We start from the raw sequence: 57,671 nt of genomic DNA, 5'->3' as shown, positions 1-57,671 counted from the left end.
CCACGCGCTTTTCAATTTTGCAAGTTACAATCCATAATTATTTCTGAAAGCGCAGGTTGGGTCCTGATAAAACCACCTCTCGTGCTAAAAAGCGAATGCGCTCCATAATCCGTGCTGCTTTCACCGGTTCTTGATCACCACGTTGGTTGACTGCCAAGTGCTTTTGTAAATCATTCATGGCAAAATTAGAGGAGAAAAAGGTCGGTAATTTCTCTTGCATCCGGTATTGTAAGATGACTCCTAAAACTTCATCTCGCACCCACGAACTCAATGAGTCAGCGCCAATATCATCCAACATCAAAATCGGTACCGCTTTGATTTCGTCAATCCGCGTTAAGACAGAATTATCAGAAATGGCATTCTTCATTTGCACCGCGAAAGTTGGAAAATGCATTAATAAAACTGCCACCTGTTGATTAACCAACTCTTTGGCAATCGCTCCCAATAAATAAGTTTTACCAACACCAAAATCTCCTGATAAATACAAGCCTGGTGTAAATTCATTTTTGGAATAATTCAAGACAAACTTCAAAGCAGCCATCAACGCCGTTTGGCGCCCACTAGCGCCCGTGCCAAAGTCAGTTAAATCCGCTTGCCGGATATCGCTTGCCATATCAATGGTCATAAAGTTTCGTTCAAAGCGTTGCTGCTTTTTTTGTGCTACCAATTGCGCATCAGGAGCATAGGTAACTTGAATCATTTGATTCTTAAAAATCAGCCGCGGCTGATAACCCGCAGCAAATTCTTGCATATGGCTTTTAGCTTGCACAAATTCATAAATAGCATCCAAGCCTTGTTGTAAAATTGGCTGGGTGATTTGGCCTTTGTGTGCCGTTAAAAAGTGTTGCACATCCTCATCGCTTAACGCTTTTCTTAATAAATCCTGATAATGATTTTGCCATTGGTGGCCTTTAATGATTTTGGCTAATGATTGCGATAACTTTTCCATTATCTAACCTCACTCAGAATGATCTTGTAACTGTCGCAATTGCCGTTGCATCTGCGCTAATTGTTCGGAATTAACCTGTTGACTTGGGGTTTTGGACCAATCAGTTCCGGACTCTTTTTTATTTGTGGTTGAACGTTTTTTCTTGGTTTGCTTTTGCGGAAAGTCCTGTAAATATTTAATTGCCTGTGGTGCGGTCTTAATTCCGTGCTGCACCCAATCATTAGCAATTTTTTCTACAAAACCTTGCGTTAAAGTAGGCGAATTATCCAAAACATAATTTACCAAAATGTTCACTACTTCTGCTGGTAAAACCATGCGTGCCTGTAATTTCCGCAAAATACTAGTTTCAGAACTACCCACAAAACCATTTTTTTGGTGCTTTTTATTAGCTAAAAACTCTGCCGGCGCTTGGTTCTGCGCGGCCTTGATTAATTTTTTTTGACTAGTGGATAAATTAGTCACCGGTGGCCTTTTAGCTGCGCTAGGCAAAGCTGCAGTCTTCAAATTAACCCGTTGTTCATATTGCTTTTGAATCAAGGACTTTAAACGACGCAAGTCAATTTGATCAGTTTGCACATTTAGCGTTTGCCCAATTGCCTGCGCTAATTCAACTTCGGATAAGCCATAGAAAGTATGCAAATTAAATAACTCTGACTGATTTTGATCAATTTGCTGGGGCGCAACGTGGTATGAACGCACAGTAATCTTTAAGAAATCCCAATCAAAAGTCGCTAATTCCGTCGGTCGATAATTGGGCTGATTAACAGTAGAAAGTTGAGCATCAGACTCAACTTTGGCATCTACTACTTTGTGAGACAGGTGAAATACTTCCAAAAAACTTTTCGTAATTTCTTTGGCTTGGTCTAAATTGCGGAGTTGAGGATGATACTTTTTAAATAACTGTTGAAAATCGGGTTGACCAATTTTTTCTTGTAAATAAGTGGTTAAAATACTATCTTGAAAAAAATTAGCACCTGCTAGTGGCCTTTGCAATTGATAGATTAAATAATCACCCCAACTATCTTTACTTTGAAAAGTCTGCAGTAAAGCGACGGCTTCTAATTTAATCCGCGCTTGATAAAAATGCTGGCTATCAAGATCCAATAAATTTAAAAGTTGAGAATGCGCTTTGCGCTGGGAAACTAAGGGGACTTGATGCTGCCACAATAACTGATACAAGCTCAAAGCATCACTCCCAATAATGGGTTGATATAAGTCAATTAAAACCTGATAATCCAATTGTGTGAGCGTACTACTACCAATTACCCAATAGCCCCACAGTGGATCAATCATCGCTTGCGTCATCGTCAGTTGTCTCGCTTTCTGCCTGATTTTTTTGAGCTAACATCATTTCTTGTACTTCCTGCATCAAACCGTTAATATCCTTAAACTGACGATAAACGCTGGCAAAGCGGATATAGGCAATATCATCGACACCGGCTAATTCTTGCATCACAAATTCACCAATTTGGCGCGAATTGATTTCACTTTCACCCGTTGCTTGGATCTTAGCTTCGACTTTACTAACTAATTGATTCATCGCCTCTAAAGTCACTGGTCTTTTTTCAGCGGCACGCACAATGCCCCGTAAAATTTTTTCACGACTAAATTCTTCACGATTACCATTCTTTTTGATGACCAAAACGGGAGTATGCTCAATCCGCTCAAAAGTTGTAAACCGATATCCACAATTTTCACATTCACGGCGCCGACGAATCACCCGGCCTTCGTCACTCGGGCGACTATCAATAACCCGAGAAGAATTTTTTTGACACTGAGGACAAATCATAATTTACTCCTTAATTACTTGTTGTAAAAACTGGTCAACTTGTTGCTGTAAGTGCTGCCAATCACCAGTATTATCAAGAACAAAATCGGCTAATTGACATTTTTGTTGAAGTGGTAATTGGCTTTTTATTCTACTACATGCTTGTTGAACTGTTAAATGATTTCTTTCTTGTAAACGTTGTAATTGAACTTGCTGGGTTACATAAACCACTAAAACTTGATCCACAATTTGTTCATAATGTTGCTCAAATAAAAGTGGAATTTCAAAGAAAACAGTTTGTGAAGTTGCTTGTGCTTGTTGAATTTGTCGTACCAATTCTTGACGAATTGCTGGTTGCACAATTTGATTTAAGCAATCCAATTGTTTCGCATCGGCAAAGACGATTTGCCCCAAAGCAGAGCGATTCAACTGCCCATCAGCAGTTAAAACCTGAGTTCCAAACTGTTGGACCACTTTTTTAAAAGCTGGCGTTTTGGTATCCAAGATTTGGTGAGCAATGTGGTCAGCATCAATTACTAAAAAGCCCGCTTGATTAAGTAATTGACGGACACTTGTTTTGCCACTCGCGATACCACCGGTAATTCCAATCGCACGCCCCATTAATTCAACCGTTGACAATGCGGGCAATAATGTGTTCCTCGGCCCGCCACGCGAATTTTTTCAATGGCCGTGCCACAACGTTGGCAGGGGTGGCCCTCTTGATCATAGACTTTTAATTGTAATTGAAATTGACCCTTTTGACCGGTAGCATCAACATAACTGCGAATCGTGGTTCCGCCAGCGGCAATGGCGGTTTTTATTTCATCCGCAATGGCCGGATATAATGCCTGTAATTGTTCGTCAGTTAATTGATTGGCTGGTTGCTCAGGATGAATTTTAGCCATCCATAAAACTTCATCGACATAAATATTACCTAAGCCTGAAACTACTTGCTGATCCAGTAACACAGCTTTAATATTTTTCTTTTTACGCTGTAAACCGCTAACCAATGAATCATAGGTATACTGCGGCGTTAAGGGTTCCGGACCTAGTTTAGCAATTCCTTTAGTGGTTAACTCATCAGTCCGGGGCACAACTTCCATGCGCCCAAATTTGCGAACATCACGATAACCTAAATACTGGCCATTGGCTAGTTCAAAAATAATATGCACATGCTTATCAAAATCACTTTTTTGATCCCGAACTTGATATTTACCTTCCATTCGTAAATGACTAATCATTGTCAAATCATTATCAAAATGAAATAGTAAATACTTAGCACGGCGCCCCACATCGGTAATCGTCGCTCCAATCAAATCTTTCTTAAATTCTGGTAAGGGATTGACGATAATTTTCGGATACAGCACCTCAATATTAACAATCTTTTGTCCTTTAACTAATTGATTTAAGCCTCGACGGACTGTTTCTACTTCTGGTAATTCTGGCATTATTTTATCCTTTCGCGTCAAACCATGTTTGACCAGCTGCTGATTCTACTTTCAAAGGTACATCCAACTTCACAGCGGTATCCATCACGTGTGGCACCAATTCTTGCAAAATGGGAATTTCCGTACTAGGAGCTTCAAAAATCAATTCATCATGCACTTGTAGTAACATTCGTGCCTGTAAATGTTGTTGTTGCAACTGCCGTTGCATATTAATCATGGCAATCTTAATAATATCAGCAGCGCTACCTTGAATCGGGGTATTCATGGCTGTCCGTTCCGCAAAAGATCGTAAGTGAAAATTCTTTGCATGAATATCTGGCAGATAGCGCCGGCGGTGCATAATTGTTTCGACATAACCATCTTCGCGGGCTTTTTGCACCATTTGATCCATGTATTGTTTCACTTTGGGATACTGTTCAAAATAGGCTTGAATGAACTCCGCCGCTTCACGGCGGGAAATGCCAATATTTTTGGCTAAGCCATAATCACTAATCCCGTAAACAATCCCAAAATTAGTTGCTTTGGCCTTCCGGCGCATATTCGCAGTCACATCATCAATACTATCCAAATTAAAAATTTTCATGGCCGTGTGCGCATGAATGTCATAATCAGCTTGAAAGGCTTGTTGCATATGCTCATCACCTGATAAATGAGCCAAAACCCGTAATTCAATTTGGGAATAGTCACTGGAAAATAATTGCCAAGATGACTCTTTAGGTACAAACGCTTTACGAATAGCACGTCCTTCATCACGCGCAGGAATATTTTGTAAATTGGGATCAATTGACGAAAGCCGTCCCGTTTGCGTCAGTGTTTGTAAATAACGAGTATGAACCCGGCCATCAGGGGCAATCGCACTTAATAAACCAAGCACATACGTTGATTGAATTTTGGCGACCTGGCGATATTCCAAAATATCCGCAATAATTGGTGCTTGATCTTTTAATTTTTCCAAAACATCTACAGAAGTGGAATAGCCCGTTTTAGTCTTTTTGATAGGCTTTAAGCCCATCTCTTCAAATAAAATTTTGCTTAATTGTTGCGAAGAATTAATGTTAAATTTTTGACCAGCTTTATCATAAATAGCTGCTTCTAAATTTGTTAACCGCTCATCTAATTGCACTTTCATCTGCTGTAAAGTGGTCGCGTCAACTTTAATTCCCGCAATTTCCATCTTCCCTAGAACTCGGGCTAGAGGTAATTCGATTTCATCAAACAATTGGTCTTGATCATGCTGTTGTAATTGCTGCGGCAATTGTGTTTGGAGATAATTCAAAGCCGCTACTTTATTGGCTAAATGATCGCATAATTTTTTATCTTCTGGAACAGCGCGCTTGGCACCTTTGCCGTATACCTCAACATCGGGTAATAAATCATTATAACCATAAGATTGGGCAATTTCACCTAAATCATTAGCGTTGTCATTTACATCAATCAAATAAGATGCTAGTAACCCATCAAAACTAACACCAGCCAACTGAATTTGATAACGGTTTAATGCTACTAAGTCTCTTTTATAATCGAAAACATATTTTTCCTGTTGCGGATCTTGGAGCCAGTCTTTCAATAGAGAATTTTGTAAAACTGCTATTTGATCAGTTACTAAAATCGTATCTTGATTGCCCAATGCAATGCCGATGACTGGTGCTTCATGATAATTATCATCTAACATTTCAATAATAATGCTAGCTGGTTGGTGATCCTGCATAAAACTAGCTAATGTTGCAGACGTCAATTCTTGATAAGCAGCTTGTTTTTTAGCTTCTTGGGCAATGGGATTTAGTGGAACATCCATTTTGTTCAAAAATGATTGAAAATTCAATTTACGATAAAATTCAATTAACATTTCCGTTTGATCGCCATCATAACTTAATTGATCAACAGAGATCGTCACTGGTGCTTGACAATCAATCGTTGCTAACTTTTTAGATAAAAAGGCCATTTCACGATCTTCTTGTAAATGTTCCTTGAGCTTACTGGTCTTCATAGTATCTAAGTTAGCGTATAAGTTTTCCATCGAACCATATTGCTTTAATAATTTCAGTCCAGTTTTTTCACCAACTTTATTAACCCCAGGATAATGGTCTGAAGTATCGCCCATCAAACCTTTTAAATCAATTAATTGTGTAGGAGTAATTCCTAATTTTTCTTGAAAATGCTCAGGTGTATAAAATTCTAAATCGGAAACACCCTTAATAGTTACCGCAACTGTAATTTGCTCCGTCACTAGTTGTGTCAAATCATGATCGCCGGTCACGACTAGCACCTCATAGCCCAAAGCTTGCGCTTGTTTGGCTACAGTACCAATAATATCATCAGCTTCATAATTAGCTAACTCATAAGTTTTAATGCCCCGGGCCACTAACAACTGCTTAATAAAAGGCAATTGTTCGCGAAACTCCGGTGGCATACTGGGACGATTTCCCTTATATTCCGAATACATTTTGGTGCGAAAAGTCGTTTTTCCTGCATCAAACGCAACCAACATTTCATCCGGCTGACTTTTAGTAAGAATCAAATCTAACATATTATTAAACGCATAAATGGCATTAGTATGCAATCCATCTGGCGTGACAAATTTATCTAGGACATTATGCATCGCAAAAAAAGCTCGAAAAGCAATGCTATTACCGTCTACTAAAACTAATTTTGTTGGTTTCATCATCGTACCTCATCTTCTAATACTTTAATTTTAACAAACTATTCGTTAAATAGATTTGAAAATACAAAAGAACTTGAAGATTTCTTTTTCAAAATAATAAAAAAAGATTGAAGCGAAAGCTAATCAACAGTTTTAATCCATTAACTTGAACTGTCTCAATGCTCGTTTCAATCTTCATTTTCAAATTTTAGCGTTGCGCTAATTGTTGCTCATAACTAACTTCATACTTTTGAATGTCACCTGCACCCATAAAGATGACCACAGCATCATGGTAGTCTAATAAAGGTTGCATCTGATCTTGGGTAATTACTTGCCCACCATGCTGTAATTGTGCTCCTAAATCTGCACTAGAAATTTGGCCTTGATTTTCCCGAATCGAACCAAAAATTTCCGTTAAAAAGACTTGATCTGCTAAATCCAAACTTTGCACAAATCCAGGTAATAATGCCAGCAAGCGACTATAGGTATGTGGTTGAAATACAACCAAAATTTGTTTATCTGGATACTGCTGGCGCGCTGCATCAATCGTGGCTTTGATTTCGGAAGGGTGATGAGCATAATCATCAATTACCACCATATCTGCCACTTTCTTTTCACTATAGCGCCGCTTGACACCGTGAAAACTTTGTAACTCTCGTTGAATCTCTGCCGGCGCAATCTTTTCTAAATAGCTGACACCAATTACCGCCAACGCATTTAAAATATTATGTTGACCAAATAATGGAATTTGAAATTGCCCCAAATTTTGCCCATGATACAGCACTTCAAAGCTGGAACCATGCGTCGTTTTTTGGATCTTAATTGCCTGAAAATCATCGCGATCATTCAAACCATAATAAAATAACTGTGTACCTTTAGGTGCTTGAATTTTCTGTAATAAAGGATCGTCACCCCAAGCAAAAATCGCCTTTTTGACTTGATTGGCTTCTTGTTGAAATGCTGAAAAGACATCATCAATGTCGGCAAAATAATCTGGGTGATCAAAATCAATATTCGTCATAATCAAATAATCCGGTGCATAATCCAAAAAGTGGCGCCGATATTCGTCAGCTTCAAAGACGAAAAATTGGCTTTGCCGGTCACCTTTCCCCGTACCATCACCAATTAAATAACTAGTAGGAGCTATTCCTTGTAAAACATGAGCTAATAGGCCCGTTGTACTAGTTTTACCATGAGCACCAGCTACCCCAATCGACGTATATTCATTCACCAACTTGCCCACCATTTGTGGATAAGTAAAGATTGGTAAATCTAATTTTTGGGCTTGCGCGACTTCCGGATTGTCATCACCAAAGGCATTTCCTAAAATAATCGTCAAACCGGGATGAATATTAGTTGCTGCAAAATCGGTAATCTGAATGCCCGCTTGTTGCAAACCAGTTTGCGTAAAAGTTTGTTTACTAATATCAGAACCTTCAACTTCATATCCTAAATCATGCAAGATTAACGCCAAGGCACTCATACCGGTTCCTTTAATACCGATAAAATGATAAATTGGTTGTTCCATTTGTTTACCTCTGCTGTAAAATTTACTTATTTCACAAAAATTTGGTTCAATTGGTCAAAGTCTAACGCTGAACCCGTAGGTACTTGGTCGTCTAAAACTAAAATGCCACGTTTTTGTGGGGCATTAGCTAAGGCTAGTTCACGAGGTGAACAAACCATTCCATTACTTTTGACACCTCGAAGAACACCTGGATAAATAATCTGGCCCGCGGGCATCATGGCTCCCACTTTGGCTACTGCAACTTTTTGATTAACGGCAATATTGGGCGCACCACAAACAATCTGCTCAACTTGACCTTGATCTAATTCAATTTGGCAAACATGCAAATGATCAGAATCAGGATGAGGGGTCATTTCTTTGACCAAACCTGCCACAAAATACTCAGTCGTATCTACTTCCAATTGCTCAGCAAAACCTGCGGCTTGTAACTGTTGATTTAACACTTGAATTTGTGGTGCAGTCAAATGAAACTGGCCCGCTGCTTGTGTACTTAAATTCAACTTGGCCAACACATCAAAGAAGTTATAGCCAATTACTTCATTTTGATCATTTAAAATTTGTACAATGTTACCCTTTTGTACTGTACTTTGCTCCGCAGTGTTGGCTCCTAAAATTATCAAAACTACGTCACCAAAAACTGCTGGATTGTAAACACTAATCTGCAATCGTTTCACCATATCTTTCCCAATTAAATTTTATTTATTTAAAGAATCCATAAAACTCTCTACTTGCGCCTTAGTTTTGCGCTCCTTGTTAACTAAACGTCCAATTTCTTGGCCATTAGAAAAAGCAACAAAGCTAGGAATACCCATAATTCCTAAGTCTTTGGCTAAGTCTAAGAATTGATCTCGATCAACTTGGATAAATTCATATTCTGGATAATCTTGTTCAATTGCTGGCATCTCGGGTTCAATAAATTTGCAATCAGGGCACCAATCGGCTTCAAAAAATAAAATAAATTTACCATCTTTCGTTAATTGTTCAATATTTGTTGTTGCTTGATCTTCTAGCTTTTTCATTGTCTTCAATTCCTTTCTGACCTATAAACTATATTACAAACTAAAAAAAAGTTGTCAATTACCAACGTTATTTATAATATAATGATAAAATAGATATATAAACTGAGGAGGTTAGATCTATGAGTTTAAAGGGATTAGTTAAATCAACCCTCGTTGCTTCAACAACAGCAGCTGTTGTCGGAGCTGGTGCTTTATACTTAATACATCAAATTGATAGTAAACAAGTAATTGAGCGAATTAAAAATAATTTAGGTTCTGATACCAACATTATTACTACTTGGGTTGAACCAATGTTCCAAAAAGTTAATGTTGAAGGCTCTGATACCTGGGCTTTAGTTGGTGGCGTTACTGCTGTGCAAGATGATGAAGAAGCACAATATCATTTTATTGCATCAGCTTTAACAGGACAACTATTAGACATTCAACGCGTTTAACTATTAAAAAAACACCACTGGAAAATTTCCGGATTGGTGTTTTTTATTACATAATCTGAATTTCATAACCACCAGTGCACAAAAACTACCAACTCTTCCTGTCAACTTGCAGTTAATTGACTTTGACTAAAAACTGACCGTTAATTAGGAAAATGTGCAACTAAATAATAAATGGGCTGGCCTTTTTGCGAAAATTTAGCTTCATATTCTGTCATAATATTATGTTCAGCCCACGGACTCTGATGGAGATTTAAGCTAATTTTATCAAATTGCATTCCATAATGATTGAAACTGCCTAAGGAGTATTCAAATAAACCTTGATTATCCGTTTTAAATTCTACAACACCGTGTGCCGGCAAAACCGATTGGTACAATTTCAAAAAATTGGGTGCCGTTAACCGACGTTTTTCATGGCGTGTCTTGGGCCACGGATCCGAAAAGTTTAAATATAATTTACTAATTTCTCCAGTAGCGAATAATTCTGGCAACTGCCGCCCATTAGCTACTAAAATTTGTAAATTAGGCAATTGTGCCTGCAACTGTTTCTTCAGAATCATCGCTGCAGCAACTGGTTGTAATTCCATTGCAATAAAATTTCGCTCTGGATTTTGTTGTGCCTTTGCAATAATAAATTGGCCTTTGCCTGAACCTAATTCTAATTCAATCGGCTGGTTCTTTGTAAACCGCTGTTGCCACTGTCCTTGAATACTTTGGGGCTCAGGTTCATTTAAAATCCATTCAGGATGTTCGGCAATCAAGCCTTGCACCCAAGGTTTGTTTCGTAAACGCATAACTACATAATTCCTATCTTTCCAAATTTTTTAATTGGTGTGGTAAATAAACTTTAAGCAAAAATATTACCATAATTAATCCGACTAAACCAGCAATGAGCGTTACTTGTTGCAGATGATAGACAATAACTAAAACTACTAATCCTAACAACCATTGGCTCATTAAAATTACACTGAGTAATGTTTGAAAATTATGCTGCTTTTGGTGTGTGCTCAACGGATAAATTTGAAATAAAACATTCGTATCATAACTTTTATATAGTGGCACCAATTGAAATTCGACTAAATATAAAAACAATGAACTCATGATGCTAATCAGCCAGACATTCTTCAAACAGGCAATTAATACCAAATCAACAATGGTTAAACGTAAAAATAAGCCACTATAGTCAGTATTACGTACAAAGCCGCGACTAAAAAGATAGAGACCACTCTGCGCCTGTTGCAATTTAATAGGACGATAAAGGCCATCTAACCAACGATAACGTCGTGATTTGCCCTTCATTCCTGGCACGTCGGTAAACAAATTATAAAATCTTTTCAGCTGGTAACTACGTTGCTGTTCTTGCTGCACTAAATAAGTCCACTGCAATGGCCGTTGATTTAAGAGTTGATGTAATTGATAAAAACTGAGCGCCGTTACGATTAAAGCTAAAAGAACACCGACTAACGGCAGCCAATACAAGGCCACAATCAAAACCACCACAAAACTAATGCAACTTTCCCACCACAGTTTAGCAGGTTGTTCCACATAATTACTAGCTAAGCGATTGTTAATCACGCCAATTTCCAAAATTAAAGTGGCCAATGCAATCAATACCACAGTGGTTGGCTTAAAACCCGCGCCCTTAGCCCAAAAAGGCGTCAAGAAAAAATTGACCAAAATTAAAGTCAAGCACGGTAACCACCAACTATAATTACGGGCCTTGACCAAATATTCGCGCAAAGCCACTTCTTTAGGTAATAAAAAAGTTGTATCCGCGGATTGCATTAACGTCGCCACTTTAAAAAATAATCCGCAAACCGTTAAGATAATAATACCTAAGGGTTTGACCCACCACGAATTTAACGTCAAATGAGTCAAAGCTTGTGAATACCAATAGCCAAAAGCGCCAATCATAAAGATAATGGCAATAATAAAATATTCATTAAAGACCAATTTTAAAAACTTGGCTTGTTCTTTTAAATGCTGTGTCAGGCGTTGTTGCCATAGAGATTTCATGCTAACTTAGCCCTCCTCAGCCAAACGTAAATACAAGTCACTTAAATTATCATCCTGCGCCCCAAATTGGGCTTTAATTTCAGCCAAGGTGCCTTGAGCTTTGACTTGACCATGATTTAACAAAAGGAAACGATCGGCACTTTGTTCAGCATTCGCCAAAATATGTGTGGACATTAAAATTCCCGCACCCGCTTGTTTTTTGGCTTGTACCAACTTCAATAAATCGTTCACAGCTAACGGATCTAAGCCTGTAAAGGGCTCATCAATAATAAATAGCTTCGCTTGAGTCATGAAAGCACAAACAATCATCACTTTTTGCTTCATTCCCTTAGAAAAATTGATCGGAAACCAATCTAACTTATCAGCTAAACGAAAAGTTTTGAGTAATTGGTTTGCATCTTGCCAAGCAGCTTCATGATTTAGATCATAAGCCATCATCGTTAACTCCAAATGTTCTTTCAGAGTTAACTCAGGATATAAGACTGGTAATTCTGGGACATACGCAATTTGGCTGCGGTAAGCGGTAATGTCTTGGTCTAATTGAGTGTCATTTAAACTAATCGTCCCTTTTTGTGGCTTTAACAAACCAATGACATGTTTAATTGTTGTTGATTTGCCGGCACCGTTTAAACCGATTAACCCTACCGTCTCTCCAGATCGCACTGTAAAACTTTCATCTTTGATCACCGGGATACGTCCATAGCCCCCAGTTAAATGCTCTACTACTAAAGCCATAAAATTTTACCTACCCTCTGTTATTGCTTTGTATTTATGATAGCATGAAATTAACCCGATATAATTTTTTATTCTTAAGGAGGAATAAATCATGACCAACCTAGATCCAAATTGTGTTTTTTGCAAAATTATTGCTGGGGAAATTCCCAGTCACACCGTTTATGAAGATGATGTCGTTAAAGCTTTCTTAGACTTATCACAAGTCACCCCAGGCCATGTTTTAGTTGTTCCCAAGCAACATATTAAAGATATTTTTGATTATGATAGCCAACAGGCCAGTTTGGTCTTTAGCCGAATTCCCAAAATTGCCCGCGCGATTAAACAACTTGATCCGAAAATTCAGGGCATGAATATTTGTATTAACAACGGCAAGATTGCTTATCAATCAGTCTTTCACTCCCACATTCATCTAATTCCGCGTTATAATGAAGAAGACGGCTTTTCTATGAAATGGGCAGACAATACTGATCAGTATGATGCTGCTAAGTTAGATCAGATCGCCACAACTATTCAAACGAATTTTGGAGATGAAGCATGAAAAGTTTTAACCTCGGTTTATTAACAGGCATTGGTTTATTCGCTGGAGCCAACAGAATTATGCAACAACAACGTCCGCGCATCGCTGCTTGGAAGAATTTAAATTTGGAACTCAAAAAATTGAAGCAACAATTAACTGACGAATCATTACCGATCCTCAAAGATTTACAAACCACTTTAATGCAGGGCAAAGAACCCATTGTTGCCGATTTGCAACAATTACAACAACAATTGAAACAGTTACAGCAAGATTTTCCGACTAAATTGTGATTTTTTAATGAATTTATAATTTAACTTGTAGGAAAAAGATAATAAATGTGTTATCTTTGTATTTGTTATCTTAATTCAAGATAAAATAAGATTGGATGTGTAAGTAGATTATGTCAAAAAAGTTTAGTAAATGGATCTTGACTTTAGTTGCCTTATTCTCCGTTACCTTAGTTGCTGGTTGTTCCGGCAATAAGGCTGTGGTAACTATGAAGGGTGGTAAAATCACTCAAGAACAGCTTTACCAAAAAATGAAAAAATCTCAAGCTGGACAACAGCAATTGCAACAAATGGTGATTGCTCAGGCTTTGAAGTCACAATATGGTAAACAAGTTAGCGATAAAGAAGTTAACAAAGAATTTAACCAATATAAGAATAAATATGGTTCTCAATTCAATACATTGTTACAACAAAATGGTATGGATGCGAGTGATTTCAAAGATACCATTCGGACCCAACTGTTAACCAAAGTGGCCATTCGCAAGGAAACCAACATTTCTAATGCGCAATTAAAGAAACAATGGGCAAAATATACACCAAAAGTTACAGTACAACATATCTTGGTTAAAGATGATGCAACAGCCAAAGAAGTAATCTCTAAATTAGATGCTGGTCAAAGCTTTGATAAATTAGCTAAGAAGTACTCCACAGATACTGGTACTAAGAATAAAGGTGGTAAATTACCAGCCTTCAATAACAATGACACTTCTTTAGATGCTAACTTTAAGAAAGCTGCTTTAAAATTAAAGCAAGGTCAATATACTAAAGAACCTGTCAAATCATCTTACGGTTACCATGTCATTAAGATGGTTAAGCGTCCAGCTAAAGGTACTATGAAGCAACATGAACAAACTTTGAAGAATCAAATTTATGCTTCTCGGATGAATGATTCAGCAACTATGCAAAAAGTGATCACGAAAGTCTTGAAGCGTTCTGATATTTCTATCAAAGATAACGACTTAAAGAACGTCTTGTCTGGATTCTTATCTAACAATAACAAGAAAGATAATGCTAAATCCACTAGTGGTTCTAAATAAGAGTTCTAAATATTAATTACAAAAAAACGCATTTCAGTGAACAAACTGCGATGCGTTTTTTTGTACGATAAAATCATTTAATTATAGCTTACCAGCTTCTTCAAAAAACATTGGGGGCAAAGTCTCAATTCAATGCCCTTTTTAATCCTTAGTGGTATGCTCAAGCGGACGATAGAAGCGCCGATTATCCAAGCCAAAAATCCGTTCACTAAATTCTCCGGGTTGAATTTTACGTTCAGCCTTGGTAACCATCGTAATCGTCGCATCCAATTCGTCCAGCGCATGTAAAATTTCCGCCTCTAATATTTGGGGACGCTTAGCTGAACCATATTCTAGCAAGCCATGATGCGCAATGACCATATGTCTTAATAAGACAATATCCTCTGCTTCGGTATCCAATTTTAATTGCTGACAAGCCGCCACAATTTCCGCATCCATAATCACTAGATGTCCTAACAAATTACCTTCAAGCGTGTATTGGGTATTAACAGCACCGCTTAATTCTCGAGTTTTACCCAAATCATGTAAAATGGTTCCCGCAATTAACAATGAACGATTAACTTGCGGATATTGCTGACAAACATTGTTAGCCAATCGCGCGATACTAACAGTATGAAAAGCCAAACCACCTGCATAATCATGATGATTGCTTTTAGCTGCAGGATATTCAAAAAAACTATCTTGGTGCTGATTAATTAAGTGCCGGACAATGCGATTCCAATGGGGTTGGGTAATTTCTAAAATTAATTCGTTAATTTGATCTTGTAACTCTTGTTTGCTTAATGGTGCATGCTGCATAAATTGCGAAACGGAATAGCTATCAGGTGGTGTCAACTTTAAACTTTCGATTTTGATTTGTAACATATTACGATAAGTTTCACACTGCCCCTTTAACTGGACAATTTGTCCCGCTACAAAATTCTGGGCATCTTCTGCACTAGCTTGCCAATATTTACCTGAAATTTTACCAGAAGTATCCGCAAATACTAAATCTAAAAATTGTTTACCATTCTTGGCAGTACGCACGTGCATTTGTTCAATTAAAACCGGAGCATCTATTGTATCGCCAGTGCGTAAAGCAGCTAATTTATCAGTCACTATGTTTCATCCTCTTTCTAATCTAAAATACAACAAAGAACACCCTAGCTTTTTGATTAAGCTTAGTTTAATAAACGTCACCATTAAATGCAATCGTCTAATCAGGTGACTAAACTATAAACTCAAGATAACAAAAAAACGATACCCACCAAGGTATCGTTTTTTGGGATTAACTATTATAAATATCAGCAATCGGTTTAGAGATGATTTTATTTAATTCTTCCATCATCGCATTAATTTTACGTTCTTGGTCCATCAATTTTTGTACAGAATCAAATTTAGCTAATTGACCAGACAGAGTTTGCAGTTGTTTAATTTCATCATCCGTAATTTCTTGGTTATTAACTTGCTTTTGCTGTAATTTATCCTGCATTGTTTGCATTTGTTGAAACATTTGGTAAGCCATCGGATCAGCTTTCATTTGATTAAAAGCAGCCTGTAATCCTAAAACTTCTTCTGATTGACGCAAATCTTTTTCTAATTGATTAGCAGTATCATACACATTAACCATACTAAATTCTCCTTATTATTCTTGGCCCCAGCGACCTTTTATCTGATTATACCATTGACTGACACTTTGTTTGGCATTATTAAAATTATTTATCGTATCTTGGACTTTGTGCTTCAAATTATCACCAAATCCTTGGGTCCAATTACCAGTTGCGTGATGTTTTTGCTGCTGCACCATTTGAGCAGCATCTTTGACTTCAAAACTAGTATTTTTAGTAGTCGGCAAAATATTCGTCATTTCATTCTTAAACAAGGGCCCAATTCCTTGCTCACTACCCTCTTGTAAAAAGTGTTGACGATCAGTTCGGTCAAATCCGACCCAAGTAGCCACAACAATATCCGGTGTATAACCCACCATCCATTGATCCTTCGTACCATTACCATAATCTTGTGGTACTTCTGTGGAACCAGTTTTGCCCGCTAATTGATAACCTGCTGGTTTAGCGACGGCGCCGGTTCCTTGATCATAGACATTCAGCAGCAAACTAGTCATTGTTTGCGCAGTCTTTTTACTCATAATCGGTTTAGACGCGGTTTGCTCATCTTGGCCAACCACGGCTCCCGTAGCATCCACAATTTTCGTAATAAAATGCGTACTAGCTAACTTACCATTATTCGCAAAGGCTGTATAAGCCCGCGCTATCTGATAAGGTGTCACTCCGGTCTGTAGTCCGCCTAAGGCTAAGGCTAAATTTTGATCACTTTTAGCCACTTTAATCCCAAAATTTTCCACTGAAGCGACGCCTTTTTTCACACCAATTTTATCCAGCAAAGCTACTGCTGGCACGTTTTCACTGTTACTGAGTGCTTGATATAATGGTAATTCAGTAGTATAAGAACCATCAGCGTTCGTCGGCGTATAGTGATTTTTACCGAAACTCGTCACTTGATTAGGCAATGGTGAATCAATCTTATAACCACTTTCAATGGCGGGGGTATAAACCGCTAATGGTTTAATTGTTGAACCCGGCTGCCGTTTCATTTGTGTAGCTCGATTAAGTTCACGAAAGACATGCGGACCACGTCCCCCAACAACTGCACTAACACCACCTGTTTGCGGGTTTAATGCAATAGAGGCACCTTGTGATAAAGTATTATCACTAGCGCTTTGCGGGAAGAGATAATCATTATCAAAACTAGCTTGCATCTTTTGTTGCACGGTTTGATCTAAGCTAGTATAAATCGTATAACCCTTATTTAAAATCTGATTTTCACTTAAGTGATAACGACTTTCTGCTTCAGAAATGACCGCATCAAAATAAGAAGGATAGCGATAACCACTTTGTTTATGATAACCATCATCTAAACTTAAGGCCGTTTGTTGATTAATCTGGGCTTGTTGCTTCGACAAAGTCTTGTTAGTCACCATTAAATTCAGAATTAAATTGCGGCGAGCTTTAGAATTATCTGGATGGCGATACGGATCATAAAAACTGGGATTACGTAACATAGCCGCTAAAGTGGCTGCTTGTGCTGGCGATAATTCACTGGCCGATTCAGCAAAATATTTTTTGGAAGCATCTTCGACTCCCCACACCCCATTACCAAAATAAGCATTGTTTAAATACATGGAAAGGATGTCTTGTTTACTATAAACACGATTTATTTCAACGGCTAAGAAAAATTCTTCTGCTTTCCGAGTTAAAGTTTGTTTTTGCGTTAATAAAGCATTTTTCGCTAATTGTTGTGTCAAAGTACTACCACCACCCACAATTTGATGGTGAAGTAATAAGCCAATCGCCGAACGAGCATAACCTTTCAGACTAAAACCATGATTGGTCCAAAAAGTGCGGTCTTCAGTAGCAATTACCGCATTTTGCATATTTTTTGAAATATGCCGCAAACCAACATACGTTCCTTTTTGTGAATACAACGAACCAGCTTTATGATTGTCGACGTCCATAATAGTGGTTGTCGTTTGTAAAGAAGCTTTTAAATGACTCACGTTAGCAGTTTTCGCCTTAAAAGTTAAAATTGCACTAAAAACCAAAAAAATGGTCATCGTAATTAACAATAACCACCGTAACAAGTGGAATCGTTTCGTTATATAATGGAGTCCGTGACCAATTTGTGCCAATAAATACTTGATTCCGGCAGACCAGTCAAATTTTTCACTGTGTTTCATCGTATCCCTCAAACCTAATTTTTTCAAAAAATGGAGTAACTCATTGATATTAGAACGTCATTTAATTCTACAACATGCACCGCAAGTTTTCACTATTCGTCAATTGTTAAACAATTGGTATTTACCACGTAAGTGGCAGCACGAACTACGAACACAGCGTTCAATTTTTGTGAATCATCATTATCGTTATTTCAATCAATTAGTTCATAATGGCGAACAAATTGATTTGGCCTTTAATACCAACCTCACGCCGCAACATTATTCAGCCCAATTGACAACCAATTGTCCAATTATTTTTCAAAATTCAGATTTAGTTATTGTTGATAAACCTGCCGGTATTAAAACACATCCCAATCAACCCTTAGAAACTCATACTTTATTTAACCATTTAGCCGCTATTTTGCCAAGCCCACCACTTATGTTACACCGGCTAGATATGTTGACTAGTGGGTTAATCATGGTTGGGCAGGATCCTTTAATCGTCCCTATTATTGAGCGTCAATTAGCCTTGAAACAACTCCAACGCACTTATGTGGCCGTGATTCCTTATCGTTCCACTTTACCCTCAACTCAAACTATTACTGCTCCCATTGGCCGTGATCCTTTAGATCCTCGCAAACGACGCATTGATCCCAAAGGCCAATTTGCTAGCACACATTATCAAATCTTACAACATAATAAAAACTGGGCTTTAGTGCAACTACAATTAACAACGGGGCGAACCCATCAAATTCGCGTTCACTTACAAGCTGTAGGAGTGGGAATTCTAGGTGATCCCTTGTACAGTCCACTGAAAGCTTCCAGAATGTATTTACATGCTTACCAATTACAATACCAAAAACCCTTTGATTGGCAAACACAGACAGTTACCACCAAAATTCCGCCAGATTTTTTAGACTTAACTAGTTAATTAGATAAAATGCGGTTAGGACCAAAGTCATAGAGCAATCAACTACCAACTGCAATAAATTTTAAAAAAGAATTTTATTTTGTAGTTTAGCATTTTTAACAACAAAAATTTGAATTTTGAAGTATTTAAAAAAACTAGTCTTAATTGTAGACTAGTTTTTTATCCCAATCACCCTTAATTTTACATTATATTTTGCTGCTTAGATAAAGTTTTTAATTACATTTCATCAGGTGCTTTAACCCCTAATAAGTCTAAGGCAGCTGCCAAAACCCAAGCTAGTGCTTGCACCAAGTTTAAGCGTGCTTGCAATTGGTCATCATCCACTAAAACTTTGTTATGAGCATAATAATGGTTAAACGACTTAGCCAACTTTAATGCATACTTGGCAATGACTGAAGGTTCTTTTTGTTGAGCAGCTTGTTGAATCGTTTTAGGAAAATTGGCTAAGGTTAAGACGATGTCCCAAGCTTCATCATTTAAAGTGGCGGCTGTTATTTCTGTAGTTTGGGCTTGATAATCTGCCTTACGTAAAATACTCATTGCTCGTGCATGAGTATATTGAACGTAAGGGCCAGTCTCACCTTCAAAACGCACGACTTCATCTAATTGAAAATCAAAATTATCGGTCCGATTATTTTTTAAATCATGAAAAATTACAGCACCGACACCAACTTCTTGAGCGACCTGCTCTGGATTAGCTAAGTTAGGATTTTTTTCGGCAATTTGTTTTTGGGCCAATTGCACCGAATCATGCAACACGTCTTCTAATAAGATCACCCGGCCTGCTCGTGTAGATAATTTTTTACCACCCGAAGTGATTAAACCAAACTTAATATGTTCAATATCTTTTGCCCAATCAAAGCCCATTTTAGCTAATACTGCTTTTAATTGTTCAAAGTGCACACTCTGTTCACTACCAACAACATAAAAAGCTTTATCAAAATCGTAAGTTCGCTTACGGTATAAAGCCGCTGCTAAATCACGTGTAATATACAAAGTAGCCCCATCAGACTTTTTAATCATCGCTGGTGGTAATTGTTCACCTAAATCAACAATCTCGGCCCCTTGGCTTTCTTGCAATAGACCTTTTTGTTCCAATAAATCAACAATTTCGTCCATTTTATCATTATAAAAGGCTTCACCCTTATAAGAGTCAAAGCTAATTCCCAATTCGTCATAAACTTTGGTAAAAGCTTTGAGTGATTCTTCGCGGAACCACTGCCACAAATGCGTAGCCTCAGCATCACCATTTTCCAATTTTTTAAACCATTCTCGCGCTTCATCATCTAATTCAGGGTGTTCTTGATCTAATTGATGAAACTTAACATAATATTTTTGTAAATTGGTAATCGGATCAGCTTTAACTTCTGCTTCAGAACCCCATTTTTTGTAAGCCACCATTAGTTTACCAAATTGCGTGCCCCAATCACCCAAGTGGTTAATCTTAATCGGTTGATAACCTAACTTGGCTAAAATTTTGGCCAAAGAATTACCAATTACAGTGGAACGTAAATGGCCCATCGACATCGGTTTTGCAATATTAGGTGATGACATATCAATCACCATCTTTTGTTGGTTGCCCTGTTTCGTTGCACCATAATTCAATTGTTCATTAAGAATTTGTTGCAGAGTCGTTTGTGCTACGGCTGGACGCTGTAAAAAGAAGTTGACATAAGGTCCTTTAGCCTCCACCTTAGCAAAGACATTTGGATCAATTTGTTTGACTAAATCTTGCGCAATGACCACTGGTGATTGATGTAACTGTTTGGCTAATTGAAAAGTTGGAAAAGCAAAATCACCCATTTGCGTATTTTTCGGCACTTCAATCAAATTCAAAATTTGGTCAGCAGTCAAATCACTGTTCGTTAAATTTGGTTGCAAGGCTTCTTGGATGCTTACTTTGGCTTGTTGTAAATCCATAATTATCTGATCCTCCATAACATAAAAAAAGCTCTTTCATATTAAATATGAAAGAGACGAGTTAACCCGCGGTACCACTCTAATTGATTAGTAATCCACTTTAATTTAAACATATTTTAAAAAACACAAAGACACGACGGTACTTGACTGTAGCCTTTTCACACTCACAAGACCTCACTAAAACAACCAAATGTACCTTAACTCTCTGCAAAACTCATTTTAAAGGATTCAAGTTAAATTTTCAAGCAACGGTAAAAATTAGTAACCTTTAAAATAGTTTTTAATTAATGTTTTAAATGCATAATAGCTTCTTGAATTGTCTTGCCTTGTCCACTGACATTTCTGCTGGGATCAACGGCAATGAACGTTTGTGAAGCTGTATCAAGTTGAATGCGTAATTTTTTCATGCTCATTACCTCCTAGATATAATTCTGCTTATTCTACTCAGAACATATTAGGATGTCAAGCAAAAACATTTGAACTATTTTATTGAACTTGTACAGCAACTTTTGCTAAAGCTTCCAAACTATCAGCAACGTCTTGCCAATTATCCTCGAAAGGCCCATAAGCTGTCTGAATCAAAGTATTGGTCGGCAAAGCGGGACACTCATTTTCACCGTTAGTACCCCAATTCTGCCAACCGGAATTAGGACGTTGAACAATTTGAAAAGCACCGGCTGCTTGCGCAGTTTGCCAAATCATTGCTTGATGCGTTTGCGTATTAATTTCGGCTGATTTAGTTGCTGGTCCCGCAAAGATAGTTTGATCAGCTACCTGGCTAACATCGACTGGTTGCTGTGAATAAGTCCATGGTCGATCGTTAGTTTCGGCTTCTACAAATGCTTGAGCTCGAATATCTGCCAATTGTGCTTCATCTTCCGAGAGCTCCAAAGCATTTTCCCAAACTGAAAACAACCGCCAATATAAATCCCAATGTGCTGATGCCATATCGCCAGTCAACAAAGACCGAAACTTTTCAAAAGCTGTTCCTCGCGTTTGACCATCATTAACTAACGTTTGAACCTTATCAGCCAAATCATTGGCATACGGATCACCGGCACGATACCAAACGCCACTATCGGTAATAAAGCGATCAAACACTTGATGACCGATTCCACTTTCAAATTCATCACCGACGGTAATCTTATCAGTAATGGAACGGTGATTAACTGTTGTTTGAAAATGATCCACATGGTAAACCCGTGAAAAGAACGGAACATTATAATAAAAAGACCAATCCAAGCTAAAATGCTTACCATATAGTTCCGGTTTTAACCCGTCAGGAATTCTGCCAGATAGACGGTATTTTTTAAAAATTGGGCCGTCTTCCAAAGCCTGAATATCTACAATCAAGTGTTCCGCAGGATTGATTAAACCATTATCAGGGGTAAAGAATGGACCATAAAATCCGCCCATCGCATTATTACCTGATGGCAATAAATCTTTGTCTTCCTGAACTGATTTAAAATGACGTAACCCCCATTTGGAGGAACCCTCTCCCTGAGCATTACCACGGCACAATTCCAAATCAAAAACACCTGTATTCAAATGAACATAAGTATCCGTCTCTTGAGTTGATGTGATCTCCTGAATACCATCTACTTCACTAGGCTCCAAGACATGATCTAATTGCAGTTGAACATCACCTTGTGCAAAAGACACTATTGCTATAAATTTATCAGTTTCTTTTTGTAAGCGTTGACAAATAATTTCATGATTTTCTTGATCATGAGCTAACCACAAATCGCCTGAGAGATCTTCTGTAACTGAAAAAACAACTGGCACATTAATTTTGATTTTTTTAGAGGTATCACTAATTTTAATAGTTTTCATAACTAATCCTTTCTAAATTATTTTTATAAAGCTGTTAAGAAAGTAATCAAACCAAAAATTACTCCCGCACCATTACACAATGCTAGTGGAATATCACGATCTTTTTTGCATAGTGCATATATTACCCACAACAATGTGTTAAAAGCTGTTGCCAACGGTTGAATCGGACTTCCTTTCACACCGTGTAAATTGTTAATAATTTGTGGAATATACGCTACGTACATAATAATGGCAGTTATAGAAGCAATCCATCCTAAAACAGTAATGACTTTCTCAAATTTCAAATAAACATCTCCCGTGATAGATCTTTTGGTAGCGCTTTTATTTTAAGCGTAATTTCATCATAGTGCATATTGTTTAAATTAGCAAATAGCAATACTTTGATTTCACAATTGTACTTATAGAATAAAATTTGTTTTATTTTTACAATCAATGAGTTTTAATAAAAATAGTTGTTTTATTGCTAAATCTTTAAGGGTACAAAAACGCTACACAAAAGCATCACTGCCAAGCACTTGTTTTTCTATTGCTAAATCTTTAAGGGTACAAAAACAGAGAGTATTAGTGATGATAGAAAGATAGTGTTTTTCTATTGCTAAATCTTTAAGGGTACAAAAACAGGCAAAGCTCAGCCACAAATGGGTTACAGTTTTTCTATTGCTAAATCTTTAAGGGTACAAAAACTTGTTATCATGGCTTCTTGCCCATTTCATGGTTTTTCTATTGCTAAATCTTTAAGGGTACAAAAACAACAAACAAGTTTTAGCTTGTGATTATGGAGTTTTTCTATTGCTAAATCTTTAAGGGTACAAAAACTATGGGCATTGAATCCTACTCGGAGTTTGGGTTTTTCTATTGCTAAATCTTTAAGGGTACAAAAACGTCCTGAAGAAGAGAGTTGAACGCTCTCTTGTTTTTCTATTGCTAAATCTTTAAGGGTACAAAAACACACAAGGTCTGCAAAAAGAAGAAACTGCTGTTTTTCTATTGCTAAATCTTTAAGGGTACAAAAACGGCTTCACGATTTTTCAGACCCACTTGATAGTTTTTCTATTGCTAAATCTTTAAGGGTACAAAAACATTCTTGATAACCATGTTATAATATACTTGGTTTTTCTATTGCTAAATCTTTAAGGGTACAAAAACTGTTCGATTATAACTTGAATTGATACCATCGTTTTTCTATTGCTAAATCTTTAAGGGTACAAAAACTTCACCTCTTTAACTTACTACTATTAAGCTGTTTTTCTATTGCTAAATCTTTAAGGGTACAAAAACTTTGATATTCCAATAATGTAATGGTCTTCAGTTTTTCTATTGCTAAATCTTTAAGGGTACAAAAACTAAGTTAAAGAAGGAAAATAAGCAAAATATGTTTTTCTATTGCTAAATCTTTAAGGGTACAAAAACTGTATTCCAAAGACCGAGTAGGCTGTACCTGTTTTTCTATTGCTAAATCTTTAAGGGTACAAAAACCTCAAATTGAAAATAATCATTAATTTTTCAAAAAAGAGATTTCTGCATCAGTTAATAAATAATCTTCTAAATTAAATGACGTCTCATAATCCAGCAAATCATTTATTATTTTTAATAATACCAAATCTTTTGATGATAATGCAACCTCTCGCTTACTACCTATCAAGGGTAGTAACTGGGCTAAAGATTTTAAGATTTGCTGATTAGACAAATTCATCATATTGGGATAATGATTTTTTAGACTTTGAATAACAACATCAAATGGTGGTAATTGTTCAATATGAGGACCAACCAAAATTATTTTATGAATATCAGCACTGTCTAATCTGACGCCTTGAAAATCATTCGCTATATAAATAACTTGTAAATTAGTTTGAAGCATAATTTGTTTTAACTTAGTTACTAATTCTTCAATTTTATCAGTTGATAAATAACTCGTAGGGTTATACATAATTAACCACATTTTATCAGCAGTTCGTTGGGCAACAGCCGTAATTAAATTGAGATACTCATCCACTAATTCATCAGTACTCATCAATTCAATTGGCGTCATGATTTGATTTTCTTGATAACCGACTACCAAATTATTTTTTAACAATTCTAAATAATTTAAATCCCTTAAATCCACTTGCAGACTATCTGCAAAATCATCAACATAATCCTGTAGTAAAAAAGATAGTTGATATAATTCATTGTTAATATGCTCTAAATGTTGAGTAACAGCTACTTCGTTTTCCTTTTGATTCAGATAATCAAAGAACAAAGATGGTTTATGATAGATAACTTGCTGATAAATCGCTTGACGACTATTAATAAAATAAAAGTGATTATGTTTTAAATCAATTAAATGATCATCAATCAGTAACTCAATACCATTTTCACCATAAATATTGGCCTCAGAAACATCCAACTTTTGACGATAAAAATAAAAACTACGAAATATTTTCCACAGCATATCATGATTAGGACCCACGAAATAAAGAATTTGGTCTAAGTCAGCTTCCACAAATTGCTGGTCTTGATACTCAATTTGTAAATTCATATTTGCACCAGCTTTTTACTACCTACCAAGGCTTCCTGATTACTGCGACTACCAACTAAAATTTTCATATCATCAAATTGTTTCTCACTAACCGCTAATAAGCGAACTTCACCATGATTAGGCAAAAAAGCCTGAATATTATGTTCATATTTTTTACCAGCTGCACGATTGGGTAAAGTACGATAATAAACTGAATATTGTAGCATGGTAAAACCATTGCGAATTAACTCTTTGCGAAAAATTCGATATTGCCGTTTTTCATTAATTGTTTCCATGGGTAAATCAAACATACAAAGTAAGCGCATATTTTGATATTTCACCTGATCCTCCTATAAATTAACGATACTAATTCCACAAAAAAACTTTACTTAATACTATTTGCCTGAATAAAATCTTGCAAGCTAATCGTCAACAAAGCTTGTGGATCATCTGTACTCATGGCGGTCACAAACGATTGCACAAATTTCTGAATCACATGATCCATCGTCATTTTCTTATTGCTAATCAACATTTCTTGATTCATAAAATTAATTAAGCTCATCCGCGCCTCATAACTCAAATAGTCGGTTGTTGACAAGACTTGTTGATCAATCCAATAATCCATCAATGGCCGAAAGGGTTCCATTAAATCATCAGCCAAATTAAAACTGTTAAATTCATTTCGGTGAAAAATGCCTAACATTGAACTTAAGCCATCGGCTACCACACACCGCGCCACGCAGGAGCGGACAATTGCATAACCAAAGTTCATTGCATAATTAACTAACACCTCAGCATCTCTAGTAAATGAATTGCCAAACAACGAATCAAAATAAACTTTAGCTACCTGACCCTCACGATTAGTTAAATCACCATCGGTTAATTCCATGACCAATTGTTCCATCATTTCTAAGCGTTCTAATTCCACTCCCTTGTAACGGGCAAATGCAATTTGATTCAGCATTTTTTGTGCAATGACCTGTTTCCACATTCTAGCTTTCTGTTGACTAGTCCAATTAGCTTGAGCAATTACTCTTTGAGCCGAATGATGGTATTGACCATATGGCAGATACATGCCTACTGGTAAATATTTATCATCACAAATAATTAAGCCAATATTATTATGACTTAAACCCACCAACAGTTTGGTTGTAATCGTGGTGCGATTGCCTTCCAAAATAATGGTATTAATATCAGATAACGGAATATAGATTGTTTTAGATAATTTGACAATTTCTACATTATCTAATTTAAGTCGCAATAATTCTCCTTCTTTAATATGTACGATCCGCCAACCCAAAATAAACGCCTCTTTTTAGTGTTATCGCTTTCATGATAAGGCTTATTTTATTCTTTGACAATCTTTTTTTGTCAAAAATTAAGAAAACTTCTACATTGGAAAATTTTATGTAAAAAAAATGACTGCCAAAGGCAGTCAATAAATTCGGGATGAACCCTTATTTTTGTAGATCCTTAAAGATTTAGCAATAGAAAAACTTTAAGTCGCTTGAACATTCAAACATATAAGGCGTCCCTTACGGGAGTAAGTATAACACCTTTATTAGAATCAATCAAGAATATTTTGTGGCTGTTTTTCTTCTTGCTCTAGGTAGTATGGATTACCTAAAATGTCAGTATTGACTTTCCAAAGTTTACAGTCCTTGGGTACTAGCGGCTTAATAATTTGCTTGCCTTCTTTAGCGTTACCATATAGTGGAATCTTCGTCAAATAATTATCATACGAATCTAATAATTTTAATTCTGCATAATTCTTATTGCTGGTTGTCCGTGACCAAAATAGTAATTCCATTTGCTCTTTCGTTTTTAAATTTTGCACTTTAATCCGATTTTTCCGGTACAGCGAAAATAAAAACTTTGCATCAGACTGAACCCCTTCTCGTGCCTTGATTTCGAGATAATCAGCCCTTTTAATTCCAAAGGTGCCATGAACACAACTCAAATCAGAATGATTAATCCCCATGATTTGATATTCACCAGTAGCTTCGTCTAAATAAACGTCAGTGCGCCATGGTTTCAAAGATTGCAAAATAACTTGCTTATTGCGCACGTTTTGAGGCGTAACACTAATTTTTGAGCCCATCTTTTTATCATAATACTTCAATTGCTTAATAATCGGACCATTGTTATGCTTCGCATATTTGTGCAAAAAACCATGATCGCGTCGATATAGTTCAAACGGACTAACATTTTTAGGTTTCACCTTACCTGCTTGATCAATTTCTTCTATTTGATCAGGATATTGTTGCAACACTTGCTCTAACAAAGCAAAACTTTGTGGATCTAATTTAGCCATCAAAAACTTAGATGGATCTTTATCATACACTTTTTTGAATTTGGCATAATCCGTAGCATCATAAATATTTTTAATTTTAGCAATGATATAATCTGCTGGCTGCTTATCTTTAGCTAATTGACCATTACGGACTGAATAAATAGTGTCATTACTAATCTTACGATTCATCTTTTTATCAATTTGGTGCGAAAATTGCACTCGTGGTTTTATCTCTTGTAATTCTGTCACCAAATGACTATCAGGCAAATTCAGTAGTTGCTGATCATATTCTTTATCGTCTAAAATAGCACCTGTTTTGATATCAATCGTATGTTCTGACACTTTCACTGGAAAAATCGTACCACCTGATTTTTTCCATAACTTCAAAAACGGTGTCGCGGCAATAATCGTCGCATCAACTGCATGATGATGATAAGTTTCTCGAGACTTCGGTAAATGCCAATGCTTACGCATATTAGACGTGAATTTACCCCGAATGACGGCTACTTTCGTCTTTTGGTTTTTTTCGCGGTAAAACTCTTGCAAACTATTCAAGACCACGCGTGAAGAGTAACGTGTATCAACTAAGTTACGACTGATAAAACGTTGCCGCACTTCTAAATCACTTAAATCCTCATCACATAAATAATTATCACGTTTGGCTTTAGAAAAATTGGTATTATTTAACACTTGAGCTTCAAATTTTTTCCAACCTTGACCATGGTTCATATTAAAAAACTCATATGGTGTCTGTTTTTCTTTTTGTTGATTCATTTCTTTGTAACACAACGTTTTATTATTTAAACTATCATCGAAGGATACTGACTGGGGAATAATATGATCGATTTCAAAATTTTCTGGATAATGTAATAAATCATATGCATCAATAGTCTTACCACTATACAAACACTTATGTTGTTGTTCATACCACAGGCGAATTTTGGTATATAATTTACCACCCTGTTTACGTAACCCATCATCAACGTCTTGTTTACTGCCAACTGATGTTATAAATTCTTGCATGGCTTGATCTTTAATTTTGCGATTATTCTTTTTTAATTGATCCAGATACTTTTTCATATCCTTTTCGTTTTTGTCACGCGGCATTTCCACAACAATATAATCTGGTTGACCATATTTTTTTGTTACAGCATTCACAATTTTTAACGCTTCACGCACCGATTTAGCAGCTACCGGATTATAAATATCCTCCGTAATCTTACGGTAGGGCAAATACTCGTCATCTTGAAAACGATGTTGATCGCGCAAAGACCAGCCTTTTTCCTGAAGCAAGGTCATTTGTTCCACTGGACGCTTTTGCATTTCAGGAATTAATTCGCGCATTGTTTTAATGGAAAAGCGGTGCCATTTATTGTTACTTTTGATTTCAAACGCTGCTTTATTATCAATAATAGCCTGAATTAAACTATCGTCCAAGAAATCATATTGGGGTTGCAGCCGTTGATGCAGTTGTTTTCTAATCTCACCATCTTCAGTATTAAGCGTCATAATAAAACTTAAATCATCAAGAAAAGCCGTACTCCAAGTATTAATCTCAATATCTTGTTTTAAAAAAGCTTTGCGCATTTTCCGATAAATAGCTAAGGAATGCAGTTCTGGTTTATCATTTTCATCCACTCGGTAACCGCGAATATCTTGCTCTTCACAATGACTAATTTTTTTAATCAATTTCATCATTGACGGATTACCCTTAGCTTGCCGCAATTCGTCAATAATTTGCAATTTATCAGCCGGCGGCATCTTACCATCTTCATAAGTGGTAATCGTTAAATTATTTAAATCACTTAATAAATTGAATTCTTGCGCAGTATAAGAAGCGGCCGAAGCCCGCAGTTCTTCAGGATGTATTCTGTCACGCCCAATCAACTCCTCAAATAAATTATCCAAGGTCCGACCGTCTATTTTATAAATACCATAATCCGTCCGTGATTTCTCACTACCAGGTCCTTGATAATAGCCCCGCTTACGCTGTAAAATCTTACAAAATTGTTCTTCAAATTCGGCAGTCAAAATGGTGGGATAAAATTGCCGCTGGGTAGCAATAATTTGCCGCGCTTCTTTGACAAAAGCGGCGGTGGGAAAAACATTTAGTAAAACTTGATTATTCTCAGTATTTTCAATTTTTGCACGTACTTGATTATATTTTTGCAATCGTTGCAGCTGAATTTGCGCTGGCGTCTGTGTTTGTAAGTCAGTCTCATTAATTTCTAAGCTCTGACTATAGTCACTACTGCTCTTTAGATCATCCAAGGTAAAGCTAATTCCTCGGTGCTTAACGATGTTGTATAAAGCGCTTACTAATTCCGATTGAGTTAGCTGCTGCGTTAACCCTTTAACTCGTAAAGCATACGGATTCACATTTTGCGGCAAATTAATATAATACGGATCGGTTTTGGAACGTGTAGGAAGTAACTTGGAACGTTCAAATAAATTAACCGTATCAATTCGGCGTTGTTTTTTCCGTCTTAACAATCGCCGACTTCCACGCCGATCACGCCGCGTCTCATTTTCTTCCGAAATGCTTGCGTTAAACAACCTGGAGCCCAGTTCTAGAACATGCCCTTTTTGATAATCCAGGACACTAAAACCAACTGATGATACCCCAATATCTAAGCCTAGACTGATTGATTGTGCCATAACCTTGCTCCGTTTCCTTTTAATAATTTTATTTTAACAAATAAATTAAAGAATTAATCAAAAATATTAAAAAGAAGTTGAGTATTAACTGCGGCCAACATTAAAGTACGAACTTTTACTTTAGTGCTGCGCGCAATTAAACACCAACTTCTGACTTTTGAAACGTTATCTAAACTAAATTAACGAGAAATTCTGCTCGCCCTTAACTCTGAACTTTTACCAATCATGCATCAGCTCTAATTTAAAAGTTAACGCCTCGCAAATTTTTAATTAGGGATTAAAAACTGCCATTATGCACTTCAGCAATGCTATCCGCCAAAATAAACGCACCAGCATCAATATCAAAAATCAAATCTAAAATACTCCGATAATTTTGCGTATCGGTCACAATCATCAACATTTCTTTCGGTTCGTTAGAACGACCACCACGAACGTCAAACACCGTACTTCCTAGTTGTAGTTCTTGCTCCAAAATAGTCTGAATAGCATCCTGGTGTTGTTCACTCATAACATAAACAACTAATTTTTTATCTAAACCGGTTTGAATATAATTCATCACCATTGTGGAAATACCAACTGATAAAATAGCTAAGAAGAAATACTCAAATCCCGAAACCCAAATATTCCCCAAACAGACAATACCATCAATAACAAACAAGCTATTGGCATTGCGGATGCGAAAATATTTATTAAAAATCATGGGTGGAACCGTGGTACCACCTGCTGAATAACCTGAGCGATAAATAATCGACAACCCAAAGCCAAAAACAATACTACCAATGATGTCCGATAACAGCGGATTTTTAATAATCATTAAATCCGGCGTGATCGCTAAAAAGAGTGGCAATACCAAACTGCCAAACGTGATTTTAGCTGCAGCAACCTTATCAAGAAAGATCAAAGTTAAAATCCACATAAATACATTGAAGATTAAAAGTGTCATGGATAGCGGCACCTGCCACAATTGCTTAACTAAAATAGCAATTCCTGTGGCCCCACCAGCAGCAATTTTATGAGGATCGAAGAACATTGAAACACTAACTGCAATTAATTCCAGGCCCACTAACACGCCCAAAATTCGCGATATTTTTTTGATGTATTTGTTTTTTCTAATTGTTATCATAACTATATTATGCCTGAAATTGAAAAAAATATCAAAAAAAATATCTATTTTGTTTAAATAGGTGTATAATAATTTTATATTTTGCGGATGTAGTTTAATGGTAAAACTTCAGCTTCCCAAGCTGGCGTCGCGAGTTCGATTCTCGTCATCCGCTTCGTAATTTTACTGACCAATGAGCCTGAAGGGCTCTTTTTTTTTATTGCGCTGAAAAAAAGACACTTGACTTTGCCACGAACCAGTTTAAAACAATTATTGCCACAATTTCATAAACTGAGGTAACGCTTGAATTAAATGTGTTGGCAAAACTACGTACTGCTTTTGGGCTAATTGCTCTGCCAAATAACTATGTGCAAAAGTAGCCGCCAACACAGTTGTTGGACTCCAATCAAATTGGGCTACAAAGCCGGCCATTATCCCAGTTAAGGTATCACCCATGCCACCGGTAGCCATCGCAGGAGTTCCAGCAGTATTTTCAAAAATTTGTTGACTACCACTAAAATAAATATGGCTAGGGGCGCCTTTCAAGATCAAAGCCGTTTGGGGTAATGTTAATTGATCAAGCGTCGCCTGATTGCGCTCAAACTGTTGTTGTGATGGTAATAAATGGCTGAGCTTTTTCCATTCCATCACATGTGGTGTCAAAATCAAATGCGCCTGAATTTTTTTTAAATTCAGTTTAGTTTGCGCGATCAATCCAAAAGCACTAGCATCTAAAATCAGTGTTTGTTTGGACGTCAACAAGGTCGCCATTTGAATTAACAAATCGCCCATTGGTGCTGTGATTTGTAATCCCGGACCAAACGCTACGACATCAACAGTTTGGACCATTGTTAAAATGGCTCTTGTATCATTCAAGTCTAAGCCCATCGCTTCTGGATATGTGGTTCTTAAACTAGTGAGATTCTCTGGATCAGTAGCTAAAGTCACTAATCCGGTTCCGGTATAAAGTGCCGCACCAGTCGCCATTAAAGCCGCGCCACCAAATTGTTGACTGCCTGCAATGATCAAACATTTGCCAAAAGTACCTTTATACGAGTCAACTGGCCGCGGTTGAATGACCATTTGTAAAATTTTTGTTGATAATTTTTCCATTTTTATCAAATCCTTAGTTACTTTCTAACACAAATTTGTTATAATAGTTGTTTGTAAAGCCGTTGTGGCGGAATTGGCAGACGCGCAGCGTTCAGGTCGCTGTATGGGTTACCATGTGCAGGTTCGACTCCTGTCAACGGCATAAAATTGCTTGATCTATCAACGTTTCGCAAGCATTAGTTCACCATATGTCCGCTAAAACTATGAATTAATTTTTTTCAACACCAGTTTAACATATATTATATGAGTAAGGCCTATGTATTAGCTCCCAATGCGGGAGCTTTTTTGTTGAATTAATAATTTAATAAACGATAATATCTACGAGTTTTGGCGGAACGCCCCGTCTTAACTGAATACATATTAAACAAAGTATCAAAGTAGTGATTTAACGCGTATGGTTCAATAAAATCGCGCAAAGATTGGTCTAATTGATCCAATTCAAAGGCTTGCATATCAACTACCAACAAATCATTCGTAAATTGCTTGGCAAAATTCACCACTCTCAGATCATTCTGCCGATTGCCACCACTGTTAACTACAATATTGACATTTTGCTTGCGATCGACGATTTCCATTGGCCCATGGAAAAATTCTCCAGAATGAACTGCTTGCGCTTTGATTCGTTGAATCTCCTCTAATAAATAATTAGCAAAGCAGCAAACTTCACCCCACATTAAACCTGAACCGACCCACAACTGATGTGCTTTTAAATCAGTATTATTAACTTTATCTAAAGCTTGGGGCATTAAAGTTTCCATTCCCTGCACTAAATTAGTATCTAAAGTAGATAATTGCTTTTGGATGGTGGTCACCTGAACATTAGCCAGATTGTCTGATAAGTTTAAAATTAACCAACCTAACTCAATTAAATTAGCATCAGTGTCGATAGACTTTAAGCGTTCATCTAACAAATCAGCTTGTTCCAAAGGACTATTGTCATCACCAATAAATCCAATCATCAGACATTTTTTCTGCGCTCTAATAGTTGTTAACGCTTGGATTAGTTCATGAGTGGCACCGGTTTTGCTGCCAGCAATAATCAAAGTTTGTTCATCAATCACTGAAAAATATTCTGAAATTAATTCTTCGGGACTAACGATTAAAAACGGCATTTTTAACTGTTTGAACATCATGGGCCGTAGATCTACAAATTTCGTATAGGTACCACCACATCCTGTAAAAATAATTTTACTAATTGACTTTGCTTGTAATTGCTCAGCCACAGTACTAACATGTTCTAATTCATTGACAGCTGCTTCATAATTGGTGATAAAAACTTGCTTATCCAAATACATTGATTTATTCTCCTCATTTAACTAGGGCTTCAAGAAGCCAAAGAATGAACCGACAACACTAATGACTAGAATTGTTAATAAAATCCAAATCATTTTAATATGCTTTTTCTTTAACAGCCAGGCAATAAAGAAGGTAACCAGCAATGGCATTAAGTCCGGCATAATTGAATTTAAAACCGATTGAATTGTTTCGGGGTGCTTACCTGCACTAATTGCTACCGGAATTTTAATGACCACCATGGAAGCCACCATGGCCCCAATCACCGTATTACCTAAAATATTAATGGCGTAAGTAATCATATTCATAAGACCGTTAGCCATTTTATCTACAAAAGCACTGCCTAATTGATAGCCCCACATCGTTCCATAATAGCGAACTAATAAATTGGGAATATTATAAATTAGAATAAATAGTATTGGTCCCAAAACACTGCCTTTTTGCGCTAAAGAAATGCCAATTCCACTAGCGATAATTTTCAAACTACCCCAGAAAACAGAATCACCAATGCCAGATAAAGGCCCCATTAATCCAGTTTTCATAGCGTTAATAGCACTAGGATCAAACTCAGGATCATTGGCATTTTTTTCTTCCATCGATGCCAAGACACCAGCAATAAACGGCGAAGTTGCTGAAGTACAGTTAAAAAATTCTAGGTGCCGTTTTAAGGCAGCAGTTTTATCTTCAACACGATCATATAACTTATCAATAATTCCAGACATCGTATAAGCAAAGCCCATACTCATCATCCGCTCATAGTTAAACGACGCTTCCATGGGCATACTGCGCCAAAAAATGCCACGTAAATCTTTTTTAGTTAACTTTTTTTGCTCTTGAGACTTAGAAGTCATCCTCTTGTACCTCCGTCTGCGTATTCGCACTAGTCGTTGAATTTTTATGAATTTCATTCATTATTAAGTACATTATTCCGGCAAAAATGGCTCCGATAATCGATGCCGCAACCATATCTAATTTTAGATACGCGGAACAGACAAAACCTAAGAAAAAGAAGGGCGCAACACTTTTGGAAAATGACATATTGATAAGCATTGCAAAACCTACTGCCGGTAAAATTTCAGTTGTAATCGTGATTCCGTCGATTAAAGCTTTCGGAATAATTTGTACGAATGCTTTAACTAAGCCACTACCCAAAGCAAAAGAAATCGTTGTCACTAAAGTCATAACTAAAATTCTGGTCAAGGCAGCCCAGAGATGCATGTTGCCTGCAGCCTTGATTTTACCTTCATCACTTAAGTGATCAGCTTTGTGTGTCATGGCTGGAAAGACGACAACGTACAACAAATTCTTAACTAGTAAACCCAAAGTGGCAATTGGTAAAACCAATGTCAAGGCAACACTCACGCCGTAACCATTTTTTAAAGCCAGGGCTGTTGCCAAAATTCCTCCAATAATTTCATCTGGCGGGACAGTTGCTCCAACTCCCATTAAGCCCATAAAAGCTAACTCTAAAGTAGCTCCCATCAATAGTCCTTGCTTAATATCACCAAACAAAACGCCTACCAAAAAACCGGTTACAATTGGCCGTCCAATAAAAGATGATCCCAAAAAATCTTGCATATTAGCAATTAAGGAAATAATGAAAATGCCGATAACTTGTAATATCATTACCTTCTCCTTTACTTAATTAAAGCTGAAAATTCAGTGTCCGGATCATTAGGTGCCTGCTTAACTACCACTTTAACACCGTTATTTTCTAAATCCGTTAACTGTCTCACATCAGCTGCCGTTACATAGACTGATTTAGCGATACTTTGACTATTTTCTGTTTTATTAGCTAAACCTAAATCAATTAATTTGATATCTGGTGTTAACTTAGCTAAGCGATAAGCGTCATTAATTGTCTCCACGATAATAAACACTCGATATTTATCCGTCACACCACTCTTAATTGCTTTGGCAGAATCTGCAATTGATTTAAAAATCAATTTAGCACTAGCTGGTTTGGCTAATTGTAAAGTTTTTTTGCGAAAAGTATCTTGTGCTACTGCATCATTAGCAATCAAAATCGCATTCGCAGACAAATTATTGGTCCAAGCAAAAGCCACCTGGCCGTGTAACAAACGGTAATCAATTCTAGTCATTACAATCATATTCTCGTTTCTCCTTAAAAATCTTCATCCTCGACGGAATCTGCGACATCCATAACGATCTGTAAACCATCCTTGCCCATGGCAACTAATTCCTGTAATTTTTGCATTAATGTGACCGCATCAACTTGACTAGTTACATTAACGTAATTGATCAGTTCCAAGACCAAGGGCAAGTTCATTCCGGTAATCAAAAAGTAGTTATCTTCTCCTTGCACAAATTGAACTAACTCATTATTCACAGATCCTCCTAACACATCAGTTAAAAAAATAATTTGTTCATTCTTTATGGGCGTGATGGTTTTCAATAATTGCTCCTGAAAACTAAGATTGTCATCAACATAAGCTGTAATATAATGTAATTTCGGCTGTTGCCCCATAATTAATGACACCGTTTGATACATTCCTAACGCCAAAGTTGAATGACTTGCCAGTACTATTTCCACAGTTTTCACCTTCTTTATAGCCATATCTTCATTTATTAAATCTAGAGCTATTTTCAAATTCAGGCAATAAAAAAAAGACCATTTCTTAAAATGACCTCATTTTTAAAACCAATTTAGGGACCAATCATCTCTGAATTGTATTTTTATAATTAATAAAATTAGGATTATACCATGACTGTGTATATTCAACTAATTTTTTTCTTTTAGTAAAACCTTGATATTCAAAATAAAGCAAATAACGCTCTTCGGCTAACTTCAACTGCTCCGCAACAAAGGGCGCTTTTTCAACAGATTGGGCCTGAAAAGTCGTATGAAACATAATTGGCTTTTTATTTCTAAAAGCCATATAATCATACAACGACAATTTTCCAAAATCATAGCGATGAGCATCTTCAAATTCTCTAAACGGAATATAGGATTTTTGAAAGGCGATTACTTGGTGTGACACCATTCTAGTCCGAATTAACTCGTAAAAATCTTCATATTTATTATCAAAAATCAATTGCAATTTTGGAGAATGATAAATGGCTTTAAATGACCAAACACGACTAGTAGTATTTCTTTTATTAATGCGCATAATTTGTGTAAACGAATTGGGCGCATCATCACCAATTTTCACCAAATTGTTAGTGTCCACTTCCACTAAATACGTCCCATCACCGCGCCTTTTTTCTAAAATATTATCAGCCACTAATGAATTTATCGCATTTTTAATAGTTGTACGACTGTAACCTAATTGACTAACTAAAGTTCGTTCATTCCAAATCCGTTCATTAAATTTAAAAGTCCCACTAGTAATTAAATTGAGAATTTTTTCTTTAGCTTCAATATACAAATAGGTCTTCAATCTCCTTCTCCTTTTTGAAAAATAAATTGGTCCGGCAACAGCACCGTTTCTTCCGAGCGAATAATCGTTCCTTGCTTGTTACGAAAAATTGCTTTTTCTACCAAAACTTGTAAGCGGTCAACTTCTTGTTTGAACAATTTACGTTCTTTTTCATTAGCCCATGTTAACATCACATTTTGAGTGATTTGATTAACCTGACATTGATAATCTACTAGATTTTCCAAATCCATTAAATCACTTTGATCCAATTGTGGTAAAAAGCGGTTGGGAATTAAGGAAGTGATAATGGCAGTTGGTTGCTGTTGTTCTAACAAAACGAAGACGCGCTTTCTTAAGCGGCCTATTTTTTGTGCAAACATTGTATTATAAAAACCTGATTCTGCGACTTCTTGTACGTTAATCAACTTCGGATGCTGCTTAACTTTTTGAAGAGGAGTCGTATCTTTTTTTAAATCAATTACTTCCATATTATTTTCAGACCATTCTATCAATAGCGTTCCATGCTTGGTAAATTGCTTATTACTAACATATTATATACCACCGTTTAATCGCTAATTATTCAGACTTTCAGCCACTGTTTCTGATTCTAATCAACTTGTAATAGCAAAAAAATAAGGTTGGAACAATAAGATTAATGATCGTACTCTATCTAGAAGTAAACGAACATTAATTCATTATTGCGTTCCAACCTTATTGTTTTTTAAAACAGATTAATTGATATGCAATTTTTGCCGTAAATTAGCAACTTTGGAGCCTAAAATCTTCTCCGCTAAGTGCGATTTTAAAATTAAATAACCATAGATCCCAACACCTAATACAACTTCCAGGCATAATAACACAATAGCCCACGGGCGACCTTGATTATTCACCAAATGATATGCAACAAAATCCAAGATTAAAATGGCTACTAACATCACAACTGTTAACATAAAAATGCCACAAGTACGGTTAATGGTCGGCTGTAATTTAAACTCAAATTTCACACACAATAATCGCAACATCAGCCAACACGTGACCGCCATGCCAATAGCAGTCGCCATTAAGGGTCCAAAACTACTAAAAATTAAAATACATGGATATTGTACAAGCATTTTAACAATAAAACCAATCACAAAATATTTAATCGCCATTTTATTTTGATATAGTCCTTGTAAAATAGCTGACAAAACCGTAAATAGCCCCAACAAGATAGCTACTACACAACTAAATTGTAACAAGTAAATCCCCAACTGATCATATCGATAAAACAAAATATACAAAGGCTTAGCTACTGCATACATGCCTAAAGCTGCCGGTAACATAACTAAGAAAAACAATTGTAAGATATTACCAATTTGATCTTGAATTTCTCTTTGGTTATGACGCGAATAAGCTGCTGACAATAAGGGAATCGCAGTAACAGCCATCGCTGTTGATAAAGAAACCACAATCATAATTAATTTATTTGCATTAAAGGCAAATAGAGCATACATAGCATTCAATGTGTCTTTACTAAAATGTTGAAACGACGACATCATTGAATTAAACGTCGACTGATCAAATAATTGGAATAAGATAATGCCAGAATCCAGAATAATAAAAGGAACTGCTTGGCGAATAATTTCTCCAAAAAAATTCTGATGACGTGTATCAATTTCAAATTTACTTTGTCGTGATAGACGGCGAATTTGCGGTAATTGTTTTAAAAAGTAAATTACCAACACTCCTAAACCAAAGACCGCACCAATGAAAGCCGCAAAGGTCGATTGCGTTACGGCACTAACATAACTGCCCTTTTGCACCTTCATAATTAAATACGTTGCCGCTAACATATAAATTACGCGCGCCACTTGCTCAATTAATTGAGAAACCGCTGAAGGCGCCATTTGTGAATAGCCTTGAAAATAGCCCCGCATGAGACTCATCAACGGAATGATTAATAACGCAATCGCCAAGGCTCTTAAAACTGGAATGGCATTGGCATTGCCATCAGCAAACCAATCACTCAAAAGCGGTGCGCCAAAATACATCAGCGCTGCACTAATTATGCCCATCCAAGCCATGATTTTGATGCCTTGTTTAAATAACTGGTTTCCCGCCGCATACTCGTTTAAAGCATTGTAATGCGCAATTTGTTTGGAAATTGCCCCGGGAATACCCGCCGTCGAAATTATCAAAAATAGACTATAGATATTATAGCCCTTAGCAAATAGGGCATTGGCCAAGGTAGCCGTTAAAACGGAACCAAACCACATATTCCACGGAATGATATAAATAGCACCCAAGACTCGCGAAAAAATACTTCCCGCCGTCATCCAAGCTGAACCCTTAATTAAATCATTTTTGCCACCAGTTACCGCAGTTGTCACTGTATTCTCTTCGACATCTTGATCCATCAAATTGATCCTCTCTAAAATTGATGAATTATTATTTTACCACAAAATTCACAATTTTTTGCGGAACCACAATGGTTTTTACAATCTTTTTATCAGCAATAAATGATTGTGTCTTTTCATCAGCTAATGCTCTTTGTTCTAAATCAGCTTTGGAAATATCAACTGGCACCGTAATCTTATTTCTTAACTTACCATTAACTTGCAAAATAACTTCGACTTCAGCACTAACTAGATCTTCTTCATTGTAAGTTGGCCATTGAGCATAAGTGATGGATTCATCATGACCTAATTTTTGCCAAATTTCTTCAGCAATATGCGGTACGATTGGGGCTAACATTTTAATTAAACCTTCAGCGTAATCCTTTGGAAACTGATCTTGCTTTTGCACAGCGTTGACAAAAGTCATCATTTGCGAAATTGCCGTATTAAATTGTAACTTTTCATAATGATCACTAACTTGTTTCACAGTTTCACTATAAATCTTTTTCAAATCAGCATTCGGCTGCTCGGTAATAAAATCAGTCCGCAAAGTGTTGTCATCATCTGCATTAATATATAAGCGCCAAACCCGCTCTAAGAAACGATAAGAACCAGCTAAGCCATCTTCACTCCAAGAAATGGAAGCATCTAACGGTCCCATAAACATTTCGTAAAGACGTAACGTATCAGCACCATATTCATCGACAACATCATCAGGATTAATAACGTTGCCTTTGGACTTCGACATTTTTTCGTGATTATTACCCAAAATCATTCCTTGATTAAATAATTTTTGGAACGGTTCTGGTGTCGGTACAACACCTAAATCGTATAAGAACTTATGCCAAAATCTTGCATACAGTAAATGCAGCACAGCATGTTCGGCTCCACCGACGTATAAATCAACGGGCATCCACTGTTTTAATTTTTCATAATCAGCGATTGCTTCATCATTATGTGGATCTACATAACGCAAGAAATACCAAGAACTACCAGCCCATTGTGGCATTGTATTGGTTTCCCGCCGACCTTTGCGGCCATTTTTATCAACCACATTGACCCAGTCAGTCAAGTTAGCCAACGGACTTTCAATCGTACCTGAAGGTTTAATATCATGTTCTGCTGGCAAACGTAATGGTAATTCATCTTCAGGAACTAAACTCGTGGTTCCATCTTCCCAATGAATAATTGGAATGGGTTCACCCCAGTAACGTTGCCGTGAAAAGACCCAATCTCGCAAGCGGTAATTAACTTTCTTTTGGCCAACCTGATGATCTTCTAACCACGCCAAAACCTTATCAATTGCCTGCTGTTTATTTAAACCATTTAAAAACTCCGAATTAATATGTTCACCATCACCTGTATAAGCATGATCACTGACATCACCACCCGCAATGACTGCTTTAATTGGTAAGTCAAACATTTTAGCAAATTCGAAATCTCGGTCATCATGTGCTGGAACAGCCATGATAGCACCCGTCCCGTAGCTAGCCAAGACATAATCAGAGATCCAAATTGGTAACCGATCGCCATTAATCGGATTAATAGCGTAAGCGCCTGTGAAAGCACCTGTTTTTTCAGTATTTAAATCGGTCCGATCCAGATCACTCTTTTTAGCAGTTGTTTCCTGATATTGTTGAACTTGTGCTTTTTGTTGTGGGGTAGTAATTTGATCCACTAGTTCATGCTCTGGAGCCATGACTACATAAGTAGCGCCAAATAACGTATCTGGCCGTGTCGTAAAGACATTAAATGTTAAATCATGATCGGCAATCTCAAACTTAACTTCAGCACCGACTGACCGGCCAATCCAATTGCGCTGCATTTCCTTAATATTTTCGGGCCAATCGATCAAATCTAAATCATCCAATAAACGATCCGCATAAGCCGTAATTTTGAGCATCCATTGTCGCATTGGCTTACGGTAAACTGGAAAACCACCACGTTCAGTTTTGCCGTTGACAATCTCCTCATTAGCGACTACTGTACCTAAATCCGGACTCCAATTAACAGGAACTTTGGCTTCATAAGCTAACCCTCGTTTATACAATTGTTCAAAGATCCACTGTGTCCATTTATAATAATTGGGATCAGTAGTATTAATTTCGCGCTCCCAATCGTAAGAAAAACCTAGCGAATTAATCTGCCGCTTAAATGTATCAATATTTTGTTGCGTAAAATCAATGGGATTATGTCCAGTTTTCAGCGCATATTGTTCAGCGGGTAAGCCAAATGCATCCCACCCCATGGGATGTAAGACATTATAGCCTTGCATCCGCTTCATCCGGGCAATAATATCGGTCGCGGTATATCCTTCTGGATGCCCAACATGTAATCCTTTACCGGATGGATAAGGAAACATGTCTAACGCGTAAAAGTTTTTCTTATTTGGATCTTCTGTTGTTTTAAACGTCTTATGTTCGGCCCAATAGGCTTGCCATTTTTTTTCAATAACGTTGTGATTATAACCCATAATTACCCTCCTACAAAAAAAGTCCCATTGCTCTTGCAATAGGACGAAATTTACCCGCGGTACCACCTAAGTTTTATATATTAACTATATAACTCTCAAGTATTTAACGATACCCCGTGACTACTTACTATTAGTTCAGTAATCAAACTCCAAAGATGAGTTCATTAAAAAATATCTGTGAAATCACACTAACCTTCCACTCTCTGATAATCAATTTTTCAATTACTATTCCTTTGGTAAAAACTAATCTGACGCATATTATAAATAAAAATCACGCTAATTGCAACTAGTCTGACGAATTTTCAGTTGCAGCTTCCTGTGGCGAAACTTGAATTGAATTATCAGTAGCTGGGGTTGACTTAGTATTAGAAACTGCTTTAGCCTGCACAACTGGTGCTTTTTTAATAACAGCAGCTGGATCAGCATGATCTCCACTAGGAATTGTCCGTGAAAAATCAGTTTCAGTTTTTGCATCCTTAGGCCGATTGCTTGGTTTAGTACTAGGAGCTTGCAATATTTCCTTGTTGGTATTAATTAATTCATTCAGGGAATTATTAACAATAACCGGTAAAGCCGGCGTTTGTGTTTCGCTAGTAGCTGAAGCATCAGCTGCTGGATTTTGAAATTTATTTCTCACAATTACCGGGGCTTGTTGATTTTGATAAGTATTCCTTGTAGAATTATGGTTCACATCATTTGTGACTAAACTAACATTATTGACTACAATGTCATTGACACTTGGTTTAGTAGCATCAACTGATTGATCAAACCGCGTTAGATTATACTTTTCAATCAAACTGTTCAATTTATCGGCATATGATGTATCCGTGGCATAACGCCCCGTTAAAAAGCTAGTAGCATCTTTATAGGAACTAGTTTTACTACGCCAAGCTCCAGAATACATGCCATTATCGCGCAGTAAACGAACGTAGTCTTCTAAGGACTCACGATAGGAGGGATACTTGCGAAAATTAGCTTGAATACCATACAAATTACCACTGCCATCATCTTCTTGCGTGGCCATATTAACCGCTGATCCTTGAAAACTGCCTTTAACACCAAACAAGTTATAATTAGGCGCCTGGGCTAAAGTACTTGTCCCCCAACCGCTTTCTAAGAGTGCTTGGGCTAACATAACTGAAGCATAAAGATCATTATTATTGGCTAACTTTTGCGCCGATAAACCCAAATAATTTAAAAATGTTTGATCCCCATATCCGGACGATGTGACCACATTTTCCAAGTTATCAGCATCATTGACGTTAATTGTCACTTGATCAAAACTATCAGCATAACTCGTCACACTACTATGCTTTAAAGCATTTAATGCAGTTAAACAACTTAAGCAACTAATTGCAACTAGTTTAACTGATCTTCTTAAATGTTTTTTCATCAAACAGACCCCCTTTATTTGCGACTGGGATAAAAATATACTAAGGTCTTTGTCCCAATCTCATTTATTAGTTAAACTTCCCACTACTTCAAGCTAATTATAGTCACCAATGAACTTAATCAATGCCCTTTCCGGTAAGATTTACCAAAAAATTAATTATTTTTTAGGAGATTATTAATGAAATTATCAAAACTATTACTTTTTCTTAGCATTTTCTTTATCTCTTGTTTTTTAATTTTGACAATGATGTTATTTCATCATCAACCAGCATTACGGCACTGTGATTTCTGGTTTTTTCAACACTTAGCTTTTTTGAGTGAACATAATCGAACCTTCTTCAAATACATCACCACTATTGGTGCGCCCAAAGTCGTCTTTGGTCTAACTATCCTTATTAGCCTAATTCTAAGGAATCAACGCCAACGAATTTTTCTGCTTAGTAACGTAATAAGTAATTTATTATTAAACCAAGTTTTAAAAGCGCTCATTCACAGACCTCGTCCCAATTTAAATCATCTCGTTCAAGCAACTGGCTTTAGTTTTCCTAGCGGTCATGCTATGGCTACCACTGCTTTAATTGGTAGTTTAATTCTCATCTATTACCAAACTACGAAAAAAAAGCAATTACCATTTTTCTTAATGGTAATTGCCCTCATCATTATTATCAGTCGTCCCATTTTACACGTTCATTATTTTTCTGACGTTTTAGCAGGTACCTGTTTAGCTAGTGGAATTACTCTGCTGATTTACCTTGGCTTTTTTGAAAATCCTTTAACAAATAATCACTATGGTCAAAGAAATTGAGAATAACTGCCACAATTAAAATGATAATTCCCACTACAAAAATCCAGTGCAAGCCTTCATAAACAATTTGTCTAGCTGGTGCTAAATATTGTTTTGCTAACAAATGCGCGGTCGAAGAATTAATCATTTGATCCAACATTTTAAAAGTTAAACCTGAATGTTGTTGTACTCCTTGTGCCATTTTTAGGTTCATCACAATTCCAAAGACGGAAACCATCAAGGTTTGCCCCAAATTACGAGCTAACGTATTGAAACTGGTGGCCGTTCCAACTTCATCTGCTGTGACTACACTTTGCGAAGTAACCGTGGAAGTTGTAATCGACAAACCAAAACCAAAACCAACCACCGCAGAGATAATTAGAAAAATGCCAAAGGCCGTTTTTAACGGTAACAACAGATAGCACCCACAGCCAACCACTAGAAAGCTAAGTGCAAATAACGTAATTTTATGCGGTGGATATTTAGCAATCATTTTACCAGAAATATAAGAACCAAATAACCAAACTACCGAACTAGGTGTAACCACAAAGCCCCCCATCGACGGCTTCAGTCCTAAAACGCTCTGCATCCAAATTGGCAAATAAGCATCAAAACCAATCAAGAAACCAGAAATTAATAGAATCGACACATTTTGTACAACAAAAGTACGATTTTTAAATAATTTTAACGGCAAAATTGGATCTGATTTTTGCCGTTCGACCTTCACAAATACAAAAGCACCTAATACGGCTGCTACTAACAAAATTAAACTAATTAGCCAAGCATGGGCATTATTTAAGTTCTGTAGCCCGAGCATTAAACAAACTAAGACGAACGTTAATAAGATAATACCTTGAAAATCAACCGGCTCACGCACAGCTTGACTGCGCTTAGGTTCATGCAAAAATAATTGAATCAAGATAATTGTAATCAAACCAATGGGAATATTAATGGCAAAGACCCAATGCCAAGACAGTTGTTCAACAATAAAACCACCTAACAAAGGCGCCACAATTGAGGCAATTCCCCAGGCAGACCCATTTAAGCCAATCATATTGGCCCTTTTTTCTAACGGATAAATATCAGCTAAAACGGTATACGTCAACGGCTGAATTGCCCCAGCACCTAGTCCTTGTAAAACCCGTGACAAAATTAGTTGCAACATAGAATGCGAAATACAACATAAAAAAGAACCCAAGACAAAAATTAATAAGCCAATATTTAATAAAATTTTACGACCATAGCGATCAGATAATTTACCATAAATCGGCGTCGTGACCGCGCTCATTAATAAATAGATTGAAAAGACCCAATTCATTAATTTCAAGCCATGTAAATCACTAATAATTGTCGGCATCGCCGTCGAAACAATCGTTCCTTCGACGGCTGTCATGAAAGTTGCTACAAAGACTGCAACCGTGACCCACTTAACGTTTGTTTTTTTTACTGTTGAATTCACAATATCCCTACTTTTTAATAGCTTGCTGAATCGCTGTAACTTTGTCTAATTGTTCCCATGGCAATTGCACATCAGTGCGCCCAAAATGGCCATAAGCAGCCGTTTGCTTATAAATTGGCCGCTTTAGATCTAACATCTCGATAATTCCGGCTGGTCTTAAATCAAAGACTTCCCGAATAGCTTGCACAATTTGCGAATCACTATAATCACTTGTATTAAAGGTATTAACATTAATAGAAACTGGACGTGCTACCCCGATCGCATAAGCTAATTGAATTTCAATTTGATCAGCGACCCCAGCAGCAACTAAATTCTTAGCCACATAACGTGCCGCATAACTAGCCGAACGATCAACCTTAGTCGCATCTTTGCCAGAGAAGGCTCCACCACCATGATGAGCAAAACCACCATAGGTATCGACAATAATTTTACGACCAGTTAATCCAGTATCACTACTTGGACCACCTAAAACGAAGCGTCCAGTTGGATTAATAAAGAATTTAGTTTCAGCATCCAATAGTTCAGCCGGAATAACTTGTTTAATCACTTTCTCAATCACATCTTGCCGTAAATCAGCTAACTTGACATCTGGATCATGCTGCGTACTTAAAACAACTGTATCAACCCGTAAAGCCTTCCAGTTATCATCATATTCGACAGTAACTTGCGCCTTTGAATCTGGGCGTAAATAAGTCAATTCATGTTGTTTGCGGACCTGAGTCACCTTATAAACCAACTTGTGAGCCAAGATAATCGGCAAAGGCATAAACTCTGGTGTTTCATTGGTAGCATAACCAAACATCAAGCCTTGATCGCCAGCACCAATTTGATCTAGCGGATCAGTATCATTGTCTGAATCTCTTTTTTCTAAGGCGTCATCCACCCCTTGCGCAATATCAGGCGATTGTTGATCAACCGCAATAATCACGGCACAAGTATCAGCATCAAAACCGTAAGCCGAATCCGTATAGCCAATTTCACGAATCGTTTGACGTACAATAGCTTGCATATCAACGTAAGCGGTCGTTGATATTTCGCCAGCAACCAAAACTAATCCAGTGGTCACTGTAGTCTCACAAGCAACCCGTGCTTGCGGATCCTTAGCTAAAATAGCATCCAAAATAGCATCACTAATTTGATCAGCTATTTTATCTGGATGTCCTTCTGAAACAGATTCCGATGTAAAGAAATGACGTTCTTTTTCCATAAAAATACTTCCCCCTTGAATTTAGGTTACAGGTAAGCTAAATAGCCCCATCGGGAATTTAGTTAACTAAAATATGTTATCACATATTTAAAAACATTAATACTTAATTATTTATAAACATAATCACGAGTCATTGGCAAACCAGTTCCAGAAGGACCCTTAGTTAATAGATATTGCACAACGTCAATATGTCCGGAAGCGAAGGAAGCAGCACAAGCTTGTAAATACAAATCCCACATGCGACTAAAACGTTCGTCCATCATCTCAATGACTTCTGGTAATTTAGCTTGGAAATTATGATCCCAAATTTCAAGGGTTTTTTGATAATGTCTACGTAACATTTCAGTATCAGCAATTTGCAATCCGGAACCAATAATATTTTGGATATTTTCTGTTAAGCCGGGAATGTACCCACCTGGGAAAATCCACTTATCAATCCAGCCATTGGAACCACCATGTTGTGTTTGCATCGTAATTCCGTGAATCAACGCTTTACCATTGTCAACTAAGAAATCACTAACATCTTGGAAATAACCTGGCAAGTTTTCCTCACCTACATGTTCAAACATGCCCACAGAAACAATGTAATCCCACTGACGGCCCTTCAGTTCACGGTAGTCCGTCAATAAGATTTCTGCGCGATCTTGCAGACCTAATTTTTCAATCTGTGCAGTCACATACTTATACTGTTCTTCACTTAAAGTAATGCCCGTAACCTTTAAATCATATTTTTGTGCAGCAGTCAGCATTAAAGTACCCCAGCCACAACCAATATCTAATAACGTTTTGCCTGGTTGAGGATCTAACTTTTTCAAAATATGATTAACTTTATTCAACTGTGCAGTTTTTAAATCATCATCTTCATGTTCAAAATACGCACAAGAATAAGTTAGCGTCTCATCTAACCAAAGTTTATAAAAGTCATTACCAATATCGTAATGATCTTGAACATATTCTTGATTTTTACTCTCTGAATGTTGACGGTTGGAAACAAATTGTTTAAATTTTTTATTGTATAAAAAGCTATCTTTACTTTGATAAGCGGCTAAAATTAAATCTTCGATACTGCCATCGATCTCAATTTTCTTATCCATATACGCTTCACCTAAAGCAATTGAAGCGTTAGCTGCAATCTCTTTAATTGGAATAGCTTCATGAATAGTAATATGAATTTGGGGATCGCCAGTACCATAAGTTTCAGTCTTACCATCCCAATAGGTTACCTTAAGAGGAATATTAAACGAATTTTTTAATAACTCTTTATAAAAAGTTTTTTCTAACATAGATTATTGACCTCATTTCTCAATCCAATAGTCCTACATTACACCATTAGCTAATAATCTTCAAATTTAGTAAAATTAAACTAGTCTTCATAAAGGAGTTCAGCAATGAAACTAATCAATTCCGCAACTAATCTCATAAGTTTGTTAATTTATCCGATGATTTTAACTTTAAAATACCCCACCAACTATGATCACAATAGTATGGTGTCGTTAATCTTAACAATTCTGATTGTTGTTTATAGTAATATTTTCCACCCCTTAAAAGCCAATAAATATTTCAATCTTATTTATTTCGTATTCAGTCTGGCAATTGCTTATTTGTTAAAATTGCAATCGTACCCTCACTACCTCTTTATTCTTTGGTTATGCGAATTACTAATTTGCTTATTTATTGCTAATAATTCTGTTTCAACTTTTATCTGGAATTTTTTTCTGCCGATTTTTAGTAGTATTGTCATTGTTTTTCCAATACTTCATTTTTTATCCGCCCAAATTATTTTAAATATTATTTTAATTAATTTTTTTACTTTACTGACTACACTAACTAACAACTCGCACCAGATTTTTATCGGTGGGTTTTGCATTGGAGTAGTTTTATTGGGATTATACCTACTACATTATTTAACCAACTTAGCAGTTGTGAGCTATTTAGGTTGCTTTTTAATAATTTTAATAGTTAAATATTTACTCCATTTAAAACTAAACGATTACCAATTAGATATTGTGCGAGGAATTTTTAGTTTTTTAAATTACTTCATTTAAATTTTAATGCTAAAATATTTGCGAAAGTAAAAGTACAGTCTGGCTGGTAATCCAGATCTAATTTTAATAATTAGCAGTAACTAAACCACTCGCAAACAAGAAGCTAACGCTAAAGGAAAAATTCCCTTATAAAAGCAAAGATAACAAAATAGTCTAGCTTATCAACATAAACCTGAATTAAAAATGACACTTCTAATTAGGAAGTGCCATTTTTGATTGTATACATTTTTTAATGGTCCAAGTGACAATATGCAAAAACATATGACCACTCCCAAACCAACAACAACGGATCATACTTATTATTTTCAATAGCATTAACAGTTTGCCGTATAACATTAGCTAATTCAGCTAACTGCGCCTGTGAATAACGCTGTTTTTTTAAAATTGGCAATCTTATTTTCCATTTCATAATGTCAAATAACTTTAACACTTTTAGTCAAACCTAGTATAAACACAAAAAAAGCATTGATTAATTATCAATGCTTTACCAAGATATTAAAAATGGAAGATACAGGGCTCGAACCTGTGACCCTCTGCTTGTAAGGCAGACGCTCTCCCAACTGAGCTAATCTTCCAAAAATGACCCGTACGGGATTTGAACCCATGTTACCGCCGTGAAAGGGCGGTGTCTTAACCACTTGACCAACGGGTCAGAACAAATATTTATTTATAAAATAAAATGGAAGATACAGGGCTCGAACCTGTGACCCTCTGCTTGTAAGGCAGACGCTCTCCCAACTGAGCTAATCTTCCAAAAATGACCCGTACGGGATTTGAACCCATGTTACCGCCGTGAAAGGGCGGTGTCTTAACCACTTGACCAACGGGTCAGCTAAAAGCTAACGGAGAGTAAGGGATTTGAACCCTTGATACAGGTAAAAGCCCGTATACATGATTTCCAATCATGCTCCTTCAGCCACTCGGACAACTCTCCAAATAAAAACTCCGGTTGTCAGACTCGAACTGACGACACCCTGATTAACAGTCAGATGCTCTACCAACTGAGCTAAACCGGAATAAGAGCAGCATGGCAACGACCTATCCTCGCAGGTAGTTTCCCACCAACTACTTTCGGCGCTGAGAAGCTTAACTTCTGTGTTCGGCATGATTCCAGGTGTTTCCTCCTCGCTATCGCCACCACACTTGCTCTCTTCTTACCTTCTGAAAGAACCTTAGTCCTCTCAAAACTGAATATTATGTTCTTACTCGACACCCTTGGTTAAGCCCTCGACCGATTAGTATTGCTCAGCTCCATGTATCACTACACTTCCACTCGCAACCTATCTACCTCATCTTCTTTGAGGGGTCTTACTTCATTACTGAATGGGAAATCTCATCTTGAGGTGGGTTTCACACTTAGATGCTTTCAGCGTTTATCCCTTCCATACTTAGCTACCCAGCTATGCCTTTGGCAAGACAACTGGTACACCAGTGGTATGTCCATCCCGGTCCTCTCGTACTAAGGACAGATCCTCTCAAATTTCCTACGCCCGCGACGGATAGGGACCGAACTGTCTCACGACGTTCTGAACCCAGCTCGCGTACCGCTTTAATGGGCGAACAGCCCAACCCTTGGGACCGACTACAGCCCCAGGATGCGATGAGCCGACATCGAGGTGCCAAACCTCCCCGTCGATGTGAACTCTTGGGGGAGATAAGCCTGTTATCCCCAGGGTAGCTTTTGTCCGTTGAGCGATGGCCCTTCCATACGGTGCCACCGGATCATTAAGCCCGACTTTCGTCCCTGCTCGACTTGTCTGTCTCGCAGTCAAGCTCCCTTCTACCTTTACACTCTACGAATGATTTCCAACCATTCTGAGGGAACCTTTGGGCGCCTCCGTTACTGTTTAGGAGGCGACCGCCCCAGTCAAACTGCCCACCTGACACTGTCTCCCGCCGTGCTTCAACGGCGCGGGTTAGAGCTTTCATATAACAAGGGTAGTATCCCACCAGCGCCTCCTTCGATACTAGCGTACCGATCTCTACGGCTCCTACCTATCCTGTACATGTTACACAAAAACTCAATATCAAGCTACAGTAAAGCTCCATGGGGTCTTTCCGTCCTGTCGCGGGTAACCTGCATCTTCACGGGTATTATAATTTCACCGAGTCTATCGTTGAGACAGTGCCCAAATCATTACGCCTTTCGTGCGGGTCGGAACTTACCCGACAAGGAATTTCGCTACCTTAGGACCGTTATAGTTACGGCCGCCGTTTACTGGGGCTTCAATTCTGGGCTTCGACCGAAGTCTAACTCATCCTCTTAACCTTCCAGCACCGGGCAGGCGTCAGCCCCTATACGTCATCTTACGATTTTGCAGAGACCTGTGTTTTTGATAAACAGTTGTTTGGGCCTTTTCACTGCGGCTGGCTCTTACACCAGCACCCCTTCTTCCAAAGTTACGGGGCTATTTTGCCGAGTTCCTTAACGATAGTTCTCTCGCTCACCTTAGGATTCTCTCCTTGACTACCTGTGTCGGTTTGCGGTACGGGTATTCAGTGTCTCACTAGAAGCTTTTCTCGGCAGTGTGACTATTGTGCTTCGCTACTTTAATTTCGCTCCCTATCACAACTCATCCTTCGCGGTTATAAGCATTTGACTCATATCCAGACTCGCTGCTTAGACATGCTTTTCCAGCTGCATGCTCACAATTCATCTCCTGCGTCCCTCCATCGTTCAAACAACACTGAACAGTACAGGAATCTCAACCTGTTTTCCATCGATTACGCCTCTCGGCCTCATCTTAGGTCCCGACTAACCCTGGGCGGACGAGCCTTCCCCAGGAAACCTTAGTCATCCGGTGGACCAGATTCTCACTGGTCTTTCGCTACTCATACCGGCATTCTCACTTCTAAGCTCTCCACCAGTCCTCTCGATCTGGCTTCTTCGTGCTTACAACGCTCTCCTACCACGTACATCTTTCGATGCACATCCACAGTTTCGGTACCATACTTAGCCCCGGTACATTTTCGGCGCAGAACCACTCGACTAGTGAGCTATTACGCACTCTTTAAATGAGTTGCTGCTTCTAAGCCAACATCCTAGTTGTCTGTGCAGTTCCACTTCCTTTTCCACTTAGTATGGATTTTGGGACCTTAACTGGTGATCTGGGCTGTTCCCCTTTCGACGATGGATCTTATCACTCACCGTCTGACTCCCGGAGAAAGATCTTTGGCATTCGGAGTTTATCTGAATTCAGTAACCCATGTTGGGCCCCTAGTCCAAACAGTGCTCTACCTCCAAGATCCTCTTCTCCGAGGCTAGCCCTAAAGCTATTTCGGAGAGAACCAGCTATCTCCAAGTTCGTTTGGAATTTCACCGCTACCCACACCTCATCCCCGCAATTTTCAACTTACGTGGGTTCGGTCCTCCAGTGCGTTTTACCGCACCTTCAACCTGGACATGGGTAGGTCACTTGGTTTCGGGTCTACGACTACGTACTCTCTTTCGCCCTATTCAGACTCGCTTTCGCTACGGCTCCGTCTTCTCAACTTAACCTCGCACGCAATCGTAACTCGCCGGTTCATTCTACAAAAGGCACGCCATCACTCTTTAACGAGCTCTGACTACTTGTAGGCACACGGTTTCAGGATCTATTTCACTCCCCTTCCGGGGTGCTTTTCACCTTTCCCTCACGGTACTTGTTCTCTATCGGTCACTAGGGAGTATTTAGCCTTGGGAGATGGTCCTCCCTGCTTCCGACGGGGTTTCACGTGCCCCGCCGTACTCAGGATACTGGTAGAGTGTCTCTGATTTCGCCTACTAGACTATCACTATCTCTGGTTCAGCTTCCCAACTGATTCAGCTATCTTCGACTATCTCACGTCCCAGTCCTACAACCCCAAAGAGCATGCTCTCTGGTTTGGGCTCTTTCCGTTTCGCTCGCCGCTACTCAGGAAATCGATTTTTCTTTCTCTTCCTATGGCTACTTAGATGTTTCAGTTCACCATGTCTTCCTCACTTACAACTTTCGTCGCAGTGTGACTAAGCTTTACCTTAGCCGGGTTCCCCCATTCGGATATCTCCGGATCTTCGTTTACTTACAACTCCCCGGAGCATTTCGCTGTTCGTTGCGTCCTTCTTCGGCTCCTAGTACCTAGGCATCCACCGTGCGCCCTTATTATCTTAACCTTATTTACTACTGTTTCTTACTTTCTTCGAATCTCTCGATTCTCGGTGTCTTTCTTCTCATAATATTCAGTTTTCAAAGTACTAATGTCCTTGACAGTTTCCTGTCAATGGAGGTTAACGGGATCGAACCGATGACCTCCTGCTTGCAAAGCAGGTGCTCTCCCAGCTGAGCTAAACCCCCGTACTATTTCTATGGGCCTAAATGGACTTGAACCATCGACCTCACGCTTATCAGGCGTGCGCTCTAACCAGCTGAGCTATAGGCCCGATTTCTTTCGCGCTTGTCTCTTGGTGCCCTGAGAGTAGACCTCTCAAAACTAAACAAAGTTTCTTGCCAACTGCTTTCCGTTTATTTTTCCTTAGAAAGGAGGTGATCCAGCCGCAGGTTCTCCTACGGCTACCTTGTTACGACTTCACCCTAATCATTTGTCCTACCTTAGACGGCTAGCTCCCCGAAGGGTTACCCCACCGGCTTTGGGTATTACAAACTCTCATGGTGTGACGGGCGGTGTGTACAAGGCCCGAGAACGTATTCACCGTGGCATGCTGATCCACGATTACTAGCGATTCCAACTTCATACAGGCGAGTTGCAGCCTGCAATCCGAACTGAGAATGGTTTTTAGAGTTCTGCTTGCCCTCACGAGTTCGCTTCTCGTTGTACCATCCATTGTAGCACGTGTGTAGCCCAGGTCATAAGGGGCATGATGATTTGACGTCGTCCCCACCTTCCTCCGGTTTGTCACCGGCAGTCTCACTAGAGTGCCCAACTTAATGCTGGCAACTAGTAACAAGGGTTGCGCTCGTTGCGGGACTTAACCCAACATCTCACGACACGAGCTGACGACAACCATGCACCACCTGTCTTCCTGTCCCCGAAGGGAACCCTGTATCTCTACAGCTTTCAGGAGATGTCAAGACCTGGTAAGGTTCTTCGCGTTGCTTCGAATTAAACCACATGCTCCACCGCTTGTGCGGGCCCCCGTCAATTCCTTTGAGTTTCAACCTTGCGGTCGTACTCCCCAGGCGGAGTGCTTAATGCGTTAGCTGCAGCACTGAGAGGCGGAAACCTCCCAACACTTAGCACTCATCGTTTACGGCATGGACTACCAGGGTATCTAATCCTGTTCGCTACCCATGCTTTCGAGCCTCAGCGTCAGTTACAGACCAGAGAGCCGCCTTCGCCACTGGTGTTCTTCCATATATCTACGCATTTCACCGCTACACATGGAGTTCCACTCTCCTCTTCTGCACTCAAGTTTGACAGTTTCCGATGCACTTCCTCAGTTAAGCTGAGGGCTTTCACATTCAGACTTTTCAAACCGCCTGCGCTCCCTTTACGCCCAATAAATCCGGACAACGCTTGCCACCTACGTATTACCGCGGCTGCTGGCACGTAGTTAGCCGTGACTTTCTGGTTGAATACCGTCACTACTTGAGCAGTTACTCTCAAGCACGTTCTTCTTCAACAACAGGATTTTACGATCCGAAAACCTTCTTCATCCACGCGGCGTTGCTCCATCAGACTTTCGTCCATTGTGGAAGATTCCCTACTGCTGCCTCCCGTAGGAGTTTGGGCCGTGTCTCAGTCCCAATGTGGCCGATTACCCTCTCAGGTCGGCTACGTATCATCGCCTTGGTGGGCCTTTACCTCACCAACTAGCTAATACGCCGCAGGTCCATCCTTTAGTGACAGCCATTTGTGAGCGCCGTGCTTGAAAATCTGTACAATTAGAACAACTCGAAATTTCCCGATACATACTGCTCGACCATTTAAGGTGTGAACAAATTGCTGGGGCATCCAAACTTCTAAATCATACGTCTTTGCAGAACTAAAACTAGCATCACCACTGGACAAAGTAATGACATGATATGGTAATTCCAACTTCTGTAAAATATTTTCCGCATTTGCGGTTAATTTTTCTAATTCATCCCAAGAATCTTCCGGCTTAACATATTTAACCATTTCCACCTTGTTAAATTGGTGCATGCGAATCAAACCGCGGGTATCACGGCCAGCAGAACCGGCTTCAGAACGAAAACATGGTGTCAAAGCCGTAAGATAAGTTGGTAATTGGTCTTCACTCAAAATTTCGCCACGATAATAGTTAGTTAGGGGAACTTCAGCAGTAGGAATTAAAGTCAATGGCCGTTCTTCATCAACAATGGTATAAACGTCTTCTTTAAACTTAGGAAACTGACTAGTACCAAACATGGAATCACTATTGACCAAATAAGGTGGAATAACTTCTGTATAACCATCTTTTTGATGCTCATCTAACATAAAGTTGTATAACGCCCGTTCTAATTGCGCACCGGCACCTAAATAATAGACAAAGCGGCTACCTGAAACTTTCGCAGCCCGTTCAAAATCCAAAATTCCCAATTGTTCACCAATATCCCAATGAGCTTGGGCTTCAAAGTCAAAGTGCGGAATTTCGCCCCACTTACGAACTTCCACATTGGCAGACTCATCTTTGCCAACAGGCACTGAATCATCGGGAAAGTTGGGCAAGCGGACTAAAATATAATCCGTTTGGTCATTAAGCTTTGCTAATTGCTCATCCAAATTTTTAATTTGCGCGCCAACTTCTTTCATGGCAGCAATCGCGGCAGTAGCATCTTGCTTTTGTCGCTTAGTTTGAGCAATTTGCTTCGAAACTTCGTTGCGCTTAGCTTTCAAATCTTCAGTTTGCGCCATCACTTGGCGGCGCTTAACATCTAAGTCTAGTAAATGATCAATCTCTTCCCCTGCAATATTTCTCTCAGCTAACTTTTTTTTCGCCCAATCAGGATTATTGCGAATCACTTTTAAATCTAACATAATTTCCTCCTTTAAATAAAAAAGAGTTGTCTTCATCCCCATTAAAGGGACGAATCAACTCTTCATCGCGGTACCACCCAATTTTAGTGTTTCACACTACGCTCTAACAGCTATAACGGGGCTGACCGTATAATTTATTCATTATCCGTTTGAAACGATATTGGAACACCAACTGCTAACTCTCAGCACTGCACTAGCTCTCTGTAAAGTCGGTAAGATATCTACGTTATCTAGGTTGATAGTAATATAACTAACATTAAAAGGCAAGTTTTATTTGGAGATCTTTTTCTCCGTCCAAATATCCCGAATTAAACTTATCAACTGGCCATATTGGGCACTATTAGCATCATGTTCCCACTTAAAGATATAAATGTCATGTTGTGTAGGATCTAACGTATAATGACTCGAAGTCGTCACAATCAAATCTGCATCATTAGGATCTTGAACTAATTGCACGTAAGGCAAACTATCAATTGTTTCTACCATATCAAAACGGTATAACTGATTTTCTTCAATACTGAGGTAGACTTGAACTGCAAAATGATCAGAAAACATGACCACGACTCGAAGCAAAATCTTGTAAACCGCATTGGTCAGCAAATTAACTTTATCTTGAAAATCTTGAAATTCATTTTGTTCAAATAAATGCTGTAAAATATTCCGGATGGTCTTCTTAAACTCTGGCAAATCAATACTGGATAGCCCTGATTTTTCTCCCGTGTAGACTTCTACCATTTGGTAATAGCTATTACCAAATGCCAAGCCCCCGATTAAGACCCGCATCAAGGCAATGCGATAGAGCTTAACAATTTCATCGGATAAATTAAATTGTCGCTGAATATTATAAGGCATCGATTGTAAGAATGCCCCCACAAAGTCGTAAATCTTAGTATCATACTCTTGAATATGGTCAAGAATTTCATCGGCTTTTTCATTACCACAAGGAACAATGGATAATGAACAGTTAACCAAATTATACATATTATAAGATTCATTCATTAAACGGGCGGGCGTCAAATCTCGATAGTACTGAATGATTTTAGCAAAGTCACTGTCCGCAAATCGTTCATAACTATCTTCGGTCATGAAGCTTTCATAAACATTCAGATTTGGATAACGTACCCAGTCGATTTTCGCATTGCGTTCCACAAAATGGCCATGATAAATCCGTAAGCAATTGACAGTGGCATAAATTTGATAAACCCGAAAAGTCATCGGATTCGGTTGCGCTACTACTTGAAAAGCCTCCAAGCCTTGATTGACGAGCCACTCGCTTTCTTCCTCAGAAATAGTCTTAAAAGGCCAAGCAAATCCCCGCGTTGCTTCCCAAAACATTGCGGATATTGCTAATCTAACATCTGTTTCTTCCCCGACAAAGCGCATCTTTTCATAAGTAATTCGTACGTTAAAAGTTTTCAAAAATAAACGCATCGGTTTTAAATGGCGCAAAGCAGTTGCTTTACTATTGCCACACTCTTGATAAAAATCATCAAATGACTGACAAGTATCTTCCAAAATCGCCATCATAAAGTTGTAAGCATCCGAATGGGAAACTAAAAAAAAGTGATACTGATCATTGTCAACAGAAAAAATTTCTTCGATTGTTGGATCATCTTTCCCCAATAATTCCTTCATATCTTGAATAATACCATCGTAAGTATTATAGATACTGCCGTAACTTTTATTCATTTGTGCAGCTGCTTGGCGAAAATTAATATCTTTAATATCAAAATCTAGACTTTGATGAGCTTTGAGATCATCGCGATAAGAAATCTCCATAATCTTTAATTGTCTGACCCGCTCAAACAAGCGTAACTTCTCCATATCAGAAACTGACAAAAATAAGTCTTGTTCTTTTTCCAATGTGATACCCC

The 57,671-nt window shown here is 37.9% G+C and carries 46 protein-coding genes, 10 tRNA genes, 3 rRNA genes, 1 pseudogene, 1 CRISPR repeat array and 1 other annotated feature; of the genes and pseudogenes, 8 read left to right on the top strand and 52 right to left on the bottom strand.

Features of this window, described 5'->3' with window-relative positions; all coding sequences use genetic code 11:
* Positions 1-37 precede the first annotated feature (37 nt).
* The 9 genes from dnaI to AC3B6B_RS05880 all read right to left on the bottom strand — a co-directional run bounded on the left by dnaI (position 38) and on the right by AC3B6B_RS05880 (position 9,353).
* The gene (gene dnaI, locus AC3B6B_RS05920) at positions 38-949 is read right to left on the bottom strand and encodes a primosomal protein DnaI (protein ID WP_489757765.1); all 912 of its coding nucleotides are present in this window, start codon (positions 947-949) and stop codon (positions 38-40) included.
* A gap of 9 nt (positions 950-958) precedes the next feature.
* Entirely contained in the window at positions 959-2,254 is a 1,296-nt protein-coding gene (locus AC3B6B_RS05915; protein ID WP_489757764.1) for a DnaD domain protein, read from the bottom strand.
* Entirely contained in the window at positions 2,235-2,738 is a 504-nt protein-coding gene (nrdR, locus tag AC3B6B_RS05910; protein WP_489757763.1) for a transcriptional regulator NrdR, read from the bottom strand. Before nrdR ends, AC3B6B_RS05915 begins: the two co-directional genes overlap by 20 nt.
* A 3-nt stretch (positions 2,739-2,741) precedes the next feature.
* On the bottom strand, positions 2,742-3,365 hold the full coding sequence (gene coaE / locus AC3B6B_RS05905; protein WP_489757762.1) for a dephospho-CoA kinase: 624 nt from the start codon (positions 3,363-3,365) through the stop codon (positions 2,742-2,744).
* Positions 3,338-4,165 carry a bifunctional DNA-formamidopyrimidine glycosylase/DNA-(apurinic or apyrimidinic site) lyase gene (gene mutM / locus AC3B6B_RS05900; RefSeq protein ID WP_489757761.1) on the bottom strand — a complete coding sequence of 276 codons (828 nt, stop codon included), beginning with the start codon at positions 4,163-4,165 and terminating at the stop codon, positions 3,338-3,340. Before mutM ends, coaE begins: the two co-directional genes overlap by 28 nt.
* Before the next feature lie 4 nt (positions 4,166-4,169).
* A complete protein-coding gene (polA, locus tag AC3B6B_RS05895; RefSeq protein WP_489757760.1) occupies positions 4,170-6,830 on the bottom strand; it encodes a DNA polymerase I in 2,661 nt (886 codons plus the stop codon).
* Between the two features lie 184 nt (positions 6,831-7,014).
* The gene (murC, locus tag AC3B6B_RS05890; RefSeq protein WP_489757759.1) at positions 7,015-8,334 is read right to left on the bottom strand and encodes a UDP-N-acetylmuramate--L-alanine ligase; all 1,320 of its coding nucleotides are present in this window, start codon (positions 8,332-8,334) and stop codon (positions 7,015-7,017) included.
* 26 nt (positions 8,335-8,360) lie between these two features.
* Positions 8,361-9,011: a YtpR family tRNA-binding protein gene (gene ytpR / locus AC3B6B_RS05885; RefSeq protein ID WP_489757758.1), complete on the bottom strand. Its 651-nt coding sequence runs from the start codon at positions 9,009-9,011 to the stop codon at positions 8,361-8,363.
* Between the two features lie 18 nt (positions 9,012-9,029).
* Complete coding sequence (locus tag AC3B6B_RS05880) at positions 9,030-9,353, bottom strand: thioredoxin family protein (RefSeq protein ID WP_489757757.1); 324 nt, start codon at positions 9,351-9,353, stop codon at positions 9,030-9,032.
* 119 nt (positions 9,354-9,472) lie between these two features.
* Here AC3B6B_RS05880 and AC3B6B_RS05875 point away from each other — a divergent pair, with 119 nt between their 5' ends.
* Positions 9,473-9,787 carry a hypothetical protein gene (locus AC3B6B_RS05875; protein WP_489757756.1) on the top strand — a complete coding sequence of 105 codons (315 nt, stop codon included), beginning with the start codon at positions 9,473-9,475 and terminating at the stop codon, positions 9,785-9,787.
* Positions 9,788-9,927: 140 nt separating this feature from the next.
* Here AC3B6B_RS05875 and trmB read toward each other — a convergent pair whose 3' ends face one another.
* From trmB to AC3B6B_RS05860, 3 genes are read right to left on the bottom strand one after another with little or no spacing between them, the layout of a single operon-like run.
* Positions 9,928-10,578: a tRNA (guanosine(46)-N7)-methyltransferase TrmB gene (gene trmB, locus AC3B6B_RS05870; protein WP_489757755.1), complete on the bottom strand. Its 651-nt coding sequence runs from the start codon at positions 10,576-10,578 to the stop codon at positions 9,928-9,930.
* 13 nt (positions 10,579-10,591) lie between these two features.
* Entirely contained in the window at positions 10,592-11,800 is a 1,209-nt protein-coding gene (locus AC3B6B_RS05865) for an ABC transporter permease (protein ID WP_489757754.1), read from the bottom strand.
* Positions 11,801-11,806: 6 nt separating this feature from the next.
* On the bottom strand, positions 11,807-12,535 hold the full coding sequence (locus tag AC3B6B_RS05860) for an ABC transporter ATP-binding protein (RefSeq protein ID WP_489757753.1): 729 nt from the start codon (positions 12,533-12,535) through the stop codon (positions 11,807-11,809).
* Positions 12,536-12,626: 91 nt separating this feature from the next.
* Here AC3B6B_RS05860 and AC3B6B_RS05855 point away from each other — a divergent pair, with 91 nt between their 5' ends.
* From AC3B6B_RS05855 to AC3B6B_RS05845, 3 genes are all read left to right on the top strand, one after another.
* A complete protein-coding gene (locus AC3B6B_RS05855) occupies positions 12,627-13,073 on the top strand; it encodes an HIT family protein (protein WP_489757752.1) in 447 nt (148 codons plus the stop codon).
* Entirely contained in the window at positions 13,070-13,342 is a 273-nt protein-coding gene (locus AC3B6B_RS05850; RefSeq protein ID WP_489757751.1) for a hypothetical protein, read from the top strand. Before AC3B6B_RS05855 ends, AC3B6B_RS05850 begins: the two co-directional genes overlap by 4 nt.
* 110 nt (positions 13,343-13,452) lie before the next feature.
* On the top strand, positions 13,453-14,376 hold the full coding sequence (locus AC3B6B_RS05845; RefSeq protein ID WP_489757750.1) for a peptidylprolyl isomerase: 924 nt from the start codon (positions 13,453-13,455) through the stop codon (positions 14,374-14,376).
* A gap of 141 nt (positions 14,377-14,517) precedes the next feature.
* On the opposite strand, the gene AC3B6B_RS05840 is transcribed toward AC3B6B_RS05845, so the two are convergent.
* The 3 genes from AC3B6B_RS05840 to AC3B6B_RS05830 form a co-directional block, all read right to left on the bottom strand.
* Entirely contained in the window at positions 14,518-15,474 is a 957-nt protein-coding gene (locus tag AC3B6B_RS05840; protein ID WP_489757749.1) for a 3'-5' exoribonuclease YhaM family protein, read from the bottom strand.
* Positions 15,475-15,643: 169 nt separating this feature from the next.
* A complete protein-coding gene (locus AC3B6B_RS05835) occupies positions 15,644-15,985 on the bottom strand; it encodes a YlbF family regulator (RefSeq protein WP_489757748.1) in 342 nt (113 codons plus the stop codon).
* 15 nt (positions 15,986-16,000) lie between these two features.
* Positions 16,001-18,109: a transglycosylase domain-containing protein gene (locus AC3B6B_RS05830; RefSeq protein ID WP_489757747.1), complete on the bottom strand. Its 2,109-nt coding sequence runs from the start codon at positions 18,107-18,109 to the stop codon at positions 16,001-16,003.
* Positions 18,110-18,152: 43 nt separating this feature from the next.
* Between AC3B6B_RS05830 and AC3B6B_RS05825 the strand changes: the two genes are divergently transcribed.
* Complete coding sequence (locus AC3B6B_RS05825; protein ID WP_489757746.1) at positions 18,153-19,019, top strand: RluA family pseudouridine synthase; 867 nt, start codon at positions 18,153-18,155, stop codon at positions 19,017-19,019.
* A gap of 216 nt (positions 19,020-19,235) precedes the next feature.
* Here the strand turns inward: AC3B6B_RS05825 and argS are convergent, their stop codons facing one another.
* The 9 genes from argS to AC3B6B_RS05780 form a co-directional block, all read right to left on the bottom strand.
* Positions 19,236-20,939: an arginine--tRNA ligase gene (argS, locus tag AC3B6B_RS05820; protein WP_489757745.1), complete on the bottom strand. Its 1,704-nt coding sequence runs from the start codon at positions 20,937-20,939 to the stop codon at positions 19,236-19,238.
* Positions 20,940-21,223: 284 nt separating this feature from the next.
* Positions 21,224-21,346, bottom strand: coding sequence for a hypothetical protein (locus tag AC3B6B_RS05815; RefSeq protein ID WP_489757744.1), 123 nt, complete (start codon positions 21,344-21,346; stop codon positions 21,224-21,226).
* Positions 21,347-21,425: 79 nt separating this feature from the next.
* Positions 21,426-22,772: a hypothetical protein gene (locus AC3B6B_RS05810; protein ID WP_489757743.1), complete on the bottom strand. Its 1,347-nt coding sequence runs from the start codon at positions 22,770-22,772 to the stop codon at positions 21,426-21,428.
* A gap of 23 nt (positions 22,773-22,795) precedes the next feature.
* Entirely contained in the window at positions 22,796-23,056 is a 261-nt protein-coding gene (locus AC3B6B_RS05805; protein WP_489757742.1) for a SemiSWEET family transporter, read from the bottom strand.
* Positions 23,057-23,223: 167 nt separating this feature from the next.
* Positions 23,224-24,248: a CRISPR direct-repeat array (repeat unit 36 nt; unit sequence GTTTTTCTATTGCTAAATCTTTAAGGGTACAAAAAC).
* 19 nt (positions 24,249-24,267) lie between these two features.
* A complete protein-coding gene (gene csn2-St, locus AC3B6B_RS05800; protein WP_489757741.1) occupies positions 24,268-25,290 on the bottom strand; it encodes a CRISPR-associated protein Csn2-St in 1,023 nt (340 codons plus the stop codon).
* Positions 25,287-25,610 carry a CRISPR-associated endonuclease Cas2 gene (gene cas2 / locus AC3B6B_RS05795; protein ID WP_489757740.1) on the bottom strand — a complete coding sequence of 108 codons (324 nt, stop codon included), beginning with the start codon at positions 25,608-25,610 and terminating at the stop codon, positions 25,287-25,289. Before cas2 ends, csn2-St begins: the two co-directional genes overlap by 4 nt.
* Before the next feature lie 44 nt (positions 25,611-25,654).
* Complete coding sequence (cas1, locus tag AC3B6B_RS05790) at positions 25,655-26,569, bottom strand: type II CRISPR-associated endonuclease Cas1 (protein WP_489757739.1); 915 nt, start codon at positions 26,567-26,569, stop codon at positions 25,655-25,657.
* Positions 26,570-26,836: 267 nt separating this feature from the next.
* Positions 26,837-30,220 (bottom strand): type II CRISPR RNA-guided endonuclease Cas9, encoded by a 3,384-nt coding sequence (gene cas9 / locus AC3B6B_RS05785; RefSeq protein WP_489757738.1) that lies wholly within the window; start codon positions 30,218-30,220, stop codon positions 26,837-26,839.
* A 277-nt stretch (positions 30,221-30,497) separates the two neighbouring features.
* On the bottom strand, positions 30,498-31,343 hold the full coding sequence (locus tag AC3B6B_RS05780; RefSeq protein WP_489757737.1) for a YitT family protein: 846 nt from the start codon (positions 31,341-31,343) through the stop codon (positions 30,498-30,500).
* A gap of 83 nt (positions 31,344-31,426) precedes the next feature.
* Between AC3B6B_RS05780 and AC3B6B_RS05775 the strand changes: the two genes are divergently transcribed.
* A tRNA-Gly gene (locus AC3B6B_RS05775) sits at positions 31,427-31,497 on the top strand.
* A gap of 95 nt (positions 31,498-31,592) precedes the next feature.
* On the opposite strand, the gene AC3B6B_RS05770 is transcribed toward AC3B6B_RS05775, so the two are convergent.
* Complete coding sequence (locus AC3B6B_RS05770) at positions 31,593-32,435, bottom strand: NAD(P)H-hydrate dehydratase (protein ID WP_489757736.1); 843 nt, start codon at positions 32,433-32,435, stop codon at positions 31,593-31,595.
* Positions 32,436-32,493: 58 nt separating this feature from the next.
* Here AC3B6B_RS05770 and AC3B6B_RS05765 point away from each other — a divergent pair.
* Positions 32,494-32,577, top strand: a tRNA-Leu gene (locus AC3B6B_RS05765).
* 151 nt (positions 32,578-32,728) lie between these two features.
* Here the strand turns inward: AC3B6B_RS05765 and AC3B6B_RS05760 are convergent.
* The 10 genes from AC3B6B_RS05760 to AC3B6B_RS05715 form a co-directional block, all read right to left on the bottom strand.
* Positions 32,729-33,730 (bottom strand): SIS domain-containing protein, encoded by a 1,002-nt coding sequence (locus AC3B6B_RS05760; RefSeq protein ID WP_489757735.1) that lies wholly within the window; start codon positions 33,728-33,730, stop codon positions 32,729-32,731.
* Positions 33,731-33,751: 21 nt separating this feature from the next.
* Entirely contained in the window at positions 33,752-34,579 is an 828-nt protein-coding gene (locus tag AC3B6B_RS05755) for a PTS system mannose/fructose/sorbose family transporter subunit IID (protein WP_489757734.1), read from the bottom strand.
* A complete protein-coding gene (locus AC3B6B_RS05750; protein ID WP_489757733.1) occupies positions 34,569-35,354 on the bottom strand; it encodes a PTS mannose/fructose/sorbose/N-acetylgalactosamine transporter subunit IIC in 786 nt (261 codons plus the stop codon). The genes AC3B6B_RS05755 and AC3B6B_RS05750 overlap by 11 nt, the downstream gene beginning before the upstream one ends.
* A gap of 11 nt (positions 35,355-35,365) precedes the next feature.
* Complete coding sequence (locus tag AC3B6B_RS05745) at positions 35,366-35,839, bottom strand: PTS sugar transporter subunit IIB (protein ID WP_489757732.1); 474 nt, start codon at positions 35,837-35,839, stop codon at positions 35,366-35,368.
* A gap of 14 nt (positions 35,840-35,853) precedes the next feature.
* Positions 35,854-36,282: a PTS sugar transporter subunit IIA gene (locus AC3B6B_RS05740; protein ID WP_489757731.1), complete on the bottom strand. Its 429-nt coding sequence runs from the start codon at positions 36,280-36,282 to the stop codon at positions 35,854-35,856.
* 124 nt (positions 36,283-36,406) lie between these two features.
* Positions 36,407-37,129, bottom strand: a complete 723-nt coding sequence (locus AC3B6B_RS05735; RefSeq protein WP_489757730.1) for a GntR family transcriptional regulator — start codon at positions 37,127-37,129, stop codon at positions 36,407-36,409.
* Positions 37,126-37,620: a hypothetical protein gene (locus AC3B6B_RS05730; protein WP_489757729.1), complete on the bottom strand. Its 495-nt coding sequence runs from the start codon at positions 37,618-37,620 to the stop codon at positions 37,126-37,128. Before AC3B6B_RS05730 ends, AC3B6B_RS05735 begins: the two co-directional genes overlap by 4 nt.
* A 219-nt stretch (positions 37,621-37,839) precedes the next feature.
* Entirely contained in the window at positions 37,840-39,504 is a 1,665-nt protein-coding gene (locus tag AC3B6B_RS05725) for a putative polysaccharide biosynthesis protein (protein WP_489757728.1), read from the bottom strand.
* A gap of 31 nt (positions 39,505-39,535) precedes the next feature.
* Positions 39,536-41,956, bottom strand: coding sequence for a leucine--tRNA ligase (gene leuS / locus AC3B6B_RS05720; RefSeq protein WP_489757727.1), 2,421 nt, complete (start codon positions 41,954-41,956; stop codon positions 39,536-39,538).
* 36 nt (positions 41,957-41,992) lie between these two features.
* Positions 41,993-42,200, bottom strand: a binding site (T-box leader).
* A gap of 42 nt (positions 42,201-42,242) precedes the next feature.
* Entirely contained in the window at positions 42,243-43,349 is a 1,107-nt protein-coding gene (locus AC3B6B_RS05715; protein WP_489757726.1) for a glucosaminidase domain-containing protein, read from the bottom strand.
* Positions 43,350-43,526: 177 nt separating this feature from the next.
* Here AC3B6B_RS05715 and AC3B6B_RS05710 point away from each other — a divergent pair, with 177 nt between their 5' ends.
* Entirely contained in the window at positions 43,527-44,153 is a 627-nt protein-coding gene (locus AC3B6B_RS05710; RefSeq protein WP_489757725.1) for a phosphatase PAP2 family protein, read from the top strand.
* Here AC3B6B_RS05710 and AC3B6B_RS05705 read toward each other — a convergent pair.
* The 17 genes and pseudogenes from AC3B6B_RS05705 to AC3B6B_RS05625 all read right to left on the bottom strand — a co-directional run.
* On the bottom strand, positions 44,083-45,591 hold the full coding sequence (locus AC3B6B_RS05705) for an MDR family MFS transporter (protein WP_489757724.1): 1,509 nt from the start codon (positions 45,589-45,591) through the stop codon (positions 44,083-44,085). The genes AC3B6B_RS05710 and AC3B6B_RS05705 overlap by 71 nt on opposite strands.
* A gap of 7 nt (positions 45,592-45,598) precedes the next feature.
* The gene (metK, locus tag AC3B6B_RS05700) at positions 45,599-46,798 is read right to left on the bottom strand and encodes a methionine adenosyltransferase (RefSeq protein ID WP_489757723.1); all 1,200 of its coding nucleotides are present in this window, start codon (positions 46,796-46,798) and stop codon (positions 45,599-45,601) included.
* A 107-nt stretch (positions 46,799-46,905) separates the two neighbouring features.
* Positions 46,906-48,081, bottom strand: coding sequence for a class I SAM-dependent methyltransferase (locus AC3B6B_RS05695; protein WP_489757722.1), 1,176 nt, complete (start codon positions 48,079-48,081; stop codon positions 46,906-46,908).
* A gap of 991 nt (positions 48,082-49,072) precedes the next feature.
* Complete coding sequence (locus tag AC3B6B_RS05690; RefSeq protein WP_489757721.1) at positions 49,073-49,234, bottom strand: helix-turn-helix transcriptional regulator; 162 nt, start codon at positions 49,232-49,234, stop codon at positions 49,073-49,075.
* A 111-nt stretch (positions 49,235-49,345) separates the two neighbouring features.
* A tRNA-Val gene (locus tag AC3B6B_RS05685) sits at positions 49,346-49,418 on the bottom strand.
* A gap of 5 nt (positions 49,419-49,423) precedes the next feature.
* Positions 49,424-49,495: transfer RNA gene (locus tag AC3B6B_RS05680), tRNA-Glu, on the bottom strand.
* 28 nt (positions 49,496-49,523) lie between these two features.
* Positions 49,524-49,596, bottom strand: a tRNA-Val gene (locus tag AC3B6B_RS05675).
* A 5-nt stretch (positions 49,597-49,601) separates the two neighbouring features.
* Positions 49,602-49,673, bottom strand: a tRNA-Glu gene (locus tag AC3B6B_RS05670).
* Between the two features lie 13 nt (positions 49,674-49,686).
* Positions 49,687-49,777: transfer RNA gene (locus tag AC3B6B_RS05665), tRNA-Ser, on the bottom strand.
* A 9-nt stretch (positions 49,778-49,786) separates the two neighbouring features.
* Positions 49,787-49,859, bottom strand: a tRNA-Asn gene (locus tag AC3B6B_RS05660).
* A gap of 9 nt (positions 49,860-49,868) precedes the next feature.
* A 5S ribosomal RNA gene (gene rrf, locus AC3B6B_RS05655) occupies positions 49,869-49,985 on the bottom strand.
* Positions 49,986-50,058: 73 nt separating this feature from the next.
* Positions 50,059-52,975 (bottom strand): 23S ribosomal RNA (locus AC3B6B_RS05650).
* A 108-nt stretch (positions 52,976-53,083) separates the two neighbouring features.
* Positions 53,084-53,156 (bottom strand) — tRNA-Ala (locus AC3B6B_RS05645).
* A gap of 12 nt (positions 53,157-53,168) precedes the next feature.
* Positions 53,169-53,242 (bottom strand) — tRNA-Ile (locus AC3B6B_RS05640).
* A gap of 96 nt (positions 53,243-53,338) precedes the next feature.
* Positions 53,339-54,849, bottom strand: a 16S ribosomal RNA gene (locus AC3B6B_RS05635).
* Together the 16S, 23S and 5S rRNA genes with 8 tRNA genes alongside form the textbook arrangement of a ribosomal RNA operon.
* A 684-nt stretch (positions 54,850-55,533) precedes the next feature.
* Positions 55,534-55,797 (bottom strand): annotated as a pseudogene (locus AC3B6B_RS05630) (serine--tRNA ligase); the annotation flags it as partial.
* 270 nt (positions 55,798-56,067) lie between these two features.
* Positions 56,068-57,671, bottom strand: a 1,604-nt coding sequence (locus tag AC3B6B_RS05625) for a helix-turn-helix domain-containing protein (RefSeq protein ID WP_489757720.1), incomplete at its 5' end; no start/stop codon positions are given.

The organism is Bombilactobacillus sp. ESL1197, from assembly GCF_058107145.1.
The sequence above is the reverse complement of the archived record's forward strand: the minus strand, read 5'-3'. Positions and strand labels throughout refer to the sequence as shown.

Coding starts and splice junctions, on each gene's coding strand:
- dnaI (WP_489757765.1), bottom strand. CDS start 949: ATGGAAAAGTTATCGCAATCATTAGCCAAAATCATTAAAGGCCACCAA.
- AC3B6B_RS05915 (WP_489757764.1), bottom strand. CDS start 2,254: ATGACGCAAGCGATGATTGATCCACTGTGGGGCTATTGGGTAATTGGT.
- nrdR (WP_489757763.1), bottom strand. CDS start 2,738: ATGATTTGTCCTCAGTGTCAAAAAAATTCTTCTCGGGTTATTGATAGT.
- mutM (WP_489757761.1), bottom strand. CDS start 4,165: ATGCCAGAATTACCAGAAGTAGAAACAGTCCGTCGAGGCTTAAATCAA.
- polA (WP_489757760.1), bottom strand. CDS start 6,830: ATGATGAAACCAACAAAATTAGTTTTAGTAGACGGTAATAGCATTGCT.
- murC (WP_489757759.1), bottom strand. CDS start 8,334: ATGGAACAACCAATTTATCATTTTATCGGTATTAAAGGAACCGGTATG.
- ytpR (WP_489757758.1), bottom strand. CDS start 9,011: ATGGTGAAACGATTGCAGATTAGTGTTTACAATCCAGCAGTTTTTGGT.
- AC3B6B_RS05880 (WP_489757757.1), bottom strand. CDS start 9,353: ATGAAAAAGCTAGAAGATCAAGCAACAACAAATATTGAACAATTAACG.
- AC3B6B_RS05875 (WP_489757756.1), top strand. CDS start 9,473: ATGAGTTTAAAGGGATTAGTTAAATCAACCCTCGTTGCTTCAACAACA.
- trmB (WP_489757755.1), bottom strand. CDS start 10,578: ATGCGTTTACGAAACAAACCTTGGGTGCAAGGCTTGATTGCCGAACAT.
- AC3B6B_RS05865 (WP_489757754.1), bottom strand. CDS start 11,800: ATGAAATCTCTATGGCAACAACGCCTGACACAGCATTTAAAAGAACAA.
- AC3B6B_RS05860 (WP_489757753.1), bottom strand. CDS start 12,535: ATGGCTTTAGTAGTAGAGCATTTAACTGGGGGCTATGGACGTATCCCG.
- AC3B6B_RS05855 (WP_489757752.1), top strand. CDS start 12,627: ATGACCAACCTAGATCCAAATTGTGTTTTTTGCAAAATTATTGCTGGG.
- AC3B6B_RS05850 (WP_489757751.1), top strand. CDS start 13,070: ATGAAAAGTTTTAACCTCGGTTTATTAACAGGCATTGGTTTATTCGCT.
- AC3B6B_RS05845 (WP_489757750.1), top strand. CDS start 13,453: ATGTCAAAAAAGTTTAGTAAATGGATCTTGACTTTAGTTGCCTTATTC.
- AC3B6B_RS05835 (WP_489757748.1), bottom strand. CDS start 15,985: ATGGTTAATGTGTATGATACTGCTAATCAATTAGAAAAAGATTTGCGT.
- AC3B6B_RS05830 (WP_489757747.1), bottom strand. CDS start 18,109: ATGAAACACAGTGAAAAATTTGACTGGTCTGCCGGAATCAAGTATTTA.
- argS (WP_489757745.1), bottom strand. CDS start 20,939: ATGGATTTACAACAAGCCAAAGTAAGCATCCAAGAAGCCTTGCAACCA.
- AC3B6B_RS05815 (WP_489757744.1), bottom strand. CDS start 21,346: ATGAAAAAATTACGCATTCAACTTGATACAGCTTCACAAACGTTCATT.
- AC3B6B_RS05810 (WP_489757743.1), bottom strand. CDS start 22,772: ATGAAAACTATTAAAATTAGTGATACCTCTAAAAAAATCAAAATTAAT.
- csn2-St (WP_489757741.1), bottom strand. CDS start 25,290: ATGAATTTACAAATTGAGTATCAAGACCAGCAATTTGTGGAAGCTGAC.
- cas9 (WP_489757738.1), bottom strand. CDS start 30,220: ATGGCACAATCAATCAGTCTAGGCTTAGATATTGGGGTATCATCAGTT.
- AC3B6B_RS05780 (WP_489757737.1), bottom strand. CDS start 31,343: ATGATAACAATTAGAAAAAACAAATACATCAAAAAAATATCGCGAATT.
- AC3B6B_RS05770 (WP_489757736.1), bottom strand. CDS start 32,435: ATGGAAAAATTATCAACAAAAATTTTACAAATGGTCATTCAACCGCGG.
- AC3B6B_RS05760 (WP_489757735.1), bottom strand. CDS start 33,730: ATGTATTTGGATAAGCAAGTTTTTATCACCAATTATGAAGCAGCTGTC.
- AC3B6B_RS05755 (WP_489757734.1), bottom strand. CDS start 34,579: ATGACTTCTAAGTCTCAAGAGCAAAAAAAGTTAACTAAAAAAGATTTA.
- AC3B6B_RS05750 (WP_489757733.1), bottom strand. CDS start 35,354: ATGATATTACAAGTTATCGGCATTTTCATTATTTCCTTAATTGCTAAT.
- AC3B6B_RS05745 (WP_489757732.1), bottom strand. CDS start 35,839: ATGATTGTAATGACTAGAATTGATTACCGTTTGTTACACGGCCAGGTG.
- AC3B6B_RS05725 (WP_489757728.1), bottom strand. CDS start 39,504: ATGGATCAAGATGTCGAAGAGAATACAGTGACAACTGCGGTAACTGGT.
- leuS (WP_489757727.1), bottom strand. CDS start 41,956: ATGGGTTATAATCACAACGTTATTGAAAAAAAATGGCAAGCCTATTGG.
- AC3B6B_RS05715 (WP_489757726.1), bottom strand. CDS start 43,349: ATGAAAAAACATTTAAGAAGATCAGTTAAACTAGTTGCAATTAGTTGC.
- AC3B6B_RS05710 (WP_489757725.1), top strand. CDS start 43,527: ATGAAATTATCAAAACTATTACTTTTTCTTAGCATTTTCTTTATCTCT.
- metK (WP_489757723.1), bottom strand. CDS start 46,798: ATGGAAAAAGAACGTCATTTCTTTACATCGGAATCTGTTTCAGAAGGA.
- AC3B6B_RS05695 (WP_489757722.1), bottom strand. CDS start 48,081: ATGTTAGAAAAAACTTTTTATAAAGAGTTATTAAAAAATTCGTTTAAT.